Here is a 57,671-nt window from a genome sequence, read left to right as displayed (position 1 = left end):
TGGCCCCAAAAAACATAGGTGCTTCGCCCGCGGGCGGGGCTCAGCACGGCTCCTCAATTAACTATTTCCGGAACGGATGTGCAGCAATCATGGGCTAGCGAATCTTCAAGCGCGGGAGCGGGCTGCCTCTTTGGTTTTGGCTTCCAGGTTGCGAGCGAAGAGCCGGGATTCCTCCTCGGTGCGGAAGCTGTCGAGAAGGGCATCTTCGACCGTGTACTGAATCACCCGCGAATAGTCATCGCCCAGGAATTTCTGCAGGCGGGTGGTATCCATCGTGTAGGAGCCGATCATGTAGGGGAAGGCTTCAGGCGGAACCCCGGAGATACCACGGTTCCAGTAGTGCCTGAGAGCGGCTCGGCACAACCATTTGCCCGGCAGTTGCACGATTTTCTGCCCAGAGATGCGGGCGCAATCCTGGATCGTCAAGGGATAGCCGCGGCCGGCGACATTGAAGATCAGTAATTCGTTTCCCTTGCCGGGCTGGCGCAGGATATATGTCAGCAGCCGGGCGACGTCATCCACGTGAACAAACTGAAGTTTGTTGTGAAGGTATTCTTCGCCGCGGGGGAGAAGCATGGGCAGACGCTCTCCACGTTCTCGCATTTTCTCGGCTCGGGGAGCATTGCCAGTGGGAGTGCCGCGCAAGGCCCCGACCATATAGTTCTGCATGGAGGCGCCGGTGAAAATGTGGGGTCGAAGCAGGTAGGTGGTGCAGCGGGCAAGATTTCCTGCCCGGTGGCGAACCACATCATCCGCTTCCTTCTTGTGGATCGCGTAGGGCAGCGTGTGAGCGGCCAGGGGATGGGTCTCGCGCACTGGCCCAGGGGTCTGAGGGCCGTAGGCAGAAACACTGCCGATAAAGATGAATGTCTCGACTTGGCCTCCGCTGCGGTTGACTTCTGTTATCGCCTCCATCACACGTGCAGTGCCAGCGACGTTGATCTGCCACATGCGATTCAAATCGAGCACCCCGGTGCGCAGGGGATCAAGCACGAACGCCAGATGAACGACGGAGCGGGCGCCGGAATCGCGCAGCAGCCGCACCATCTGCTGACAGGACGATTCGAGCCCGAGATCCATGGCTTCAAAGCGGGCGAGAGAATCGCTACGGGGCGGGTACATATCCACACCAATCACGTCAAACCCGGACAACTGCCGGAGTAACCGGAGTCCAAGATTGCCTGAGACCCCGGTCACAATGACGGTGGGTTTGGTGGCGCTGGTCACTTGGATTGTGTTGCAGGCTCCTTGGGAGCAGCGGGTTTGGCTGCGGTTGGCCCAGTGGAGGCGGCTTTTGAAGCACTCGGCTGAGACACCGAGCCTTCCGCTGGTGGATGCTGTTGCGGAATGTGGAAATAGGCCTCGTTTAGCTCGGTCTTCACGCCGGAAGTAAGGGACTGCATTTCGGCAGTGAACTTCTCCTGTGACAGGTTGGCCTCGATCTCCGGCTTCACCTGGTCCAGGGGAAGGGTGCGCTTGGATTCGAGACGATAGATATAAGCTCCAATAGTCTCTGGAAGCACCTGGGAAACTTCGCCGGGCTTGAGGTCGAACACGGCAGCCTGGCTGGCGGGTACGGACTGACGTCGCCATGCGGGAATGGTGGTAGGCGGAGGAGTCTTGAAGCCGGCGGCCTCGAAGACCTCTTTCTGGAGCTTGTCAAAATCTTCGCCCGCGGCAGCGCGGGCGCGAATCTTCTCGGCGTTGGCGGAAAATGCAGCCTCATCCGGTTTGTCGTCGGGTTTGGCATCGGAGCGGTTCTTGGGAAGGAAGATGCGCTTCAGCGTGACTTCCTGGTATTGAGACTCGTGATCCTTGTAGTACTGAGCGACCTGTTCAGGGGTGGGTTTGGCCTGCTCCTGAAGCTCCTTCAGCAGCTCTTGAGCTACCACCTGCATGCGGATGAAGCGCATGACTTCCTCGAGGCGGGTACCCTGATCGAGCCCTCGCTTCTTAGCTTCAGCCGAAAAGACCAGCGCCCGGGTGTAATCTTCGCCGAGTTTTTGTTTGGCTGCGGGAGGAAGATTGGGCTTAAGGGCGTCAGCAAGGCGTTCGAACTCAGCGCGGGTAACGGTAGTCTTGCAGTCAGAAGATGCGGTGCCAGCCGATTTCAGATCGCAAATCCCAGTTACTGTGATGACTGCGGCATTGGGAGGAACCTCAAAAGCAGGGGCGGCCGAGTCTTTGTTGGAGCCCGCCGGGCCGAAGTTGGGCGAGGAGGACGCTGCCGGCGGCGTGGTCTGGCTCCCGCTTGCTTTGGGAGCGGGTTTGGCCCCCTGCTGGCAGACGGCAAGGGTCGAAGTGAGGAGGAGTAGTAGACCCAAAAATCGCATTCTCAATTGTCTCCGATCGTGAAACACAACTAGGGTGGAGAGGCCATCGTAGCACATCTGCGCCTCGATTTCGGAAGCGCCAGGCCGGGTTTCTGGCGGGTTTGGCTTGGCTGCTTCAGTGGCGAACAGGGATAATCAGAAGAGCTATGTCCGACACGACCACGCTCACGAGCAGCGCGATGCACACGGAGAAACGCTCCGTGGCGCAGAACTCAGTGTGGGCGGCGATTGCGGTCACAGTGCTGAAGATTGTGGTTGGTTTAAGCACGGGCAGCTTGGGCATACTCTCAGAAGCTCTACATTCTGGACTCGATTTGGTGGCCGCAGTGATCACGCTGATGTCGGTCCGAGTGTCGGACAAGCCGGCGGATGCGGAGCATCAGTACGGCCATGGCAAGATCGAGAGCTTCTCCGCCTTTCTGGAAACCGGGCTGCTGCTGCTCACCTGTGCCTGGATCATCTGGGAAGCCATCAAGCGCCTGTTCTTTCACATGGTGGAGATCGAACCTTCGCTGGCGGCGTTCGCGGTCATGGCACTCTCCATGGTGGTGGACTGGTGGCGATCACGGGCTCTACAACGAATTGCGGATAAGTATGACAGCCAGGCGCTGCAGGCGGATGCGCTACATTTCCGAACCGACATCTGGTCAAGCGCAGTGGTGATTCTGGGACTGGCACTGGTTTGGGTGGGTGAGCGTTTCCAACTCGCGTGGCTGGAAAGAGCCGATCCGATCGCAGCCTTGTTTGTGGCGGGAGTGGTGATCTCGGTGAGTTGGCGCCTGGCACGGCAGACCACTGATGCTCTGCTGGACGCTGCTCCCAAAGGTGCGCGAGGCAAGGTAATCGAGGCGGTTTCCGGCGTTCCGGGGGTGCTGGAGGTGGACCGGGCTCGAATTCGGCGGTCAGGCAACCGCTACTTTGCGGATTTGTCGGTGGCCTTGAGCCGCAATGTCACGTTTCAAAAATCGGAGGAGGTGGTGGGAGAGGTGACGGCAGCAGCGCGCCGCATTCTTCCGGATGCCGACGTAGTGGTGCACTCGTTGCCGCGGGCGGTACGCGGCGAAAACATCTTTGATCGCATCCGTGCCGTGGCTGCGCGGCATAACCTGGGAGTGCACGACATCAGCATTCAGGACTTGCATGGCAGACTGCACGTAGAGCAGCATCTGGAGATGCAGGAGACTCTTCCGCTGAAACAGGCGCATGACCGGGTAACGCAACTCGAGGAGGAGATACGCGAGCAGATTGGGGAGATCTCGACCATTTTGACGCACATTGAGAGTGAGCCTGCAACTATCGAGACCGGGGATGAACTGGTGCAGAATGCAGCCCTGGAACGCAAGCTCAAGGAGATCGCTCCTCAATTTCAGGAGGTCAAGGACGTTCACGAAATGCAGTTCAAGCGAGTAGGCGGGAAGCTCTACGTTTCGTGCCATTGCACCATGGAGGACGACCTTCCCTTGTCGCGCGTTCACGAAGTGATGACGGCCATGGAGACACGCTTCAAACAGGAAGCGCCTGGATTGTTTCGGGTGCTGATTCATCCGGAGCCACAAACGGACAATCGGCGTTGAAGTGAAGAATGGACAACCCCAAAACCGAGGACCAGCGCAAGGTCAGAAATGTGAATTGATGTACGAGAGGGGATTGAATGGTCAAGGCGTCTGCCAGTTGGACAGATAACGACCGATTTATCGCCGAGGCGAGCAGCGGTCATGCAATTGTGGTGGACGCGGGCAGCGAGAAGACTGCTAATAGTCCCGTGGACCTGGTGCTCATCGGGTTATGCGCCTGCACGGCCTACGACGTAGTAAACATTCTGCGGAAGAAGCGCGAAGCGTTCACGCGGGTGCAAGTAAGTGCCGAAGGGGAGAGGGCCAAAGATCCACCCATGGTGTACACGGACATACGCTTGCTGTATCGGGTAACTGGTCCAGTATCGCGAAAGGCAGTGGAGGATGCGGTGCGACTCTCGAAAGAGAAATACTGTTCTGTCTCAGCCATGCTGGAGAGGACTGCGAAGATCACGACGCAGGTGGAGCTGTTGGGAGATTGAATATTGTTGTTTAGTGTAGGATTGCTGGCATTGTGCATGCTATGAAGCCGAGGAAGGTCGTTGTATTCACTCAGCCGGGCTGACCGCCCTGCCACACGATCAAGGCCTACCTCTCGGAGAGAGGTATCGAATACGAAGACCGCGATGTTTCCGCCGATCCCGCAGCAGTCGAAGATTTGGTCTACAAATACAACAGCCGCTCTACGCCCACCCTGGTGGTTGGGGATGAGGTATTGATCGGATTTGACCGCGACGAAATCGATCAGGTCCTATCGAAATAATCCACATCCCGTGCGCGGCTATCTGTTCATTGCCGCAGCGACACTGTGCTGGGGAGTCTCCGCAAGCCTGGGGAGAGCTGCTTTCACGGGACGGCTTACCTCGGGCAAAGGGCTTCCAGCGATCGATCCTTTGATCCTGGCGCAAAGCCGGACCACCATTTCGCTCCTGGTATTGGCGCCTATTCTGCTGTGGCGTCGGGGGAGAGCGGGATTGCGATTCTCTGGCGTCGACCTTGCTCGCGCGTTGGCACTGGCGATTTTCGGGATGGTGGCATCGAACTACTTCTACTATCTGGCTATTCAGAAAACAAATGTAAGCACCGCAATTGTGCTGCAGTACACGGCTCCGGTATGGGTCTTGCTGTACATGGTGCTGCGAGGCCGGCAGCGGGCGACGTTGATGAAGGTGATTTCGGTGGCGCTGGCGATTGTGGGGATTAGCTTGGTAATCGGCTTGTTTCACGAGGGTGGTTTTCGAATGGATACCCTTGGACTGATTGCCGCAGAGGTGGCAGCGTTTTCGTTCGCTTTTTACAACGTGTACGCGCCTAGCCTGCTGGATCACCACGACCGCTGGAAAGTGCTCTTGTATGTATTTGTTTGGACAGCTCTCTTCTGGATGGTGATCAATCCGCCGTGGAAAATCATGGCTGCGCACTATTCGGGAGCGCAGTGGCTGTTTCTGGCGGTGTTTGCGGTCATGTCGATTCTACTGCCGTTTTCGTTTTATTTTGCCGGGCTGCAGAATCTGGATCCAACCAGGGCGATCGTGACTAGTTGCCTGGAGCCGGTGTTCTCGATCCTGATTGCGTTTTTTGCTCTCGGAGAGACGATGCGGGGCAGCCAGATTGTCGGGATCGTGCTGGTGCTGTCGGCTACGGTGCTGGTGCAGTTGCCAGAGAAGCAGGATGCGGCGGTGGTGGTAGAGCCGATCGAATAGACTGTTGTGCTCCGACGGAACCAACCGGATCAGTGTGGTCGGCTAGCGCGACACATACCTATCTTGCATTGAAGCAAAGCGGATCAAGTCCCGACAGCAACTGGGTGGAGCAGGGCTTAACGCCTGCATGGAAGAGCCGTAGAAGATCCGGGCTTCAGCCCCTGAGGGAACCCTGCGCCGTACAAAAGAGCGTCCCTCAGCGGCAAAAGCCGCTCTTTACCTCTTCATAAATGCAGGGCTGAAAGCCCTGCTCCACCCAAACCTTGTCCCGAAGACGAATAGTCAGGGGCCGCGACATAACATCTTGTGCAGTTCACGACAATTGCCGATTGCATATCAAGACAACGACGTTCCCTTAGTCTCGGGCAAGAACTGGGAGGCGATGGCGGCCAGCAGGAACGAGAGCGCACACAAGTAGAAGGCAGGGCCGAGGCCTTTCGCCTGTCCTACACGGCCAATGATGAACGGCGCCAGAGCGCTGAGGGTACGTGCGCCGTTGTAAGTGAAACCGAGAGCGCGGGCGCGAATCTCGGTAGGGAAGAGTTCACTGCCGACCAGGCCTGAGCCGGAAAAGAATCCGGTTCCGAAGAAGGCAACGATCGCGCCCAGGATCATGATCAACGGAGGATTGGTTGCGGCAGCATAGAGAGGAATCGTGAGGGCTGCGCCCAGGAAAAAGAGGAGGAAAGACTTCTTGCGCCCCAATTTCTCCGCCAGCCATCCATAGCAGAGATATCCAGGCAACATTCCTACCAGATTCAGAAAAATCAACAGTCCGGTGGTACCGAGCAAGCCAAATCCACGTCCGCCTTGAGAAACCGGAAGCGAGAGATAGGGAGGGATCCAGCTGAAGAGGCCCCACCATCCGAACAAGCCGAAGAGGTTCAGGGACAGAAGCGCCAGAGTGCGACTCCAGTACTGTGATGAAAAGAGGCTGGAGGGAAGCAGGCTTTGAATTGCACCTCCGAGGTTGGCGGTTGTCCGGTGCCGCGCCCACAGCTCCGATTCGGGGACGTCTTTACGAATCCACAGTGTTATCAAAGCCGGCAAAATGCCCACGAAAAAGACGACACGCCAGTTGTAGTAGTGAAGCACGATGCCGCTGACCAGCGCGGCAGCAGCGTAGCCGATGGCCCACGAACTCTGGACCACAGCGAGGGCTCTCGAACGTAGTTCTGTGGGCCAGGTTTCGGCGACGAGAGTGGCGCCTGTATTCCATTCTCCGCCCATACCGAGACCGAGGATGAAGCGAAACGAGGCGAGCATCAGAATGGAAGTCGCCAAGCCGCAGGCGAAGGAAAAGATGGAGTAGGTGAGAATGCTCAACATCAGGGCGGAGCGGCGGCCCACACGGTCGGCAATGAAACCAAACAGAAGGCCACCCAGGCCTGAGGCGAGAAGGGTCAGGGTGTTGAGCAGCCCCGCAGTTCCCTTGCTCATGCCCAGGTCGCGCATGATGTGCGCCAGCACCATGGCGTACAGCATCACGTCGAAGGCGTCCAACATCCAGCCCAAAGCGGCGGCCAGCAACGTCCTGCGCTGGGCGGCGGAGGAAACGCTGAGCAGGGCAGCCGCGGACATGGGCGGGGATTGTAGCAGGACAGAGATCAACCGGTGGGCAGGGGAATTGCGGGCTGCCCGTATAATCCGCAAATGCGCTCGTGCTGGGCATTTTCGTTTCTGCCGGCCATTTTGTTGATGTGGTGCATCTCGGGTCCGCGCGTTAGTGCTCAGGCGGTGGTTGCCCCACTTACGCTGACGCCCCTGCCACTGCCTGACGGGATGGTGGGCAGCGACTACCGCTTCCACTTCAAGGTGCAGGGCGGCCAGGCGCCGATCAGCTGGAATCTTCCTATTGGCAAACTGCCGCCGGGGCTCGCATTGGACCGATCACGGGGCATTATTTCCGGGGTGGCTCGGGTTCCGGGCGACTTTCGCTTTACCGTGGAAGTGTCCGATTACAGCTTACCAGTCCAGAAGGTGAGACAGGACTGCACGATTACGATCCGGGCTGCCTTGACGATCAATTGGAAGCACGGACCCAAAGTGCAGGATGATCGGATCGATGGTTCCGTGGTGGTTTCCAACTACACGGGGGACGATTTTGATTTGACCGTGATCATCGTGGCAGTTGACCAATACGGAAAAGCATTTGCGCTGGGGTATCAGAAGTTCACGCTGGTGCACCTGGAGATTGATCAGCTAATTCCGTTTGGCTCGAGCCTACCGCGCGGGCACTACACAATTCATGCGGACGCCATCGCCGAAGTAGAGGAGAAGAACGCCATCTTCCGCGCACGGGTACAGACGCCGATGACCGTGCCGGTGACGTATCCGTAGGACGCCTCAAGATGACACTTCGGCTCATGGATGAGCAGTTGCCCTGGCGGTGGACAGTTCTGCAAATTTCTCCCGCAGGTGGAAGAAGCGGCGGGCGCGGTGCACGTCGCGGGCGATCTGCTCGCGTAGAGCCTCAACCGAGGGGAACTTGATCTCGTCGCGTACCCGCCGTAGAAAGGAGAGTTCGACGGGAGTGTCGGCAGCGAGGTCGATGGGATGAAAGTTCAGCAGATGGCTTTCAATGGCGAAGGAATCAGCGCCAAAAGTGGGCCGAGTGCCGACATTAGTAACGGAGTCGAAGCACTCGTCGCCAATGCGGGACTGGGTGATATAGACGCCATCTGCGGGAACCAACTCATCGTAGCGACTCAAATTGATTGTCGGCACGGTGTATTTATGCCCGTAGCCGCGCCCTCGTCCCGGGGTGGACCAGATGCTGAACACTCTGCCGAGCAGGTGGCGTGCTTTGCTGGCATTGCCTTCGCGAAGCAACCTTCGAATTTGGCTGCTGGAGACGGTCTCGCCGCGGATTTGCATCTCGGGGTAGATCTCAAGCGAAAAGCCGAGCTGGCGGCCAAGACTTTCGAGCAGGGTTACGTCGCCCTGTGCTTTGTGCCCGAAACGGAAGTTGAAGCCTTCATGAACCTCACGCGCGTGCAGACGGCGGACCAGAATCTGAGAAGCAAATTCAGCAGGGTTCATCAATGAAAGGTCGCGCGTGAAGGGAAGCACGAGGACGGCGTGAATGCCGTATTGCTGCAGCAGGTCCAGTTTGACAGGAGTGGGAGTCAGCAGCTTGAGATCTGAATCGGGGCGCAGGATGCGGTAGGGGTGCGGATCGAAAGTGACCACCATGGCGATGGCATCAGCGCGGCGTGCACGGTCGATCAGTTCATTCAGGACCGCCTGGTGGGCGCGGTGAACGCCATCGAAATTCCCGACGCTAAGGAAGGTAGGCCCCAGATCTGCGGGAACATCTTCGAGGTGGCGAAAGATGCGCATGCAATTCCGATTCAGATTTCGAATTCGAGCTTCATACCGTCGTGTGCTAAACGAACGTTGGGAGGCAGGATAGCATTAGTCGCGGCATGAGGCAGGTCGTGGGAGATATGGGTGAAGAACGCTCTGCGGGGCTGGCAACGCTCGACGATGGCCAGGGAATGCTCAACCGTGGAGTGGGTGGGATGAGGTTTATGCCTCAAGGCATCCAGGAAAAGGATGTCGAGATTCTGCAATTGGCAGAAGGACTCGTCAGGAATGGTGCTGAAGTCGGTCAGGTACGCAGCTCCGCCAAAGCGAAAACCAAGAATCTCATTGTCGCCATGAAAAATGCGAACCGGGCTGAAGTGGGCGCCCCATAAGTCCACGGGGCCATCGATTTCGCGCAACTCCACCTCCGCCAGCCCACCGTACTTGTAATCGCCGGCAAAGATATAGCTGAACATACTGCGCAAGCGTTCGAGGGTTTTGGCTTCGGCATAGAGCGGCAGCTTGCCTGGCCGGTTGAAGGTTAGAGGGCGTAGGTCATCAAGACCGAGAATGTGGTCGGCGTGGGCGTGGGTATAGAGGACCGCATCGACCGAGCGGATGCGCTCGCGGATCGCCTGCTCGCGGAAATCGGGCGTGGTGTCGATTACCACCCGCTTGCCGTCGTAGTCCAGCATGATGGAGGGGCGAGTGCGGCGGTCCAGCGGATCCGGGGAGTTGCAAACCGCACAGCCGCAACCGATGGTGGGTACTCCCATCGACGTGCCGCTACCCAAGACGGTCAGGATGGCTTTCATTTTTTGAACGCGGACGAGCCTGCCGGCGGAGCTTGCGCAGCACGGCTAAGGGCGTTAGTGACTTCCACGTATGCCATCTGCGCCTCATATAGCGAGTTCTTGAGCATGTTCTCTTCCGCGGGAGTGAGATTGCCTTTGGTTTTGTCACGCAGCAGGACCAGCGTGTCGACGGTCTGCCGAGCTCCGAGCAGGTCGACAGGAGGGGGCTGCATACCCGGCTCCTTCAGCAGGCCCATCTGCATGAGAGCGGTCATGTAAAGCGAAGCGACAAAGCGCTCGAAGGTCATCTCGAAATCCTGAGCCGGGCGACCGGTGGCGGATTTCAGTTCCTCGTCGAGGCTGGCAGTGGACTGTTTAAATGCGTGGTGCTGAGCCTGTTGCTCGGCTTCGGAAGGCGGAGGCGGAGCTTGGGCGTCTGGTGAGGGTCCAGCTTCGGTCTCGGGCGCGAGGAAGGGACTCTGCGATCCGGGAGAGGCAGGCTCGTTCTCGACGTTAGGAGTACTTGTTTGAGCCTCACCGTCCTCAACAAAACGGCGTCGATCAGTAACTGTGAACTCTTGTTCTTTTTTGGGTGGCATACTCAAAGGTCCGATAGTTTTGATTTGTAGAAACGGCAGATCTTGATTAACCGGTCAATAGTGCTTCCCGGAATGGCGGATTGAAAAGCTTCGCCTGCGATCCATTCACTTGCACGATGATATCCGGGCGGACGGCTTCCTTCCGAATGTACCCCAAGGCCAATGTTTTCTCAGCGCCGGCTGCAGGCACCTTCAGAGCGGTTGTGATTTCTCCCACGTCTTTGCCGTTTACTACCAGCTTGGTTCCTGGAGCAGGGGGCTCACCTTCGATCAGTAATCCGGTCAGTTGGCGATGAACATTGCCTCGAGAGCGGATGCGTTCGACGATCTCCTGTCCGAGGTAACAACCTTTCGAGAAATTGAGGGCTTGCATCTGTCCCGTTTCCTGGGGCAGGTCGCGATCACGAATGTCCTGGCCGAAGCGCGGAATTCCAGCGGTGACGCGGAAGATTTCCAGCGCATCGGTGCCAACCGGAGTCGCTCCGGCGGCAGACAGGGCATCCCATAGACGGCTTGCGTCAGAGGGCGACAGCCAGATTTCGTAACCGTCTGCAAGATGGCCGGCCATGCGGATCAGGGAGACGCCAACATTTTGCCAGGTCAGCTTCAGGACATGCTGTGGCCGAAGATCGTCGGGGACATTGAGTCCCAGGCGGTGAAGCACCTCGCGCGATTGGGGTCCCTGCAATCCCAAGGCGGTGAGCTTTTCGCTGATGTCCGTAACCTCGACGGCATCCATGATGATGTAGTGCTTGAACAGCTTCAGAATGGTCGGGGTCTGCCAGGCTTCGGTGTCCACAAGCAGGTGATCGCCGAAGTTATAGACATAAAGGTCGCCTTGGATACGGCCTTGAGCATTGAGCAAGAAGTTGTAATTGCCCTGATCCACCGGCAGGTCACGGATGTTATTGGTGGCCATGCCGTTCATCCAGCGGATGCGATCTTTACCGGTGATCGAGATTTTTGAGCGCCAGCCGAGATCGAAAAGGCCGCAGCCGCGAAGCAAAATTCCGAACTCGTGTGTCGGGTTGCCAAAGGAGCGTGCGGTTTCGACGCCGCGGTATTCGCCCCTTCGGGCGCCAGCGGCGAGAAGATGTTCGTTCAGCGGCGTAGTCAGCGTCGTCATCGCAACCCTTAATTATAGCCCGCGTGGGAGAGCAGGCGTGTTGGCGAATAGCGTTGGCTTGTGGATTGATCTGATATCTTTTCCCGCGTGAATGAGAAGAAGCGCATTGCGGTTGTTCCGGGGGATGGCATTGGGCAGGAAGTGATTCCGCTGGCAGTGAGCGTGATGGATGTTACCGAGGTGCCGCTGGAATTTACCTATTTTGATTGGGGCGCCGACCGCTACCTGAAGGATGGCACGACCATTCCAGCTGACGGCTTCACCATGCTGGCACGAGAATTTGATGCCATTTTTGTGGGCGCCCTGGGTGATCCGCGCGTGCCCAGCAATGTTCATGCCAAGGAGATCCTTCTCGGCATGCGGTTCAAGATGGACCTCTATGCGAATGTGCGGCCGGTAAAGTTGCTGGATGAATCGCTGTGTCCGCTGAAGAATGCCACTCCAAGCGACGTCGATTTTGTTGTGATCCGCGAGAATACTGAAGGTGTGTACATGGATATGGGAGGAACCTTCAAGCGCGATACGCTGGATGAAGTTGCGACGCAGGAGGACATGAATACCCGCAAGGGAGTGGAGCGGGTGATTCGTTTTGCCTTTGAATATGCGCGCGTGAACGGCCGGAAGAAAGTACTAATGGCGGACAAATCGAATGTCATGACCTACGCCGGAGGTTTGTGGCAGCGAGTGTTCAAGCAGGTGGCGCAGGAATTTCCGGAGATTCAGCGCCAGCATATGTACGTGGATGCGTTGTGCCTGCAGATGGTGCGGGAACCGAGGTCACTGGACGTGATCGTGACCAACAATATGTTCGGCGACATTATTACCGACCTGGCGGCGGCGTTGCAGGGAGGATTGGGCATGGCAGCGAGCGGGAATATCCATCCGGGCCGGACTTCGATGTTCGAGCCGGTGCATGGGTCGGCGCCGCCGATCGCGGGCAAAGATATCGCTAATCCGATGGGCGCGATCCTGACTGGAGCAATGATGCTGTCGCACCTGGGGCTGGCGGCAGAGGCGAAGAAAATTGAAGCGGCAGTGCTCGAGGCGGTGCAGCAGAAGAAAACGACGCAGGACGTGGGGGGCAGTCTGGGCACAAAGGGGTGTGCGGAGTGGATCAGGAAGAAGGTGGGGGAGTGAATCAATTGGGTAAGTGCAAGGTTGATGGTGCCGAGCTGCGCTCGGCCTGAGCGGACGAGATGTCCATTCCCACGTGGTATTGGGCAAGCAATCAGATATCGTCAATTCCAGATGACGCGCAAGCGCTTGAGGGCGACTTTGGCGGGCATGTATTTCGGATTTTCTTCTACGGCGCGCCGATAGCACTTCTTGGCTTGCGCCCAGTTGTACTTCTTCTCGTAAACGCGGCCCATGTTGTACCAGGGAAAACAATAGGCATCGTAGCGGCGGGCGCGAGTGGCTTTCTCCAGCCAAGGCAGAGCTTCATCGAGGCGTTTCTGTTCGATCATGTAAGCCCCAATGTCGTTGTAGGGGTTACCGAATTCCGGGTCTAACTTTATCGCTTCCATGCACTCGGCGATGGCGGTGGAATAGTCTCCCAGCAGAGAGTAGGTCCAGCCGCGAAAGGTGTAAGCCTCGGCAGTGGGAAATGCTTCGATGGAACGGGTATAAAGTTCGATCGCTTCCTTGTATTCGCCCTGCATCTGATGGGCGTAGGCCTGGCGAAAGAACTCAATAGCCTGGTCCCTCTGGTCTGCGTCTTTCATGGCAAGTACGATCCCACCCCCCGCTGAGCGGTAGATTATGCGGTAATGTTATCCATAGAGGAAGAGGGCAACAACCGCGAGCATCCGGTATATGCCTAAGACAACCTCGGGAGTTCGATTGAAGCCTCGTAGATCAGACTTAGGGCCGGTACCCCCTAATCTCTTGGTTCTTGTACTGTTGATACTACTGGCGTTTGGCGGCGCCAGCCCGGGGCAGACAGCAGGTCCTTCAGGGCCGCAAGGCAGGTCAGACGTTGGACTTACGAATCAGCAGGCCCCTGACAGCCAGGCCCCCTTGCCGGGAGAGACGTCGGCGGCTGGGCCTGAACACCACATCACCCATGCGGAAGCTGACGAACTGCTTCGCTCGATTGAAGCCATCGTGCAATTCGACAGCCGCGATACCGGGCTACGCCTGCACCACAAAATCAAGCGGAAGTTCACCAGCCGGGAGGAAGTGGCCAAGTTCGTCTCCGACCGGTTCACAGAAGACGAGCAGGCGCAAAGGCTGAAACGTTCGGAGGTAGTGCTGAAAAAATTTGGATTGATACCCCGCAACTTCCAGCTGGAGCCATTCATGCTGGAGCTGCTGAAAGAGCAGGTGGCGGGCTATTACAACTCCAAAGACAAGACGGTTTACCTGCTGGACTGGGTCGAGCCGGAATCTCAGAAGCCGGTCATGGCCCATGAACTTACGCATGCCCTGCAGGACCAGAACTTTGGAATCGAGAAGTGGATGGGGAAAAATTCCAAGGCTGGCAGCAAGATGCAAACCGAGATCCAGTCTGATGAGCAGATCGCGGCGCGGGAAGCTGCAGTAGAAGGGCAGGCGATGGTTGCCATGCTCAATTACATGCTGGCGCCCGCCGGGCAGTCGGTTCTGAGTGCGCCTCTGCTGGTGCAGGCGATGGAAGCGGGCATGATGGACGGCACCGGATCTCCTATTTTTGCCAAGGCCCCGCTTTATTTGAAGGAGGTGCTGGTCTTTCCCTACACCTATGGGCTGGATTTTGAGCGCGAGCTGTTGGCAAAAGGAGGAAAAGAGCAGGCCTTTGCGGGCGTATTCAAGAATCCTCCGCTCGATACTCGCCAGATCATGGAGCCCAAGACGTACCTGGCAGGTGAGCGGACACCAGCACTGGAGTTGCCTAACTTCGACCAGGTTTTGGGAGTGGAGTGGGAGAAATACGATGTGGGCTCGATCGGGGAGTTCGACGTCAAGGTGATGGCGGAACAGTATGGAGTTCCAGAGGAGGATTCCAAAGTAGTCGCGAGTAACTGGCGGGGTGGCTATTACTATGCGGCAAAGAAGAAAGGCGCTCCGGATACGAAGCCGGAGAACATTGCGCTGATCTATGTCTCCCGCTGGGCGTCTCCAGAGGCGGCGGAAAATTTCGGGAAAATCTATGCGGCTTCGATTCCGAAGAGATACAAGGTCGAGGGTAAGATTGAAGAGGGAGCGGTGATCAAAGGCAGGCATGATGCGGATGGCAACATGGAAGCGGCGAGAGTTGTCACAACGAAAGATACATGGCGAACTGCCGATGGCCTGATCAAGCTGGAGGCGCGCGGCCCGATTCTGCTAATTACGGAAGGCTTCGACGATTCGCTGGCGTTGAAGAACGCGGCATATGGGGCGGCCGTGGGACAACACTAAGGGAATATAGCCTGCGTGCCGTTTTGTATAATCGCAAGTTCCGCAACACCGGTTGTTCCGCGTGGGTTCCAGCGCGACGTTTCTCAGTGAATTCGCACATTCAGGAGTAAGTTTTGTCGGAAGCGGAGATTGGGATTATCGGCGGCAGTGGTCTGTACAGCATGCCTGGGCTCAGCGATGTGCGCGAGGTTAGGCTGGATACAGCATTTGGTGAGCCGTCGGATGGCTACATTCTGGGCAAGCTGGAAGGAAGGAGGGTCGCATTTCTGGCGCGGCATGGGCGCGGACACCGCATTCTGCCCAGTGAGTTGAATTTCCGGGCAAACATCATGGGATTCAAAATGCTGGGGGTGGAGCGAATCCTGTCTCCGTCAGCAGTGGGATCTCTGAAAGAAAAACTCTGCCCGATGGATTTTGTGATCCCCGATCAATTTGTGGACCGCACGTATGCGCGGAAGTCGACTTTCTTTGGTGATGGAGTGGTGGTGCACATCGCGTTCGCGGATCCGGTTTGCCCGGAAGTTTCGAGAGTGCTGAATGCAGCCTGCAGTGAAGCAGAGGTAAACGCAAAGCTGGGTGGCACCTACCTGTGCATCGAGGGCCCGCAGTTTTCGACTAAGGCAGAATCGAATCTGTATCGCAGTTGGGGCGTGGACGTCATCGGCATGACTAACTTGCAGGAAGCCAAGCTGGCGCGTGAAGCAGAGATTTGCTATGCCACGCTGGCCATGGTCACAGACTACGATTGCTGGCATCCGGCTCATGAATCGGTTACCGCCGAGCAGATCATCGCCGTGTTGATGAAGAATGCGGAGAATGCAATTCGCGTGCTGCGTCATTCGGTAGCCCGCATGCCTAGCAAACGCAATTGCAATTGTGCCTCGGCCCTGGCGACAGCAATTGTTACTGATCGAGCGAAAATCCCACCCGAAACACTCAAGCGGCTGGAGCCCATCATCGGGAAATACATTGCCGAGGGAGCGGTTAAGTAAGTGTCTATCCTGGCCGTGGGTTCAGTTGCATTTGACACGATCCAGTCGCCATCCGGGAAGGTGGAGCGGGAGTTGGGAGGATCAGCCACATACTTCGGGCTGGCTGCCAGTTATTTTGCGGAAGTTCGCATTGTCGCAGTTGTTGGGGATGATTTTGGGCCGGCGCAGGAAGCGGTGTTCCAGAAGCACGGTATTGATATTCGAGGGCTGGAGCGAGCGCCGGGAAAGACGTTTTTCTGGGAAGGCGAATATGGTTCCAATCCGAATGAAGCTGAGACGAAGGTGACGGAACTGAACGTGTTTCAGAATTTTCAGCCCAAGATCCCGACCGAGTACCGTGATACTGAGTTTCTATTCCTGGGCAATATCGATCCGACGTTGCAAGCGGATGTACGCCGGCAGATGAACGGCGCCCGGCTAGTGGGCGGCGACACCATGAATTACTGGATCAATGGCTTCCGTGAGCCGCTCCTGCAGACGCTGAAGCTGATCGACGTGCTGCTGATCAACGATGCGGAAGCGAAGATGCTGGCGCGAGAGTCCAGCCTGCCACGCGCCGCACAAAAAGTTCTGGCGATAGGACCGAAGGCGCTGGTCACCAAGCATGGCGAATACGGATCCACGGTTTTCTTCCGCGAAGGCGCGTTCGGGATAGGGCGACATCCGTTCCGTGCTCCCACCCTTCCGCTGGACGAAGTCCGGGACCCAACTGGAGCGGGAGATTCGTTTGCCGGCGGGTTCATGGGATATCTGGCCTCGCAGGGGGAGATCAACCGTGAGGTGCTGAAGCGCGCCATGTTCTACGGCGGAGTGATGGGGTCGTTCGCGGTTGAGGCATTCGGCACCAGACGCCTGCTGTCGCTTACCCGTGAGCAGATCGATGAACGGTTCGAGATTTTTCGCGAACTGACCCACCTGGAATGAGCAGTACCCCCGATCACGAAATTCCCGCCCCCAGGAATGAAATTCCTGCTGAAGCAGCAATTGAGAGCGGCGGGTGCGCTGTCCTGGAATATTACCTGCTTGCGCTGATTGTAATCTCCGTCTCGTGGCTTGCTTTTCTGTTTTATTACCTGCGGGGCGAGATATTGCTGTATGGCGATGCGGTTGCGCACATCAACATTGCGCGGCGGGTGTTTGACTCGCGGACGCCAGGTCCGCTGGAGCTGGGGACGGTCTGGCTGCCACTACTTCACTTCCTGATTCTGCCGTTCGTGGTGGCGAAGTGGATGTGGCGCACGGGCGTTGGGGGATCGATTCCCTCGATGATTGCGCATGTGGCCTCGACGCTGGGAATCTTTCGGCTGGTGAGGGCAGGCTTGGGCGCGATCCCCGGCCGAAAGGGTGAGGCCAGAGTGGCGAGCTGGCTGGCTGCGTTGGCGTTCGCGGCAAATCCCAATCTGCTATATCTGCAGTCAACTGCCATGACCGAGCCGGTGTACCTGGCTGTATTCATCTGGGCAACTTTGTTCTTTTCGCAGTTTTTCTTTCAACTTTACCGCGGGGATGACGAGCGGGCGCAGCGCAGCCTGCTGGGTTGCGGCGTGCTACTGCTCCTGGGCGTCTTCACGCGATACGACGGCTGGTTTGCGGCGTTGGTGTTTGGGGTGGCAGCACTTGGGGCGTTGGCATGGCAGGCAAGGCGGCGAGGGTTGCCATGGATGCATGCTTTCAGTGAGCAGGCGTGGAAGTCCGCGCTCCTGAAGTTCGCGTGTCTGCTTGCCGTTGGGCCGGCAGTGTGGCTGGTCTGGAATGCAGCAGGGTTTGAAGGGCCATTAGCATTCGCCATCGGTCCCTACTCGGCGCGAACGATTGAGCGGCGCACGCACAAACCGGGCGATTCCTATCATCCCGGATGGAAAAGCCCGAAGGTGGCGGCGATTTTCTTTGTCGAATCAGCTGAGCTCAACCTGGCGGGTAACTGGGAAACTACTTCGTGGCAAAGAAAGGCGTGGCTGTGGACGGCGGTGCTGGGATCCTTGCTGATTGCGTTCTATCTGCGGCCGCTTTGGCCGTGGCTGCTGCTTAGCGTGCCGCTGCCGTTCTACGTGTTGTCGATAGCCTGGGGGAGCGTACCGATCTTTCTGCCGCAATGGTGGCCGTATTCGTACTACAACGTTCGGTACGGGACGCAGCTGGTGCCGGCCTTTGTAGTTCTGCTTGCGCTCGTACTATTTGCGTTGCTAACGCGAATCCGCGGTGGGTGGTTACGACCAGGAGTGGTTTCGATAGCAGCGACATTTGTCGTTCTGAGTTATGTGAGTTGCTTGCGCGAGGTGCCGATCTGCCTGCGGGAAGCGATGGTGAATTCGCGCACCCGCATTTCTCTGGAGCGGAAGCTGGCGGCGGAACTGGAAAAACTGCCACCGGATGCGACAGTGCTGATGTACACCGGCGCGTATAGCGGGGCTTTGCAACGGATCGGGATGCCGCTGCGCCGCACCATCAACGAGACGAATCGCCACGTCTGGGAACCAGCGCTCGGGCATCCAGCCGGAGCCGCAGATTTTGTGGTCGCAAGTGAGGGCGATGCCGTCTACCAGGCGGTGCGGGCACATCCGCAGGGGTTGGAGGCCGTGAGCTTTGTCCGGTCCGAAGGTCAACCACCGGTAACGATTTATCACAGCCTGGAGAGAGGAGGGAGTGAGAAGAGCAGGTGATCAGCGGCAACTGGCGCACGCGTTACAATTCTGTCTCCATGCCATCACTGCCGTTCGTGAAGGCCACGGCCTGTGGCAATGACTTCATCCTGATTGAAGGCAAGCACGCCAAGCCCGCAGACATGCCGGAGTTGACGCGCAGGATTTGCGAGCGCCACCTTGGTGTCGGCGCCGATGGCGTGGAGTGGCTCATCCCCGAGCAGAATGATGTCGCTGATATTCGAGTGAAGCTCTACAACGCGGATGGCTCGGGGGCCGAGGTGTCTGGAAATGGGACACGCTGTGTCGCTGCCTGGCTGACGCATCAAACGGGCAAGAAGGAGTTGAAAATCCAGACTGACGCTGGAGTGAAGCGCTGCATACTGACTCGGCAGGAGGGGATGAATTTCGAATTTCAAATGAGCATGGGTGAGGCGGTGGTGAAAGATCCGATCAGGTTGGAACTTTACACAGGACAAGTCGAGGGCATTCCGGTCTCGATGGGAAATCCACATTTCGTGATGCTGGTGGACGATTTCGAGCCAGACTGGCAGGGCGAAGCCAGCGTGATCAGTACACATCGAAACTTCAAGCAGGGCATGAATGTTGAGCTCGTAAGAGCAAGGAGCAGCTCAGAAATTGAAATTCGCATTTTCGAGAGGGGAGCAGGAGAGACCCAGTCCTCGGGAACGGGCTCATGTGCGGCGGCGGTGGCTTCGATTTTTGCCGGGAAGGCACGGTCCCCGGTGAAGGTGGTGAGTCCGGGAGGGGCGCAGATCGTGGAATGGAATAGTGAGGTCATCCTGACCGGGCCGGCGCAGATTCTGTGCGAGGGGGAGTTCTATTTGTGATCGGGTAAATCGGAACGGCGAACTCCGCTGAAGCGAGACAGAGTGCACGAACTGGAAAAACCCCGCCCAAGCTTCGCTTGAACGGGGCACTTTCAGGAGCTGCGGGATCAAGACCTGAATGGCCGCTCCCGAAGTTCAGCAGCTTTTGGAATCAAGGGCACTCATATCCAATTCTTGAAGTCCTCGATTAAGATTGATGCGTTAATGTCCCGATCTCCCGACATTTTGCGAAAACCGCCACCACTTCAACCTGGTGACACGGTGGGTATAGTGGCGCCGGCCAGCTCAATCAAGCGCGAGTTGCTGGAAGCGGGGTGTGACCAGCTGCGGCGGATGGGGTACAAGCCGTTCTACTTCGACAATATTTTCGACCATGACATCTACTTTGCCGGCCCGCCGGATCAGCGAGCGCGCGATATCGAAGAGATGTTCGAGCGCGACGACGTACATGCGGTGATCTGCGCTCGCGGAGGATACGGCAGCAATTATCTTCTTCCTCACATGAATCTGGAGCGCCTGCGGAGGTATCCGAAAATTTTTGTGGGTTACAGCGATATGACGTGCCTGCTCACCCGAATGGTGGACGCCGGGATCGTGTGCTTTCACGGTCCGATGGTCACCAAGGATTTTGCCAGGCCAGATGGAGTGCACGTGGCGGCGTGGCAGGCGGCGGTGTCGGGAAGGGAGCGTTGGACGCTGGACGGAAAAGCGGTGCTTGGATTCCGGCCGCTTATCCGTGGTTCTGCCGAGGGAATTCTGTACGGTGGGTGCTTGTCGATCCTGGCGGCTTCCGTGGGGACACCGTATGAGATCGACACTGAAGGCACGATACTCTTCATCGAAGACGTGGGGACGAAGCCCTATCAAGTGGACCGCATGCTGATGCAGATGAAGTATGCCGGCAAGCTGGATAAGGTTGCGGGGTTCATTTTCGGCGAGATGATGGACTGTGAGCAGCCCGGCGAGCAGGAATACAGGCTGGAGGATGTCGTGCGCCGGATTTTGCGGGAGCTGCGCGTGCCGGTGGCGTTTGGCTTGCCTTCGGGACACGTGCCGTACGGAAACATGACTCTGCCGTTTGGGGTACAGGTTCGGCTGGATGTCGATTATGAAGAGGGAGCAAGCCTGACCTTCCTGGAGTCAGCAACTGCACCAGTGGTACCTGCACAGGTGCAGTCGAACTTGAGTCTCAACGGATAACATTTGTCAAAACATATTCATTTGATCGGGATCTGTGGAACGGCGATGGCGTCGTTGGCAGGCATGTTGAAGGAGCGCGGCTTTCGGGTAACGGGGTCGGATGCCGCGGCGTACCCACCGATGTCGGATTTTCTGGAGTCGCTGGGAATTCCGCTGGCACAGCCGTTTGCTGCAGGCAACCTGGAGCCGCGCCCGGATCTGGTAATAGTGGGCAATGCGATTTCACGCGGCAACGTCGAGCTAGAGGAAGTTGTGGACCAGCGGATTCCGTTTCAGTCGCTTCCGCAGATCCTGCACGATGAATTTCTCAGCGGACGCGAAGTGATCGCGGTCGCCGGCACCCATGGCAAAACAACAACCACCTCGATGCTGGCCTGGATATTCGAGAGCGCAGGCCAGGAGCCGTCATTTCTGGTGGGCGGTATCGCCGAGAATTTCCAAAGCAGCTTTGGACTGGGACGAGGGCGGAACTTCGTTATCGAAGGGGACGAATACGACACGGCATTCTTCGACAAAGGGCCGAAATTTCTCCATTACTTCCCGGACGCCGTGATTCTGACCTCAGTGGAATTTGATCATGCTGACATTTACGCCGATCTGGAGGCGGTCAAGACGGCGTTCAAGCGCCTGGTCAACCTGGTTCCTCGTCGCGGCCGGATTGTCGCCTGGGATGGCAGCGCGAACGTGGATGAGTGCGTGGCTCACGCCTTCTGCCCGGTGGAGCGATATGGGTTCAGGCCTAGTTCGCAGTGGCGTATTGTGGATGTGCGCTATGAGGCGGAGCGAACCGCCTGGAGGATTCTGCTCAACGGCGTGGGCTGGGGCAGCTTCGAATTTCCGCTGGCCGGCGAATACAACCTGTTGAACGCGACGGCGGCTGCTGCGATGGCTGCGGGATACGGCATCGGGATGGAGGCGATCCAGCGAGCGCTTAAGACTTTCAAGAGCGTGAAGCGGCGGCTCGAGGTGTGCGCGGAGGTAAATGGGATCACCATCATCGACGATTTTGCGCACCATCCGACAGCAATTGAGCAAACGCTGAAAGCACTGCAGACCCGCTATCCCGGGCGCCGGTTATGGGCGGTGCTGGAACCGCGATCGAACACACTGCGCCGGAATGTTTTTCAGAAAGAACTGGTGAGTGCGCTGTCGAAGGCCGACCAGGTCGTAGTGGCAGCGATATTCAAGCCCGAAGCGGTGCCTGCGCGCGAACGGCTGGATGCAGCCGCAGTGATTGCCGATCTGAATCGCAATGGCAGGCAGGCACGCCTGATAGCGAATGCCGACGAGATTGTCGTTGCGATCGCGCCGGAGTTGCGCTCGGGCGATGTGGTGGCAATACTTTCCAATGGCGGATTTGGCGGAATCTATGAGAAGCTTCCGGCCCGGCTACAAGCCCTGCGCGAGGTAAGTGCACCCGCTTGATCTGCGGCGAAATTCGAAGTCTTCGTATTGTCCTCGCCATCTTCGCTATCACGGCTCCGCTTGCGGCAAGCGAGGCAGTCGCGGCGCTTGCCAGCCAGGCGACGACCGCTCCTTCGCCGGCTCAGATCCCGCCGCCCCGAGCTTCGCAATCTCAGCCTCGCCAGGCGGACTCGCGAGCTCCCCACAGTTTAGCGTCAGTTGTTTACACGGTTTCGCTTGCTAAACGCGATCAACACCTGGTGCAGGTGGAGATGCAGCTTCCAGGGGGATCCGCGGATCGCGAGGTGCAGATGCCGGCGTGGAACGGGCTGTATCAGATTCGCGATTTTGCGCAATACATACCGGCAGTGAGCGCCCACGATCCCTGGGGCGCTGCGCTCGCGGTGCGCCAGATCGACAAGACGGCGTGGCACATCGGGGGGACGGAGCGCGGGGCGATCGTGGCGTACAACGTCTTCGCCGATATGCCAGGTCCTTTTGGAGCGCAGCTGAATCCCGAACATGGCTTTCTCAATCTGGCGCTGATCCTGATGTATGACCCAGGGATGAGGAGCAAGCGGCATCGAGTCTACTTTAAAGACATGCCGCGAGACTGGAAGGTGGTAAGCGGAGCGTCAGAAGAGGGGGAGGCCGAGTCCGGCGGCGCTCGGATAGTTTCGGTGGGAGACACCAGCTACGACCAGCTCGTGGATTCGCCAGTCGAGTTCTGTCGCTGCCAGCAGACATGGTTCGACGAAGCCGGCTCCCGCTATATGATCGCTGTCGATGCCGACCCCGGGGACTATGACTTGAATTCGCTGCGGGAGATGCTGCGCAAGATCGTTACGGCTGAGACCGACTGGATGCAGGACCGTCCAGTCGAGCGCTACGTATTCATCTACCATTTTCCGCGCGGGCCTGCGGGTGGAGGAATGGAGCATGCCCATTCGACGGCCATCGATACCAATGCCGGCAGGGCGAGCGAAGATCCTGATTCTGTTGCCAGTGTGAGCGCGCACGAATTTTTTCACGTCTGGAATGTGAAGCGGATCCGCCCGCAATCGCTGGAGCCGATTGATTACACCCGCGAAAACTACACGCGCGCACTATGGTTTGCCGAAGGCGTGACCAGCACGGTAGCGGAGCACATGCTGGTGCGCGCCGGGCTGATAGGCGAGCAGGAGTACTTACGCCGCCTGGCATACCAAATCAAGCTGCTGGAAACCCGTCCAGCACGTCTGACACAGTCGGTGGAGCAGTCCAGTCTGGATGCATGGTTGGAGAAATACGCTTACTACCGTCTGCCGGCGCGAAGCATTTCCTATTACAACAAGGGCGAGATCGTGGGCGTGCTGTTGGACTTGGCTATGCGGGACGCGACAAACGGCAAGAAGTCGCTGCGCGATCTGTTCCAGTGGATGAATGAAACCTATGCGCGTAATCATCGGTACTACGCGGATTCCGATGGTGTGCGGGAAGCGGCAGAAAAGCTGACGGGAGCGAATTTTGCCGATTTCTTTCATAAGTACATTGCCGGCGTGGAAGAAATTCCCTACGACCAATTTTTTCAATCCATAGGCTTGAGGCTCGAGCGTCGCATGGTGTTAAGCGCGGATCCAGGATTTCTCGCCAGCGCCAATTTTGGCGGCAAGCCCGTGGTGATCTCGGTCGAGCCGGGAAGTGATGCGGCGAAAGCGGCGCTGGCCATGGGCGATACCATTGAGCAGGTGGATGGCCGGGCAGTTACGCCAGACATGGCCGCGAAGCTTGCGCAAAGGCCGGTAGGAAGTACGGTTCGGTTCCGAATTCGGGGCGCGCATGGCACACGCGAGGTCAAGATCAAGCTGGCGGGGAAGGAGGAACCGGAGTTCAGCTTGATGGATGCGACGGATGTCACGGTGGCGCAGCGAGAAAGGCGGGCGGCATGGGTGAGGGGGGATTAGCAGAATCAGCAATCAGCAGCCAGCAATCAGCATTTGCACCCAGTCAAAGCGGCATCCCTCGGAGTCTTCTGCTTTCATCCGAATGTCATGCGCTCACTTTTAACCCTCATCTTCTGGGCTGCCATGGTGCCGCTTACGGCGCTGTGGGGCTTTCCGCTGACATTTCTGACGGGAGATGTTAGTGCTCTTTACCGGGCAGCGATGTGGATAGCCCTGGCAGGGGTACGCATTTCCGGCGTTCGCTGGCAGGTGGTTGGCAGGGATCGGCTTGAAAATCGCAATTACATTTTCATGTCGAACCATGTATCAAACCTGGACCCGCCGCTGCTGATCCCTCTGATTCCAGGAAGGACGTCGGTGCTGGTGAAGAAGGAGCTGTTCAGGATCCCGATCTTGGGTAGAGCGATGGTGATGGGTCAGCTTGTGCCCATAGATCGCAGCAACCGTGATGCGGCTATCGCCAGCGTTCGAGAAGCCGAACAGGTGGTGCGGTCAGGGCTGAACATGACGGTGTTTCCGGAGGGAACGCGCTCGCCGGACGGCAAGCTGCAGCCGTTCAAGAAAGGCGCGTTTTACCTGGCGATGGATACGGGAGTGCCGATCGTGCCAATCACCATCGTGGGCACAGAGGAATTGCTGCCGAAGGGGCATTATGTGGCGAAGCCCGGCCGGGCGCGAATCGTGTTTCATGCGCCCATTGCCCCCCGCCACTTCGCCGAGCGCGAGGAACTGATCAGTGCGGTGCGGAGCGCCATCGGGAGTGCGTTGCCAGCAGAGCGAAGGGGTACGCAAAACAAGGATTAGCGATCGTCGAGGCTTGGCCTCGGCAGTCCCCCAGCCAAAAGAAGGCTAGGATGGGGCACTCTAAGGTTTTGGCTGCGATTAAAAGCCTTTCTTTTCGATCATGCGGGCGGTGAGCATGACGCCGTCGCTGCCGTCGTGCAGCTTGATCGGAAAAACCAGCACGTTCCATGTCCAGCGGGAATTCTTGGTGGGGAGTTGAGGCAAGCCGCGGAAGCCGCGGTCGATGTAGGTTTCACGAGTTTCGGCGACGGTGCGGATCAGCTCGCGCCAACTGTCGCCCAGCTCCGGGAATTGCTCAAACAGGTTTCGGCCGGTGAACCAGGAGCGCCTACGGCCGAAGAAGGAAGCAAAGAGGTCGTTGACGTATTCGAAATTGCCGTCGTGGTCCAGGATTTCCAGAACGACATCACTGCCGACAGCCAGGGCGATGCGGTTGTAGTAGAAGTCGCGCGCGTGGACAACCACCGGCTTACCACGGCGTTTGGCTTCAAAAGAGCGCAGGGCAGTCAGCAGATCGTTCACCGAGCTGTAGCCCTTCAGCAGGTGCATATCGGCGATACCGCCAAAGCGACGCTCCAGCACTGCTGACATGATGATGATGGGGACCTCGGGACGCTTCTCGCGCAATGACTCGGCTACTTCTGTGCCGAATGTGCCCGCGCCCAATTGATAGTCCAGAACGGCGATATCGATATCATGAAGCTGAGCGAGCGCCTCCTCCACGGAAGAAGTAGGCACTACCTGATAGCCATGCTGCCGAAGAATCGCGCTGCGCAGGAAGAGGTTGTCCTGCAAGTCGTCGAGCAGGAGTACGCGAATGGGGCGGGGCTCGTCAGTTTTCTTGCCGTCACCTATCTGGCGGAGATCCGTCATGCTGAAGGAATGGGATGTGTTGTTGACGTGCGGCGTTACCGCAACAATTTACGCGGAAGGCGGCAGATGCACCAGAAGTTTGCGGTGGGCTTGCGGAGAAAACATCTATGATTTCGGGTCGATCTCACGCGAGCGGGTGACTCGCTCGGGGCGTGTGGCTTCGCCGCCTAGCTCACGTATTGCCTTCGCAAGTTCTGGTAACTTATTGAAAATGGCCACACTACGTAGCCATTGTCGATTTTCGATCGCAGGATAACCACTGACGGTTGTGCGGGCGGCGACATCGTTTGGGATGCCGCTCTGTGCGGTAGCGACAGCGCCATCACCGATCTTGCAGTGGCCTGCCACGCCGACCTGCCCAGCCAGAATTACATGATTTCCGACCTCGGTAGACCCTGCAAGCCCGACTTGAGCGCATAGAAGAGTGTCCTCGCCGACGCGGCAGCCGTGGCCGACCTGGACGAGGTTATCGATCTTCGTGCCACGGGCGATGCGGGTCGCACCGATGCTGGCGCGGTCAACGCAGGCGTTCGCCTGGACCTCCACGTCATCGCCAATGATTGCGGGACCGGATTGCACGATTTTGTGCCAACGGCCAGCGTCGTCCTTGGCGAAGCCAAAGCCGTCGGCCCCAACCACCGCGCCGTTTTGCAGGATGACGTTATTGCCGAGATGGCAGTACTCGCGGATTGCGGCGTGGGCGTGAGCGAAAAAGTTGTCGCCGATGCGAGCGCCACGGTAAATCACCACGTGCGGGAGAAGGACGCAATTGTCTCCGATAACCACATCTTCATCGACAAAAACGAAGGGCCCGATGGAGGCGTGCCTGCCAATTCTGGCGGAGTCATGAATGACAGCGGTGGAGTGAATGCCGGTCGCATAACGGGGTGAATGGTAGAAGAACTCGATGGTGCGAGCGAAGGCAAGATAAGGATTATTGGTGCGAAGAGTGGCGACGGAGGTCGCTGGAAAATCTTCGGCCACTATGATTGCGGAAGCCCGGGTGGACTTGGCGGCGGCGGCATAGCGCGGGTTGGCAATGAAAGTGATCTGCCCAGGGCCGGCTTCTTCAATGCCAGCGACGCCGGTGATATCGACGTCAGCACCGTCGAGATGAGCTGCCAATGAGGAGGCAATTTCTGAGAGTTTCATAGATTTCTTGGTGAAGCAGAGGAATTGTAATTGAGACAGGGAGGCGGGTTGGCCCAGAGGACAGCAGGTCTCTCGACTCGGACGGGGATCGGCTTACCCCGTCCTCGCTCAAGACGACAGTTGAAGTGTGTGGCACTACTCGCTGAACATCGGTACCTGGCGGGTATCGACGGGGCGCTGCGGAGGTTTGCGCCTGCGAGCACCGGGGCCACCAATTACCGCGAGTACGTCCAGGGACGAAAGGGCGGGGCGGGGAATGAAGACGCGCTGGGTGTTAGAGCGGGTATCGGGCGGAGCTATCAGGAATCCGTCGGCAGAGATCTGCGTGAGATCGTTGGGCATGGTTCCTTCGAGGATGTCATTGTCCTTGAAGTGCAGCCGCAGCCAAAGTCCCTCAGTACGTGGCCGGGAGGCAAAGGTTTTGCGGTTCAGATCTTCCGAGTCGGAGAAATCGCGGACGAAGTAAACGCCCTTGATGGTTTCCAGGCCAATGGAAACGAGCTTACCGGCAGTGTTGAGAAGTTCAAGCTTACCGTCAACGATGAAGCGTGGGGCCACGAAACCGTTGACGGTGTCGCGGTCGAACTTGCGGACGATCACTTTCTTGTGCGTCGAAGGCATTTGGTCTCGGAGATCCGCCGCGAAGGGCGACGGCGCGGCGGGAGAGTCGAACTGGATTTTCCTCGCCGGTGCTTTGATTGTGCCACTTTCCGCGAAAAGCAACATGGAGAATGGCAGGCTAGGTAGCCAAAACGTGAACATTGTGTTATTTTGACGGGTTTGCGGCCGCCTGGTTTCCGTCTCTAAATGGCTTATCCATAGCAACTTAGCTGATATTGGCAATGCCGGTGCGATGTTTCGTCCGACTGCAGCGAAAAGGGCTGTGGAAAACCCTGTTGTGGCCGGCCGCGAAAATCGCCCCGGAGGACGGCTGCAGACTGACAGTGCGGATTGCAAGCAGGAGGGCATGGCAGACTACATCTACACCATGGAAACCCGGCTCACGCCTGACCAGATGAAGGCTGTCAATCTGGTTCAAGATGTGGCACGCGCTGTGGGCGTGAATCTGTATGTCACCGGGGGAACCATCCGCGACACGCTCACCGGATTTCCCATTCGCGATCTGGATTTCACGATTCAGGGAAACCCGCTGCGGCTGCAGAAGGAACTGGAACGGCACGGCGTCACCGTGATTGGCGCAGACGACGATGTGAAATCGCTAACTGTGCTGTTTCCGGGTAACCTGCGTGGCGAAATTGGAATGGCGCACACGGCGACCTACGAGAAACCGGGAAAGCCACCGCTGATCACGCCCGCATCGATCGGGGAAGACCTGCGACGGCGCGACTTCACGGTGAATGCCATGGCGTTGTCTCTGAATCCGGGATCGCACGGGCTTTTTCTGGATCCAGCGAATGGCTCGGCGGACATCGAGACCAAGGTGATCCGTATCCTGCACAATTACGCTTTTCTGGAAGATCCCGTACGGCTGATCCGCGCTACCCGTTTGGCGGCACGCTTCCACTGGAACCTAGAAGAACGCACTCAGGCGCGCTACGATTCCGCCAAGGAAAACAATTACATCGAGAATATCCGCAGTGCGGACATTGGAAGCGAGATTGAGAGGCTGGCGTACGAGGACGATCCGTTGCACGTCTTGCGAGCCTTGGAGAAGGAAGGCTGGCTGCATATCCTGCATCCGCACTGGGCAGTAGCCAAAGTGGACGCCACTGGCCTGGCTCAACTGCTTAAGACCAAGCAGCAGCTTGCCGACATCGGGGTGCAAGGTGATCCGGCGGCCGCGGTCTTGTATTTCATCACCCGACGGCTGGGAGAAAAAGATGTCGCGGATATCCGCAAGCTGATTCCCAACAAACACCTGGTTCAGACCTGGCGCGAGTTGGAGGACGATGCCAAAGAGTTGACTAAGAAGCTCTCCGGTAAGGATGCGGCTACACCATCGCGAGCATGGAAAGTGCTAAGTGAAGCGCATCCGGAGACGCTGATGTTTCTGGCGGCCACCGTCAAACAGCAGGCAGTGGACCAGAAGATCAAGAATTTCTTTGGCAAGTGGCGACAGTTGAAAGACAAGCTGCCATTTCCGGAGATGGCGGAGCTACACATCACGCCCTCGTTGACCGAGTACCCCAAGATCGCTGAGGAAGCTTTCCGTCTGATGCTCGATGGAAGGTTGCGCTCGCACAGCGAGATTATGAAGTTTCTGAAGCCGTTTGCGCCGCCCCCGCCAGCACCTCCGCCAGCACCGCCGAAGCGGGGAAGGGCGGCTAAGGCGGCGGAGGCTGCGGCCGCTGCCAAGCCAGCCGCACCTGTTGGGGCCAAGGCGGCGGCTACGGTTCCTAAAGTGGCGGCATCGGCGGAGAAGGCAGCGGTCAAGGCGCCGGCCAAAGCCGTAGAAGCCAAGGGCGAGAAGCCGCCCGCGAAAGCAGAGACGAAGGTCCAGGGAAAGAAGAGCGTAGCCAAGAAGAAGCCGGGGGCGCATCCTGCCAAGAAAGCGGCGAAAAAAGCGGGGAAGAGGAAGTAGGCAAATGGGTACCTGCATGCAGGTAATTCCGTCTTCTCCACAGCCGACGCATTTTCCACAGTCCCGGCTCCCCTTCCAGCCCTTCTGATTGAGAACTACAATCGAAGTATCCGATGTCACAATTCGTCCATCTGCATGTCCACACCGATTACTCCATGCTGGACGGCGCGTGTGAAGTAGAGCAGCTTGTCCAGCGAGTAAAAGAGCTGGGGATGCCGGCGGTCGCCATGACCGATCACGGCAACATCTTCGGCGCCGTCAATTTCTTCAACGCAGCTAAAGCGGAAGGCATCAAGCCCATCCTTGGCTGCGAGCTTTACATCTGCAAAAAGGAAGATCACTGCACCCGGCGCACCCCGCCGGAGGGCGATACCTACAATCATCTGGTGGTGCTGGCTGCGGATGAGGATGGCTACCGGAATCTGGTCAAGATCACCTCCGAAGCATCGCTGAACGGGTTCTACTACAAGCCCCGGGTCAGCAAACGATTTCTTGCGGAGCACACCAAGGGGCTGATCGGGCTTTCGGCCTGTCTGAAAGGCGAAGTTGCAGAGGGGTTGCTGGAAGGCAAGTATGACGCAGCCAAGGGCGCTGCGGGCGAGTTCGCGGAGATCTTCGGTGCGGGAAACTTCTACATCGAAGTGCAGAACCAAGGGTTGGAGCAGGAACGCAAGATTCTTCCGTCGCAATTCAAGTTGGCCACAGAGCTGAACCTGCCTGTCATTGCGACCAACGACAGCCACTATCTCTGTCAGGACGATGCGCACGCGCAGGACGTGATGGTGTGCATCCAGACCGGAAAATCGGTACGCGAAGAGAGCCGCATCAAGTTCCAGACCGATCAGTTTTATATCAAGAGCTATGAGGAGATGGCGCGGGCATTTTCAGAGTCGCCGGAAGTGCTGGCGCGGACGCTGGAAATCGCTGAGCGCTGCCACGTCAAACTGAGCAAGGTCACCAACCCATTTCCGCGCTTCGACGTGGCGGAGGGTTTCGATACCGACAGCTACTTCGAACACGTAACCCGCCTTGGCTTTGTTCGCCGGCTCGAGATGCTCCGCAGCCTAGAAGCCCAAGGCAAGTTGCGAAAACCGCTGAGTGACTATGAGCAGCGGCTCAATCGGGAAATCGAGATCATCAAGCAGATGAAGTTTTCGGGATATTTCCTGATTGTCTGGGACTTCATCCGATATGCCAAAGAGCAGGGAATACCTGTAGGGCCGGGCCGCGGTTCGGCAGCAGGTTCACTGGTGGCCTATTCGCTCGCGATTACCGATATCGATCCGTTGCAAAACGAGCTGCTGTTCGAGCGCTTTTTGAACCCTGAGCGGGTTTCCATGCCCGACATCGACATTGATTTCTGCATGCATCGTCGTGGCGAGGTGATCAAGTACGTTACCGAAAAGTACGGGCGCGAGAATGTCGCACAGATCATTACCTTTGGAACGATGGCGGCGAAAGCGGCAATCAAAGATGTCGGGCGCGTGCTGGACATGCCGTACGCCGAGGTTGACCGCATTGCCAAGATGGTGCCGACAACGCTGAACATCACGCTCGAGCAGGCGCTGAAGGACTCGCACCAACTGGCCCAGGCATATGCCAATGAAGCTCAGGTCCGGCAGATCATCGACACGGCAAAGCGCCTGGAGGGACTGGTCAGAAACGCTGGAGTGCACGCGGCGGGAGTGGTAATCGCTCCACAGCCCTTAACCGAACTGGTGCCACTCTATCTGACTAAGAATGAAGAAATCGTCACCGCCTATGACATGAAGGCCATCGAGAAGCTGGGCCTTCTTAAGATGGACTTCCTGGGGCTGACGACGCTCACCATTCTGGACGAGACGCTCAAGTTAATTCGGCAGACACGAGGCGAAGAGTTGGATTTAAACCAGCTGGGCTGGGATGACCAGCAAACTTATGAGCGTGTCTTCCACACCGGGCTCACGTCAGGGGTGTTCCAGTTTGAGTCGCACGGCATGCGCGATGTTCTGCGGCGTTATCAGCCGAACAGTCTGGAAGATCTGACGGCTCTCAACGCGCTGTACCGGCCGGGACCGATTCAGGGCGGAATGATCGACGATTTCATCGACCGCAAGCACGGGCGGAAAAAGATCGAGTACGAGCTCTCGGAGCTCGAGGGAATCCTGCGCGAGACGCTGGGCGTGATCGTGTATCAGGAGCAGGTGATGCAGATCGCGAATCGGTTGGCCGGATATTCTCTGGGCGAGGCGGACTTGCTGCGCCGCGCCATGGGCAAGAAGAAGCCGGAGGAGATGGCGGCGCAGCGCAAACGCTTCGTCGATGGGGCCACCGAGCGTGGCTACCCGGCGCGCAAGGTTGAAAGGATTTTCGATCTCATGGAACAGTTCGCTGGATATGGCTTCAACAAGTCTCATTCCGCAGCGTACGCCGTACTGGCGTATCACACGGCATATCTGAAGACGCACTACCCGGTGGAGTTCATGGCGGCGCTGCTGACATCGGTTACGGGAAGTACTGATGATGTGGTGAAGTACATCAATGAATGCCGCGAGATGGGAATAGCTGTGGAGCCGCCGGATATCAATGTCAGTGATGCCAATTTCACGCCGCACGGGAATGCCATTCGATTTGGCTTGGCGGCGGTAAAGAATGTAGGCCACAACGCGATTGAATCGATCCTGGCGGCGCGCCAGCAGATGGGGAAGCTCACGTCACTTTTTGCGTTTTGCGAGAAGGTGGACTTGCGGCTCCTGAACAAGCGCGTGCTGGAGTCAGTGATCAAGAGCGGCGCAATGGATGGCCTGGGGAAACGTGCAGCCCTCATGGCGGCGTTAGATAGAGCCATTGAGCGCGGGCAGAAGGCGCAGCGCGATGTGGAGTCGGGTCAGCACGGGCTGTTTGGCGTGTTTGATGACGCTTGCGAAGCGGTCGCCAACGGCAATGACAAGTTGCCTGACGTCCCCGACTGGGACGAGCACACGCGTCTGGCCAACGAGAAAGAGATTCTCGGATTTTTTATTACCGGCCATCCGCTCGAGAAGTACCAGGGGAAGCTGAAGGATTTCCGCGCTTTGACTACGGAAGATATCTTTGCCATGAAATCCTCGATGAACAAAGACGAGACGGCTTTCGTGGGAGGCGTTATCACCGGGCATCGCATTCTGAAATCCAAACGCGGCGAACTTTACGCCCAGGGGACCTTGGAGGACATGGGAGGGTCGGTGGAGTTCCTGCTCTTTTCCGACAATTTCAAGCGGCTTGCCGATCGCCTGAAGCTGGAAGTGCCGGTTCTCCTTAAGGCGTCGGTGAAAGTGGAGGAGGGCGCCAATCCCAAGCTGATGGTCAGCGACCTGATTCCCCTGGAGGAAGCGCAGCCCACCCTGCCGCGGAAACTCCGGCTGAAGATTGCTTTGGAGAGGGCGACGGAAGGCACTGTCGATCAGTTGCACACGATCGTGAGCGAGCATCAGGGAGAGGCAAAAGTGCTTTTCGATTTGGAGCGGGAGAACGACTTCATGGTGGTGATGGATGCGGAAGGCTATAATGTTTCGCCGGACCACGCGTTCCTGAGCCGCGTGGAGCAGGTTCTGGGGAAGGGCTGCATCCGGGTTGTGGATTAGCCGCCATGTTCCACTAGCAAAGGGGAGCGGAAGCGACGAATTCTGCCGTAAACAGGCGTTGTGAGGGTACTGCCTTGACTCCTCCGGGATTGGATTTGATGCAGGACATCCTGGGAACGGAACTGGAGCAACTGCGAGGGGAAGCTAGAAGCGGAAAATTCAATTTCATGGAATCGGCGACCAAAGCGCAGCAGGAACTGGAGAAGATCGAACGTCAGATCGGTCAACTGGAGACGCTGGCGCGCGACAATGAGGATGCCCAGCGGCAACTGAAGTCCCTGCAGGAGCAAGTAGAGGCGCTGCGCAAGCAGATATCCGCGAAATCGGATGCCTGGATTCGCACCGAATTGGCGCGCCATCCACAGCGCCCATATTTCCTGGATTACGTGGAGCGCATTTTTGCGGATTGGAGCGAAATTCATGGCGACCGGTCATTTGCCGACGATCCTGCCATTTTGTGCGGCATGGCCGATTTTCATGGGCGGCCAGTGTGTGTGATCGGCATGCAAAAGGGCCGCGACACCAAACAGAAGGTGTACCGGAATTTCGGGATGCCCAGCCCCGAGGGCTATCGCAAGGCGTTGCGGGTGATGAAACTGGCGGAGAAGTTCGGACGTCCCGTCATCACGCTCGTGGATGTACCCGGCGCGAACCCTGGGCTGGGGGCGGAAGAGCGCGGCCAGGCAGAAGCCATTGCCCGCAATCTGCGCGAGATGGCAAGACTGGAAGTACCCATTATCACCGCGATTACCGGAGAAGGCGGCAGCGGAGGAGCGCTCGCCATCGCGGTAGCCGATCGCGTGCTGATGATGGAGAATGCGATTTACTCGGTGATTTCACCCGAAGGCTGCGCCTCGATCATGTGGCGCGACGCCAGCAAGCGAGAGCTGGCGGCGGAAGCGCTGAGAATCACAGCTACCGACCTCATCGAGCTGGGATGCATCGACGAGATCATTTCGGAGCCGGAGGGTGGAGCCCAGGTGGATTACGACGCTGCCGCCGCCTTGCTCGATGTCTCACTGCAGAAGCACCTCTCCGAGCTGGAGAAAAAAAGTCCCGCCGACCTGGTTATATCGCGGTACGATAAGTTTCGGGGTATGGCCAGGTTTTTCGAGCAGGTCTGACTAGGTTCTAACCTTCGGAATTCTCTGATTCCATGCCAAGCATGCGGGGTGCAGTCCGCGATTTTCCTGACTTATAATGAAGTTTTTCGCCGCATTCCATGGGGGAATAGAAAGGTGGTCCGGTTGCATGGCTACCAGTGATGTAGCGGTCCAGGAGGTAGGCAGCCAAATTGGACGCAGGCGGGTAATCAATGACTTCAGCCTGCAGGTTGCCACGGTTAATGGATCGGGATCGCAAAGCGCTAATACCGTTCTTCTCCGCACGATTTTTCAGATGGGGGTACCAGTCTCGGGCAAGAATCTGTTTCCTTCCAACATTGCCGGTCTGCCCACCTGGTACACCATCCGCGCCAACAAAGATGGCTATATTGCGCGCAAGAAGGAAATCGATTTCCTGCTGGCGATGAACCCGGACACGGCGCGTGAGGATACGCTCTCGCTGGCGGCGGGAGCTGCGGTGCTGTATGACGAGCCGCTGAATCTGAAGACTCTGCGCAACGATGTCACCTTCTATTCTGTTCCCTTTGACAAGCTGGTGGCGCCGGTGTGCCCCGAGCCCAAGCTGCGCAAACTGGTCAAGAACATGATTTACACCGGCGTGGTTGCGCATCTGCTAGGACTGGACATGGCCGAAATGGAGACCGCGATACGACGGCAGTTCGGCAGGAAACAAAAGGCCGCCGATCTGAACGTAAACGCCTCCAAGGCAGGGTATGACTACGCGGTCGCAAGTTTGGAAAAGATCGATCCTTTCTGGATCGAACGCATGGATGAGAATAAAGGCAAGATCATCATCGATGGCAACTCGGCGGCGGCGTTAGGAGCCATGTTTGGCGGCGTGACGGTGGTGGCGTGGTACCCGATTACCCCTTCCTCGTCGTTGGCCGAAGCGCTGATCGACTATATGAGGAAATACCGCATGGGTCCCGACGGCAAGCCAACATTTGCGATTGTGCAGGCGGAAGACGAACTGGCTGCCATTGGAATGGTGCTGGGCGCCGGTTGGGCAGGGGCGCGAGCGATGACCAGTACTGCCGGTCCTGGAATCTCGCTGATGGCGGAGTTTACCGGTCTTGGGTACTACGTCGAGGTCCCGACGGTGATATGGGATATCCAGCGGGTGGGGCCGTCGACGGGGTTACCGACGCGCACATCGCAGGGCGACCTGTTGTCGACAGCATTTCTTTCACATGGCGATACCCGGCACATCCTGTTGTTTCCCGCTTCTCCGGAAGAGTGCTTCAGCATGGCTGGAGATGCCTTCGAACTGGCCGAACAGTTCCAGACGCCGGTATTCGTGATGTCCGATTTGGACCTGGGAATGAACAACTGGATGTCGCAACCATTTGAGTATCCGACAAAGCCAATTCATCGTGGCAAGGTGCTCAGTAAGGATGACCTGAATCGCCTCGGCGGTTTTGCACGGTACAAGGACGTGGACGGGGATGGAATCCCATACCGCACGTTACCCGGAACCGACCACCCGGCGGGGGCCTGGTTTGCTCGCGGCAGCGGCCACAACGAGAGCAGCCAGTACAGCGAGCGCCCGGATGACTATACGCACAACATGGACCGCCTGCGCCACAAGTTCGAAATGGCGAGAAAGTTCGTTCCTGCGCCGGAGGTCACGGGCAGTGGCGCGCCGGTGGGTGTTTTGGCTTACGGCACGTCACACTGGGCAGTGACAGAGAGCCGTGACCAGTTGCGTAAGGAATACAAGATGGAGACCGACTACCTTCGCGTGAAAGCGTTTCCGTTCAGGCAGGAGGTGCACAAGTTCGTCGCTGGGCACGAGAGGGTCTACGTGGTGGATCAGAATCGCGACGGACAAATGCGTGATCTGCTGAAGCTCGATGTCGACCCCGCACAGGTAGTAAAACTGCGCAGCGTGTTGCACTACAACGGGCTGCCCATCGACGCGCGCAGCATTACGGATGACATTGTCTCGCAGGAGGGAAAGTAGTCATGGCTAGCACGCCAACGTCGCAACCCGTGGCTGGAGCAGGGCCGAAGACCAATCGCATCGGCTTGACTACGATTGAGTATAAGGGCGGCAAAACGACGCTATGCGCCGGCTGCGGCCACAATGCGATCTCCGAGCGCATTATCGATGCCATGTTCGAGATGGGTGTGAAGCCGGAGCGTGTGGCTAAGCTGTCGGGAATCGGTTGCTCCTCGAAGAGTCCCGCATATTTTATGAGCCGATCACACAGCTTTAATGCGGTGCATGGTCGAATGCCATCAGTAGCCACAGGTGCGATTCTGGCGAATCACAACCTGCTGGCGATTGGAGTTAGCGGTGATGGTGACACGGCTTCGATCGGGATTGGGCAGTTTATTCACCTGATGAGGCGGAATCTGCCGATCATCTACATCATCGAGGACAACGGGGTCTATGGTCTGACGAAGGGTCAGTTTTCAGCAACGGCCGATCTGGGATCGAAGCTGAAAACCGGTGTCATCAATGATCTTCCACCGATCGACACTTGTGCGCTTGCGATTCAGCTGGGTGCGACCTTTGTGGGCCGTTCGTTTTCGGGCGACAAGAAGCAGCTGCTCAACATGCTGAAGGCGGCTATCGCACACAATGGCACGGTGATGCTGGACGTGATCTCACCCTGCGTGACTTTCAACGATCACGAAGGTTCCACTAAATCGTACAAATTCACCAAGGATCACGACGAGCCGCTGCATGACATCACCTTTGTTCCTGCGTTTGAGGAGATCGATGTCGATTACCAGGCAGGTGAGGCGATTGATGTCACCATGCACGACGGATCGCGGCTGAAGTTGCACAAGTTGGAAGAGGAGTACGACCCGACAGACAAGGTGAGGGCGCTTACTCGCCTGGCAGAGGCGCATGAGAAGGGTGAGATCCTGACGGGAGTTTTCTACGTAAATCCTAAAGCACCGAGCTTTGTCGAATTGCTGAACATGATCGACGAACCGCTCGCGACCTTGCCGGAATCGCTGACGCGGCCTCCAAAACGCGTTCTGGACGAGTGCATGGAGGCGCTAAGGTAAGCCAAGTACGAACGCAGAAGTGGGAAGTGGAGAGTAAACCCGATCTTTTCTGAAGGAACAAAACCTTGTCGAACAGTGGAATTGAGGCGTATTACGATGCCTTCCTGAAGACGTGTAACTCCTGAGCGATAGGCTCTGGAGCGGACTTGGGCCCAAGCGGGCCTCCCCGGCCGTATCCGCCCGTTTATTCCTACCTGGCAAAAGTCAGAATACAATCCACACATGAGTTCCCCTGGGCCACTCTTCCGACCTTACAGCAAGCTGATCAGAATCGAGATTCAAGGCAAAGCCTACAAGGTGCCCGAGGGGAACATGCTGCTGCGTTGCCTGCAATTCCTTGCTCCGGAGGATGTGGCGCTGGGGCGGTTCTGCTGGAATGAGGATTGCCAGTATTGCCGCGTCGTTTACGACCTGGGCGAGGGAACGCAGCAGCGATCGGCAATTTCGTGCAAATTGATGGTGCAAGAAGGAATGCGGGTGCTGGAGGTAGCGGATGAGATCAAGTATTGCCTGAGGAAGGTGAATGAAGCAGGCAGCCATTAGCAATTAGCACTTAGCTCCCACCCTGTCGCTCCAAAAGCGGGAGCGAGAAGGGGGGGTACCCCCAACCAAAGAACGGCTAGAGTGTGGCACCCTCAGGAGTGTTGCCGGACGGAACAGCCGCGCCATGGTTACTGTGCCGTTTGGCGGCGAGCGCTGGTGCTGGGAGTGACACCGAGCTTGCGAAGGCGATCACGGGCTTGTTGGGCCTCGATGCTGCGGGGGTAACGCGTGATCAGAGCGTTCAGCTCGCGAACGCCATCGTCTTTGCGGCCGAGTTCCAGTAACGCGTACCCTTTCTTGAGCTGCGCGGCAGCGGACTTGTTTCCGCCAGGATACTGCTGCAGAACCCTATCGTAGCTCTGAACCGCTTGTTCGAAGTTGCCCTGACGATATTGAATGTCTGCCAGATAGAAAGCAGCGTTGCCCGCCAGATCGGTGGCGGGATAGTACTTCAAATAATCTGAGAATTCCTGCCCGGCGAGCTGGTTATTTCCGGAGTTGTAATCGCGCAGGGCGTTGTTGTAGAGCGTCTCGGGCGGCGGCGCTTGACCTTGGGCCGGAGATCCGGCTGTAGTTCCAGGCTGTCCAGGGGCTCCCGGATTCAGGTTTTGCTGAGCGGATTGCATGTCGTCGAGTTGCTTGGAAATGCGAGTCAGACGCGCTTTCAATTCGTCGACGGTGTCGTTCAGCGCCTGGACTTGACCGGAGAGCTGGTCGGAGCGCGTGCTGTAATCGCTGTGCGTCTGCTGCAGTGATTTCTGCATCTCGGCGATCGTGCCGTTGAGCTTGTTGACGTTGTCGGTGCTCTGCTCGACGAGGTTGCGCATCACGCCCATGCGCTCATCGAGGGACTGCTGCAGCCGCGAGAGCTGGTCCTGGATGGCCTGCACCTGCGTCTGGAGCTGGATGATTTCCTTGCTGGCGGAGAATGCAGGGGTAGCTAAGGCGACGGCCAGGAACGAGGCCGCGATAGTGGCGAAAATTCGATTCTTCATGAGTAATCCTGCCAATTCCTAACTGATCATAATATCTTGCCGCGCAGGTTGCTGCGTAGGTTGAGTTCATGCTCTCCCAGGCTGTCGCCGGCGCGACAAACGGGACGCCTCTAACCTATTTTGTTTTCCGGACGTTTTGATTCAACCCTCCACCAAAAGCAAGCGGAAAGATGGGGCACCCCGCTTTCTTCCCCTAACCCCACCCTAGCCAAGGAACGGCCAGAGTGGGGCACCCTCAGGAGTGTCGCGGATGCAGAAATCCACTCCAAATTACGCCGTTCTTATCTGCTGCCGTACACGAAATGGCCACGGCGATTCTGCTGCCAGCACTGCTCGTTGGACTCGGTGCAGAAAGGCTTCTCTTTGCCGTAGCTGATGGTGTGAATCCGGTCAGCAGGCACGCCGGCCTGCACCAGCGCGCTGCGCACAGCTCCGGCGCGGTTATCGCCTAGTGCCAGGTTGTATTCGGTGGAGCCGCGTTCATCGCAATGACCTTCCACGGTAAAGGTGATATTGGGATGCTGCTTCAGGAAAGCTGCATCGGCCTGTACCGCAGATTGCTGGTCGGGGCGAATGTCGTAGCTGTCGTAGTCGAAGAAAATATCTTTGATGTTCTGATTGAACATTTCTTCGTCGGTTGCCGAGCGGGAAGGAGCCGGAGGAGGTGGCGGTGCGGTTACGGTAACCCTTGCCGTGGCATCCTGGCTGCCACCCGGTCCCGTCGCGATCAAGTGGTAGGTAGTGGAGGTAGTGGGTGTTACCTGGCTATTGCCGCTGGGCTCAACCGTACCTATTCCATCGATGCTGACATTCGTGGCGTTCTGTGTCTGCCAAATCAGGTTCGTGGACTGTCCCGGCTGGATAGTGTTGGGATTCGCCGTCAGAGAAGCGGTAGGTGCGGGTGGCGGCGGAGGTGGCGGCGGAGGCGGAGGAGCAACCTTCTTCTTGCAAGCGCCTAGCACCACAATGCTGGCCATGACCAGCAGCAATATCGACCACTTCATCTTGCTGTGCTTCAACGTATCCTCCCTGCGAGCGAACTCGCCAAGCGAAATTATCAAGGGTGCTTTCCCGGTCTGAAGGCCCGAGTTGTGGCTCTTCAATGAAGAATTGCGCCCGAACATAGGATTCCTATTTAAAGCTCCAATTAGGCTGAGTATTTTGGCCGGCGGTGGTTAATTGTCTCTGTTGAGTACCGTCCGCGAGCATAGTCCAGATCTGCTCGCCCCCGGTGCGATTCGACTGAAACACAATGTGACGCCCATCGGGGGACCATGACGGAGAATCGTTGCGTCCCGCGTCATGGGTTAGCTGCACGAACTGCTTGGTAGTGATGTCCATGACGTAGACATCCGACGCGCCGGGAGCGCCAGGCCCATAGTGGCGGATCCAAGCGAAGGCCAGATATTGGCCATTCGGTGACCAGGAAGGGGAAACCGCATAGCCCTGGTCGGTCATGCGCTGCACGTTGGTGCCGTCGGCTTCCATGGTGTATATCTGGGGCAGACCCGTGCGGCCACTTACCCATGCGATCTGGGAGTTGGTTTTGGGATTCCACACCGGGGAAACATCCGGACCGCGATAGCTGGTTACGCGGCGTAAGTTGCGGCCGTCAGCGTCGGCGACATAAATTTCGGGGTCACCGGTGCGGGAGGAGGAGAAGGCGATCCTGGTGCCATCGGAAGACCAGGCCGGGGACAAATTCGTGCCGTTGTACGCAGGAAACGCGACCAAACGGCTCAGATCGAGCGACCACATACGGATTTCCCAGCCTCCACGCGACTCGCTCGAAAAGGCGAGGCGAGAGTTGTCGGGAGAGACCCGTGGGGAGAGCGAAATGGAACCGAGGTGGGTTACCTGGTGCTGGTTGACGCCATCGTAGTCCATCGCCCAGATTTCCTTGCGGCCGCTGCGCGTGCTCACGTAGAAGATTCTGGTTTCCGTGATGCCCTGAATGCCGCCGCCGAGTCGGAAGATGATTTCATTGGCAAAACGGTGAGCGATCACCCGCGCATTATCCGGGGTCGCCTTTTCACGATACTGTTTGCCTAGCACTTGAGGGGAACTAGTATTTTTGGCGTCGTAGAGCCATCCCTGCACCAGAACATCCTGACCTGAACCATCGAGATTTCCAAAGGCAACCATACCTGCATTCGGAGGCGGGCTTGACCAGGCGGTGAGCTTCATCTCCTCCGGCCGACCGGGAACTTCCAGCGGGTAGAAGCTCTTGGATACCATGTCGAAGATGCCAGCGTTATCAAGATCGCTCCACAAGGTATCGTTGAAAATCTTCAACAGTTGAGCCGTCTGGGGATCGGGAGAGATGGCTTTGAAATCGGGGACCGCAAGCCGCACCTTCTCCACTCCCAGCCCGGTTCCAGTACGAATCCAATCGGTTTGTGCTGCCGAGGAGACAGTGATAATGAAGAAGGCAAGGATCAAGATGAGAGCGCGTATTGCAATGAAGAGGCGCACCGTAGTGGGGAAACCAGAAGCGACTTTTATCATATCGTAATCCGACATGGACTCCTAAAAGCAAAATCGGTCATCGGCGCCTGTCACAATGTCAGCGGCGATAATCGAACCAGAATTCTACTGAGACCCGGCTGCCCGCGTAATCGCCAGGGAGGGGACCGAAGGTGTCGATGCGCTGCAGGGCGCGAAGCGCCGACTGGTCAAGCGAGGGCACGCCACTCGATTGCGAAAGCTGAACGTTGCTGGGCCGCCCGCTGCGATCGATATCGAATGTGACGTACACGCGACGTGCGCTGGTAATGCGGGGATCGATCTCGTACTTCAGCCAGTTCTCGGACACCTTCTGCTGGACAACGCGCACGTACCAGGCATAACGGCTGCCGAAATCGCCACCCGTGCCGGTGAATCCGAATCCGCCCTTGGCTCCGCCTGCGTTAAACGCGCCATAAGGACCGCTGACAGGTCCTCCCTGTCCGAAGGGAATCACGTTGGCTTCCTCGACGGGCGCTGGACGCGGCTTGGCCTGCGGCTTAGGGCGGGGAGGCAGCGCCTTCGGCTGGGGCAGGGTGGACTTGGTATCACGCGCGGGGATGGGGATAGCCTCGGGAGCTTCCGGTTCCTTTACCTCGGGCAGAGACTGGGTAACACCCTTGGACTCATTGGCCAGAATGTTTTCTGTCTGCGTTTGCGGAGATGGAAGCGGGATGCTGCTGACGATCGTGGCGCTAATGGCATCGCCTTGGCCGTTTGTTCCCCAGCTCTCACCACTGGGCCGGGTGACGTAAGTCGCATAGAACAACGCCCCCGAGAACAGCAGGATGTGGAGGAACGTGGACAGCAGCAGGGTAGGGCCCCAGCGGTCGTGCTCCGTAAAGATGTCAGCGCGAGCTGCCATGTTCTTCGAGAGGCTGAGTCACAATGCTGACATTGGCAATGCCCGCCTGCTTCACCGCATCCATGACAGTGGCGAATGCGCCGAAGGGGACGTTCTCGTCAGCACGAACGAAGATGTACTGGCCTTGCGGATCGTGAATTTTCTGGCGAATCTTGGCTCCCACCTCGTTGATGTTTACCGGTTCATTGCCCAGGAAGACGCGTTGTTGTTTGTCTATGGAGATGACGAGCCGTTCCTCAGTGATCTGTTTGACGGTCTTGGTTTTGGGGACAGCCACTTCAATTCCAGACTGAAGCACCGGGGCGGTGACCATGAAGATGATCAGCAGCACAAGCACCACGTCTACCAGGGGCGTGACGTTGGGATCGGCGAGCGAGGTCTGAGTTCTGCCTTGTGAATTGGTGAAGGCCATTTATGCGCGATACTCCGGTTCCTGAACCGCTGCGGCCCCGCGCTGCACGGGTTGGGTCATGCCGCGCTCCATGGAATTGAGCATCTCGAGAGCGAAGTCGTCCATGCGTGCGCCAAACTGGCGAACCTCCGCCAGCAAATAGTTGTAGGCAATCACCGCCGGAATGGCGGCAAACAGACCGGCAGCGGTGGTGATGAGGGCTTCAGAGATGCCGGGGGCAACGGCTCTGAGAGTGGCGGCACCGGCGGTACCGAGTCCTTGAAAGGCATCGATGATGCCCCAAACGGTGCCGAACAGGCCAATGAAGGGGGTGACGGCGCCGGTGGAGGCAAGCCAGGGAAGACGGCGCTCGAGGCGAGTCAACTCCTCAGAAGAGGCCACCTGCATGGCACGTTGCACGCCCACGAGATTCCGAACCACGCCCCCCTGGCGCCTTACCTCCTCAATGCCGGATTCGAATACGGGCACCAGCGGGCTGGGCTTGAACTGTTCGGCGACAGCGGCGATGTCCTGGAAACGGTTGGCGCGGCGGAAGGCACGAACAAACCGCGAACTCTGGACCTTGGCGCGACTGAACCGACTCCATTTGGCAAGGATGATGGCCCAGGAAACCACGCTGAACACAAGCAGAATGATCAGAACGGCTTTAGCGACGAGGCCGGTCTGCGAGATCAGTTCCGTGATCTCGCCCCCGACAATGCTGGCAGAAAGCAGGGGAATGAACATCAGCTTCCTTTACTGAAAGAATGCGCGCCCAATCGTGCGATTACGTCGCCTCACGCAGGGCGCGAGGCGACGGCACGGGCGCGCCCAGATCCCTCGCTCGCCAAAAGAAGGCGGCTCGGGATGACAACGCAACTCCGAGCTTGATTATAGAACAGGCAAGCGGGACGGCTGGGCCGAGAAGCAGATGTACTTCGGCAGTCAACAGTGGCGGTATCGACACAATCCTCGACCGAGTATTCAGTGGAAATTGCATTTGCTAAACTGACAGCCACTCTCCCGGCAGGACGTATCGGTGCTACTGGAACTGCGCGTCGAGAACTATGCGGTTATCGATAGTGTAGTCGTGGAGTTTGCCTCGGGTCTGAACCTGCTTACCGGCGAAACCGGCGCCGGAAAATCCATCCTCATTGATGCACTGGCGCTGTTGCTGGGCGAAAAGGCGTCCAGCGATGTGATCCGTCATGGCGCGGAAAAGGCGGTAGTGTCTGGGGTGTTCGAACTCGAGGATGGCAAATGCGCGAGCATGGTTATGGAGAACAATGGGATTGAACCGGAGGGGGACCAGATCATCATTCGTCGAGAAATCCTGCCCAATGGGCGAGGGCGGGTACTGGTTTCAAACCAGCCTGCGACGGTTGCCGTGCTGAGGCAGTTGGCATCTTGCCTGGCGTCGATACATTCGCAGCGTGAATCAATTGTCTCATTCGACACAGGCACGCGGCTGGCGCTGCTGGACACTTATGCGGGCTCGAACCCTGCTCCGGTCGGAGAAGCGTTTGCTGCTTGGCGCGCATTGCGGGAAAGAATCGCCGAGTTGGAGAGCGACGAGCAGGATCGCCTGCGCATGGTCGACGTGTGGAGCTTCCAAAAGAAAGAGATTGAGGACGCGAGGCTTCAAGCGGGAGAAGATGAACGGCTGGAAGCGGAAAAACGGGTGCTGGCGAACGCGGAGAAGATTCACGGAGCTGCCCAGGCCGCCTTCCAGATTTTGTATGAAAACCGGGAATCTGCCGCCGCGCTGGTCAGGGCATCCTACCGCCACCTGCAGGAGGTGGCGCGCTACGATTCGAAGTTTCAGGAATCGCTATCGGGGTTAGAGTCGGCGCGGATCACTATTGAAGACATCGGAGATGCCTTGCGGGATTATGCGGATTCGGTTGAGGCTTCGCCGGAAAGACTGGCGGCGGTTGAGGATCGATTAGCGCTGATCGACCGCGTGAAACGCAAATACGGTCAGACCCTGGAAGCCGTGATCGCCTACGGGGCCGAGGTCTCGCGGAAGCTCAACGAAATAGAGAACAAGGACGAAATCCTGGGGAAGCTGAAGCAAGATCTGGCAATGGCTGCCGAATCCTACTTGGCGGCCGCACGCTCGGTCTCCCATGCGCGCTATCAGGCAGCCCATAAGCTGGAGAGGGTGGTTGAGGCACAAATCAATGAGTTGGCAATGAATGCCCGATTCAAGATCGAGGTCGTAGGGACTGACGATGAGGGGAACTGGACTGATGGGGGATTCGACCAGGTGAATTATCTGATCGCAACCAATACTGGCGAACCTCTCAGGCCGGTGGAGGAGATCGCTTCCGGCGGAGAGCTTTCACGGGTGATGTTGGCTCTGAAGGCAGCTGTGGAGGCGGGTAAATCGGGGCGAAGACGGACTTCGGGGGCACAGCGAACCCTGGTATTCGACGAGATCGATATCGGGATCGGTGGAAGCGCGGCGGAGGCGGTTGGGAGGAAGCTCAAAGAGCTTGCGCAGAATCAGCAGGTGCTATGCATTACCCATCTGCCGCAGATTGCCTCGTTTGCCGACCAGCACTATCTGATTGAGAAGCGCGAAATGGATGGACGGATGCGCACTGCGGTGCGGCGGCTGACAGAGCCGGGGAGGCGGGAGGAAATCGCCCGCATGCTCAGTGGGTCCCGGCTAACAGAGGCCTCCCGAAAGCATGCCGAACAACTGCTGAAGGCGAACGCGTGAGGAACGACTCCGAGGCAGGGGTACAAAGGCGGTCACTTTCCGCCGCCTCCGTTTACCGCTAAGATATCTCCAATCATTGCTAATCCCTACAGCCTGTGGTGCTTACGTTTGACGCGGGGCATCGCTGTCCGATACCCTAGCATCAGTAGGATTGGGGATAGCTGAGTTATAGCTACCGTTCAAAGGCAAGGAATGAAGACTTCGAATGGTTCCGGGAAGACCCTATTGCTGCTGAAGCCGAGGGGTTTTTGTGCCGGGGTGGTACGCGCTATCGATATCGTTCGCATTGCCCTGGAGACGTTTGGGCCTCCTATCTACGTGCGGAAGGAGATCGTCCATAACCGCTACGTGGTAGAGGAGTTGCAGGGGAAGGGCGCGATCTTCGTCGATACCGTGGAAGAGGTTCCGGCTGGCGAGCGGGTAATTTACAGCGCCCATGGGGTTTCACCGGAGGTCCGGGAGGCCAGCAAGAATCGCAGGCTGAGGGTAATCGATGCCACCTGTCCACTGGTCACTAAGGTGCACGTGGAGGCGGTGCGTTTTGCCAAGGAAGGCTATTCGCTGGTTCTCATTGGGCATCACGATCACGATGAAGTAATCGGGACCCTGGGAGAGGCCCCGCTGGTGACCCAAGTGGTGGGTTCGCCAGAAGATGTCCAGGAGTTGCACGTTCCCGATCCCGACAAAGTCGCCTATCTGACGCAGACAACCCTGAGCCTGGACGAGACGCGCGACATTATCGAGGCGCTCAAGCAGAAATATCCCAATATCCAGGGACCGGCAGCGCAAGACATCTGCTATGCGACTGAGAATCGGCAGACCGCGGTAAAACACGTATCTGGCGACGCAGATTTGCTGCTGGTGGTCGGCTCAGAAAACAGTTCCAATTCCAACCGTCTGGTTGAAGTAGCCCGCAACCTGGGCACAAGCTCTCACCTCATTGAAAACTACCGCGCGATCAAGCCGGAATGGCTGGAAGGCGTGAAAACAGTCGCTCTCACTGCAGGAGCGTCGGCGCCCGAATGCCTGGTGGAGGAGGTTGTGGAATACCTCTCTCAGCAGGGATTCACCGATTTGCGCGAGGTCGAAGTCATGCCGGAGAACGTCCGATTCGGCCTGCCGCCCGAGATTGTGGAAGCCATGGGCAGTGGATCGAAGTTGGTCTCGGTGGGCGATATCAAAACGGCAGCGACGGTGGAGTAATCCCGATTATGGAGAATGCTCCGGGAGCTATCCCTCCCACCCCGATGCGTTTTGGAAAACTGGATGACGTAACCAGCAGGGTGGCAGCGGCTATGGATGCCGCGCGCAAGTACCTTTTCTCCATTCAGCATGAAGATGGCTACTGGTGTGGCGAATTAGAGGCAGACACGACTCTAGAAGCCGATTACATCTTCATGCATACCCTGCTGGGGACAGGTGATCCCAAGACATTCCCGAAGGCGTGCCGCTGGATGCTCGAGCATCAGAACGAAGACGGGGGCTGGCCGATTTTTGCCGATGGGCCCTCGGAGGTCAGCGCCTCGGTTAAGACATATTTCGCTTTGAAATTATGCGGTTACCCCTCACATCATCCTGCGCTGACACGGGCGCGCAAGAGGATTCTTGAACTGGGGGGCGTTACAGCAACCAATACCTACACCAAGATCTATCTGTGCTTTTTCGGGCAGTACGACTGGGACGCGGTGCCGGCGGTTCCACCGGAGATCTGTCTCTTTCCCAAATGGTTCTGGTTCAACATCTACGAGATTTCTTCCTGGTCACGCGGCATTTTCATTCCCCTGGCGATCGTATACGCGAAGAAGCCGTTCAAGAAGATTCCCGCTGAAATGGGTATTGACGAGCTGTTCGTGGGTGGGAAAGAGCATGCCAACCTGCACCTGCGTTGGGCGAATCGTATTTTCAGCTGGCGAAACTTCTTCCTTTTCTGCGACCGTCTGACGCACTGGTTTGAACGCGTGCACATCCGGCCGCTGCGGTCGGTGGCACTTCGGGCGGCGGAAAAGTGGATGCTGGAACGGTTCGAGATGAGCGACGGTTTGGGCGCGATATTCCCGGCGATGATGAACGCGATCATCGCGCTTCGCTGCTTGGGATATTCGGTAGATGATCCGCAGTTCATTCGCGCCATGGACGAGCTGGAGAAGCTGGGCATCGAGGAAGAGACGACCTTCCGGCTTCAGCCGTGCAAATCGCCAGTGTGGGATTCGGCCTACGCTATGTTTGCGCTGGGAGAAAGCGGCGTGAGCCGCAATGATCCGCGCCTGGTCGCTGCTGCAGACTGGGTACTGAAGAAGCAGATCACCCATAAGGGGGATTGGTCGGTCAAGAACAAGAAGGCGCAGCCTGGGGGCTGGTACTTCGAGTTCAACAATGAGTTTTATCCCGACGTGGATGACACGGCGCAAGTCTGCCTGGCATTGAATTATGTGGATCACAGCAATGAGCGTTATCAATACGAATCCGTGCAGCGAGCGATCGCGTGGGTATTTTCAATGCAGTGCAAGGATGGGGGCTGGGCATCGTTCGACAAAGACAATGACAAGATGGTCTTTCAGTACATCCCGTTTGCCGATCACAATGCCATGCTGGACCCAGCGACTGTAGATATCACCAGCCGCGTACTGGAGATGCTGGCAGCTTACGGTTACACGCGCAAAGACAAACGGGTCGAGCGCGCGGTTCAGTTCATCCTCAACCAGCAGGAGCCAGACGGCTCATGGTTTGGCCGCTGGGGATGCAACTACATTTACGGAACCATGCTGTGCTTGCGTGCCCTGGACGGGATTGGCGTGGACCACAACGAGCCCTATATCCAGCAGGCGGCGGAATGGCTGCGCATGGTGCAAAATGGCGATGGCGGCTGGGGCGAAAGCCTGTGGTCGTATCACGATCCGAACACGCGGGGCGTTGGACCAAGCACGGCGTCGCAAACCGCCTGGGCGGTTCTGGGGCTGCTGGCAGCGGGAGATACCCGCAGCGACGCGGTGCATCGCGGAATCGCGTACCTACTCAAAACGCAGCGCAAGAATGGTTGCTGGTGGGAGAAGCCGTACACGGGAACCGGATTCCCGAAGGTCTTCTATTTGAAGTACTGCATGTACGCAGAATACTTCCCGCTGTTGGCGCTTGCGACCTACGCCAAGGTGATGACTGAGTGTCAGAATCAGCAGTCAGTTACGGCCACGCAGGCGAGCCCGAAGGCCGCGAACTATTGAGTGCTCGTGAATTTCCGATGAGTGAACCCGGTCTGCCGATCGAGGAAGGTTTGCCTCAATTCTGCTCTCCTAAGGCGACGACTACGACCGGGGCGGCTTCATATTCTGCCGAAGCGTCCAGTGAGAGACGTACGAGTGGGAGCGATACACCGTCGATCCTGGTTACGGGTGCTACCGGATTCGTCGGCAGTCATGTAGCGCGATTGCTGGCTTCGCAGGGAGCAGTGCTGCGACTGCTGGTTCGTCCAGCAAGTCGCAAAGAGAATATTGCAGAGCTGAATGCCGATCAGGCGATCGGTGACTTGCGTGATCCGTTATCGCTGAAGAGAGCGATGTCGGGCTGCGAGTTCGTATTCCATGTCGCCGCCGACTACCGCCTCTGGACACGGAACGCCGCCGACGTCCAGGACATGTACCGGTCTAACGTCGAGGGCACACGTGCGATTCTGCAAGCCGCGCGAGAGGCGGGAGTGCGGCGAGTTGTTTACACCAGTAGCGTAGCCACTATGGGTTTCCGTCCCGCGCTAGAGTTCGCTGACGAAAATTCGCCGGTGTCTCTGAGCGAGATGATAGGCCATTACAAGCGCTCGAAATTCCTGGCAGAGCAGGTAGCTCTTGAAGCGGGGAGAATGGGTGCTGATGTTGTTGTCGTATGTCCGAGCACGCCGGTGGGCGAGCAGGACATCAAGCCGACTCCTACTGGACGAATTATTGTGGACTTCCTCAACCGGAAGTTTCCAGCCTATGTCGACACTGGGTTGAACCTGGTCGATGTGGTCGAGTGCGCTCGCGGCCATGTGGCTGCGATGGACAAAGGCAGGACGGGCGAGCGCTACATACTCGGCGGAGAAAACCTCAGCCTGAAGCAAATTCTGGAGAAGCTGGCTGCGATCACGGGAATTCCAGCACCCACGCTCAAGCTGCCGTATGCGGTGGCGCTGGGGTTTGGTGTTCTGGATACCTGCTTCACGGGCTTTCTGCTCGGGCGCGAACCGCGCGCGACGATCGATGCCGTTCGTATGGGACGCAAGAAGATGTATGTGTCCTCAGCAAAGGCAGAACGTGAATTGGGATGGTCCATAGTCGCGGTCGATGGTGCGTTAAGGCGGGCGGTAGGATGGTTCCGTAGTCATGATTATGTCGCCGCTTGAGAAGATCGGGATAATCTCGGCGATGGAGCAGGAAGTTGCTCCTATGTTGAAGATGTGGCGTCGCGAAACGCTGGCGCATGAAGGCCGTGGCTACCGCCTCTTTCGTTCGCCTTCCGGTTCGGAGGTTTACGTGGCGTGCGGCATCGGCCGGGGTTGGGGCATGAAGGCAACTGAGGCGCTGATCGCGGCGGAGGATGTGCAGGCGATCATCTCAGCTGGATTTGCGGGAGCGCTTACACCCGAGAGAAAGATTGGCGACCTGATCGAACCAGGAACGGTGATCGATGCGGAGACGGGTGATCGTTTTGCGAGTGTTAATGGCGGCAATCTCGCCCTCGTGAGCGCATCACAGGTAGTTGGCCGGGAAACAAAAAAACAACTGACTGCGCGGTATGGAGCTGAAGCGGTCGACATGGAGGCTGCAGCGGTGGCCCGGATTGCTCAGCAGCATGAAATCGCGTTTTACGCCATCAAATCGATTTCTGACGAATTGGAGTTCCTGATGCCGCCCTTCAATCATTTCATCAACCGGGACGGTGGATTGGAGATGGCGCGTTTTGCGGTATGTGTAGCTTTGCGGCCTCAATACTGGCCCTCCGTAGTCCGCCTGGGAATAAATTCCCGGCGTGCGGCTGCGGAACTCTGTAAAGGGCTGGTGCGTGTAATGGCTGATATCAGTTCCGGCCGTAAGAGCATCGTGAATGCATAGCTACATCGAATGATTAAAGGCATGTCGACTGCGACACAAATCCAACGCCAGACTGCCGCGGCCAGGATACCGGCGACGATGAAGGCGGCCGTCTATCATGGAGTGAACGATGTTCGCATCGAGCAGGTGCCGGTTCCAAAAATTGGCCGGGGAGAACTTCTCGTACGTGTACACACCTGTGGCATTTGCGGCACCGATTTGAAGAAGATTGCTACCGGTTCCCACAGTGCGCCGCGGATTTTCGGCCACGAAACGACTGGAGTAGTGGCGGCGGTCGGTGAAGGGGTTACTCGGTTCCAGCCTGGCGATCGAGTCGCAGTGTTTCATCACATTCCTTGCGGCGAATGCTACTACTGCCGTCACAAGGTGTTTGCTCAGTGTCCGGTGTACAAGAAGGTTGGCGCGACGGCTGGATTCGAACCCAGCGGCGGTGGATTCGCCGAATACGTGCGGGTGCTGGACTGGATTGTGGAGAAAGGCGTGGTCCTAATTCCCGAGGGAGTTTCTTTTGAGCAGGCATCCTTTATAGAGCCGGTGAACACCTGCATGAAGGGAATTGAGACGCTGCGACTGGAACCGGGCGAGCGTGTTGTGGTGATGGGACAGGGTCCGATCGGAATCATTCTCGGGATTCTGGCGCAACGAGCAGGCGCCCGTGTAATAACTTCCGATTTAATCCCCCGGAGGCTTACAATAGCGAAAGGGTTCGGACTCCAAGAAGTTATAGAGGCTTCGCGTGCGGATACTGTGGTCTCGGTGCGGAAATGGACAGAAGGACGCGGAGCCGATGCAGCAATCCTAGCCGTGCCGGGATCCTCTTTGATTCGTACTGCTATGGAGGCTACGCGTCCTGGTGGACGAATTCTGTTATTTGCCCAGACCGTTCGTGGAGAGGCGGTGATTGATCCCGCCTCGATTTGCGTGGACGAGAAGAGTCTTCTGGGTTCGTATAGCGCTTCTATCGATCTTCAGGATGAATCGGTGGATTGGGTTTTCAGGAGGAGGGTAGACCTGGAATCGCTCATCAGCCACCGCTTCCCCTTGGTGGAGGCGGTAGAAGCGTTGAACCTGGCTGCCCACCCCCAGCCGGATACGCTGAAGCTGGTGATCCAACCGGGCAGCGGTTCGGAAGGATAAGCAAGAGTGAATGGACACATGACAGCAGCCGTCCTCTATGGCAAAGAGGACGTGAAAATTGAAAAAGTTCCTATTCCCCGGCTCGGTGAAGGGGAAATCCTCATAAAAGTACAAGTCGCGCTGACCTGCGGCACCGATCTTAAGGTGTACCAGCGGGGTTATCACGCACGCATGATAGTGCCGCCCGCTTTGTTTGGGCATGAACTGGCGGGCACGGTGGAAGAAGTCGGAGGCAATGTTCGAGGACTCAAGAAAGGGATGCGGGTTGTCGCCTTGAACTCCGCTCCCTGCGGGATGTGTTTTTATTGCTCCAAGCATCAGGAGAACCTCTGCGAAGACCTGCTCTTCAACAATGGCGCCTACGCCGAATACATCAAGATTCCGCGCCGGATTGTTGAGACCAACATGCTGGCGATCCCCGGGTATGTGACTTATGAAGAGGCGGCAATGGTTGAGCCGCTGGCTTGCGTGTTACGCGGTCTGCACGAGACTCAAGTCGAAATTGGTGACACGGTGGCAGTAATCGGGGGTGGCCCGGTTGGCCTGATGTTCGTGCAAGCGGCCAAGCTGACGGGCTGCAACGTGATTTCGGTGGTCAAGCGCGATTCCCAGGTTTCGTTTTCCAAGCGGCTAGGTGCCGATGAAACCGTGCAAATAACGCAGACGGCAGATCCAGTGGCCGCGGTGCGCGCACTCACACCGGACCGCCGTGGCGCCGATGTGGTAATTGAGGCTGTGGGCCGTCCGCAGGCCTGGGAGTGGGCCATCGACATGGTTCGTAAGGGTGGAACGGTGAACTTCTTTGGCGGCTGCGCCAGTGGCACCAAAGTTAACCTGGATACAAATCGGTTGCATTACTCGGAAGTGACACTGAAAGCCACTTTCCATCACACGCCCGAGAGCGTGCGCAAGGCCTTTGCGCTGATTGCGGAAAAAAAGATTCGGGGTACGGACTACATTACTGGAGAAGCACCATTGTCCCGCCTGCAGCATGTACTGCGGCACATGCTGAATCGCAATGGTGACATCAAGACCGCTATTATCCCGGGCCACTGACCTTCAGGACACCAGCCGGGACGAACACAAAGGATCATCACGTCAGATTCTCGGGGTGAGCCTCGGTGTGTTTTGCAGGTAGAATCAGAAAGACGCCCGCGGAATGGAGTACATGCCGATCAGCGAAGGCACCTCGGCGAAACCTTTGGCCGGATGGGAAGCATTGCCGCCGGAATATGCCATTCCAGAGCGGATTCCAACACTGGAGCAAGCGCGAGCGTATTGCCGACGCCTGGCTACCAGCCACTACGAGAACTTCTCGGTTGTTACCTGGTTTCTACCCAAGCGGCTGCACCAGAATTTCTATAACGTGTATGCCTATTGCCGGATTTCTGACGATTTGGGCGACGAAGTGGGGAATCCGGAGGTGTCTCTAGGCCTCTTGAATCAGTGGGGGCGGGAGCTTGAGGCATGCTATCGCGGAGAAGCTCGACATCCTGTCTTCGTGGCATTAACGGAGACGATACGCGAATGTGACATCCCTAAGCAGCCGTTCGCAGATTTGCTGACAGCCTTTCGGCAGGATCAGATCGTTACACGATATGACACTTTCGAAGAGCTGCTCGGTTACTGCAAAAATTCGGCGAATCCTGTGGGACGGCTGGTGCTCTATGTCTGCGGATATTCCGACGCAATGCGCCAGCAGCTCTCTGATTACACATGTACGGCGCTGCAGTTGGCGAATTTCTGGCAGGATGTGGCTGTGGATTACGGGAAGGGCCGCATTTATCTTCCGCTAGCGGATATGCGGCGTTTCGGGGTAGCCGAGAGTCAGATTGCGGAACGACGGCCTACGCCGGAATTTCTGGCGATGATGAGGTTTGAGGTTGAACGCGCGCGGGAATGGTTTGGGCGAGGACTGCCGCTGGCTTCTACGCTAGAGAGAGAGATTGCAATTGATATCGAACTTTTCACTCGCGGCGGACAGGAGATCCTCAACGCGATTGAGCGCCAGGGCTTTGATGTGCTCAAAAGCCGTCCGGCGCTGAGCAAGGTTCAAAAAGCATTGTTGATTGCCAGGGCGGCTGCGCGGAGGCTGTTCTGACCACAGTCGCAGAGAGCAAGCAAGTTCCGGTGGTGAAGATTTCTCCTTCCCAACTCGCGGCAGCTTTTGGAGTGTGCCGCAGTATCACGCGCTCGCAAGCCAAGAACTTCTACTATGCCTTTCTGGTGCTACCGCGCCGAAAGCGGGATGCTCTGTGTGCTGTGTACGCGTTTATGCGCCATGCCGACGATCTTTCCGATGACCTGAGTCTTCCGGCCGAGCAGAAGCGAGCACGACTAGATGCGTGGCTTAGAGCTTTCCAGGAGGTCGCGTCCGGTGAAGCGACGGACGAACCTATTCTGATGGCCTTGGCCGACACCAAGCAGCGATACAAGATTCCTGCGGAATTGCTGGAAAAGCTGATTCACGGTACGCGCATGGATGTTGCCGAGGTCGCGGCAGGAAGGAAAGTTGGGCCAATCGTACTGTACCGAACCTTCGACCAACTTTATCAATACTGCTATCACGTCGCTTCCGTGGTGGGGCTGGTCTGCATCCGAATTTTCGGATATCGCGATGCGCGGGCCGAATTGCTGGCGGAGCGCACGGGCATCGCCTTTCAGCTGACGAACATCATCCGCGACGTGAAGGAGGATGCGGCGATGGGGCGCGTTTATCTGCCCGGGGACGATCTGATGCAGTACGGACTCAAGCCCGAGCATCTGCGGCAGGAGACGGATCCTTCATATCTGCGGCCGCTGCTCAAGTTCGAGGCCGATCGAGCGCGCGAGTATTACAAGTCTGGTGACGAACTCATCACCATGCTGGACGCTGAGAGCCGTCCCGCGATGTGGGTACTGCTGGAAATTTATCGGCAGTTGCTAGAGAAGATTGCAAAAAACGATTACCAGGTGTTCGGGAAGAAGATCCGCCTGACTACGCGTGAGAAGCTCAAGATCCTCGGCCAAGGCTGTATCCGCCGCCTCAAAGAATGACCCCATCCCCAACCAAGAAGACAGTGGCCATTGTCGGCGGAGGTCTGGCAGGGCTGGCAGCGGGTTGTGCGCTGGTCGAAGTGGGATTCGCCGTGCGTCTGTTCGAGCGCAAGCCTTATCTCGGAGGCAGGGCATCGTCGTATCAGCATCCGGCGACGGGCGAAGTCGTGGATAACTGCCAACACGTGTTGCTTGGCTGCTGCACGAATCTCATCGATTTTTACCGGCGCACCGCGACTGAAAATAAGATTCGTTGGTTCGAGCAGTTGATTTTTGTTGAGCCCGGCGGACGGCAATCGGTGATCAAGCCATCGCTTTTGCCCGAGCCGCTGCATACGGCGCCGTCTTTTTTGTCTGCGTCAGCGCTTTCGCTGCGCGACAAACTGGGCATCGCCCGGGCCATGCTCGCTTTGAGGCACGAGGTGCAGGATGACGGCCGCCAATCATTTCTCGATTGGTTGCACCAGCAGAGGCAGACTGAGCGGGCAATTGAACGTTTTTGGAAAGTGGTGCTGGTCAGCGCACTCAACGAAGACCTCGACCGCTGTTCCCCGAAGTACGCGGCCCATGTGTTCCGAGAGTCATTCTTGAAGTCGCGGGCGGGCGGGCGCATGGGAATTCCTGCGATTCCGCTGAGCGATCTCTATGGCGCCGCTGGTGAGTTCATCCGGGACCGAGGCGGCGATGTGAACCTGCGCTGCGGGGTGGAGCGTTTTCGGGCACAAGCGGATCAGGTTGGAGTCAGCTGCGGTGGGCAGGAGGTCGCGACAGACTATGTTGTCTTAGCAGCGCCGTTCAACGTCCTGCCGCAGTTGCTTCCAGAGGAGCGGCAATCCGAGGCGCTGCGGGCGATGTTAAGTCATTTTGAGAGTTCGCCGATCACGGGAATCCACTTATGGTTCGACCGGCAGATCACAAATCTGGAACATGCCGTGCTTTTGGATCGGAATATCCAGTGGATGTTCCATAAATCGAAGCTGCTGGGGCGAGGTGATTCCGGAAGCTATGTGGAGCTGGTGATCAGCTCTTCGAAGAAGCAGGTGGAGATGGGGCGGCAGGAGATCATCGATATGGCGATGCGGGAGCTGGCGGAATTCTTTCCCAAGGCAGCTGACGCCAGGCTGGAGAAAGCGACTGTGATCAAGGAGGTGCACGCGACGTATTCGCCGCGGCCAGGGCTGGATGAATATCGCCCGGGGCCGCAGTCGGAATGGCCTCGCGTGTTTCTCGCTGGAGATTGGACGGCCACAGGTTGGCCTGCCACAATGGAGGGAGCGGTGCGCAGCGGATACAGGGCGGCAGAGGCGATATGTAAAGCGGCAGGACAGTACTGCAAGTTTCTCGTGGCCGATCTGCCGGCAGCGGGATTGAGCAGGCTAATGATGTAGCTGTTCTCTAAGGGTACTGCCGAGAAGCAGCGCGCGAAGTTGGAGCATGCAGCTTCGGATCACTACAGAAACATAAGGTCCTTCGACTCGGTCCTCGTCTTCATACTCGGCCGTCGCCCAGCATGACCGGTTCGGGGAACCTGGGATAAGCGTCGAGCTGGGCTCGGCCTGGACGAACGGGAACGTCCGTTTCCTACGCGAATTTAGGTGACCAAATGGCAGCGCCCCCTAATGCTAGGCAGTCGCCAGTTGTGCCGGTGCTCGCGTCAGGCGATCGCGAATCAGAAAGAGCAAATAGATGATGACGCCGATCTGCAAGCCGGCGCCGATCAGTGCAGTTTCAATCTGTCCGTGAACCAGTGCTCCGGCCGGAGTTAGCAGGCAGAAACCTGACGAAGCCATTGACCGAGATGCCTGTGCCAGAGGGGTGGTGATGACTCCCGCAGCAAAATAGTAGAGCCAGACCAGCAGGATCCCTTTGACGATCGGATTCTTCATCTTCGTCAGAGTGCACCATTGGAGGAAGAGCACGTCGCGAGTGGCGTAAACCAAAAAGACCATCAGCGAGAGTCCCGAATGTCCAAGTGACCAGTTGTCAAAGGGTACGGCAGACCGCGCCGAGGCCGCTTCCAGCCAGAGCGCCACGAACGCCAGGGCCGCCGCCAGTGCCATCCATGGCCAAGGCGGGCCGTTTTCTGACAAGTAAGATTGCCGTCCGGCGTGGTAATCGCGAAACCATATCTTGAGGCGTTCCGGTGGCGTCAGGGTCGCAAGGCCAACCGCATAGAAAATCAGATTATTGAAAGCCAAATGGACAATCGTCGCCGGCTCCACGCCGAACGAATATGGGGAGCGAGTACCGAGCAGAGCTGCGGGATCCAAAAAGCCGAGCATCAGCAGGTTCAGATAAGCAGCCAGTCCGATGGCTTGCCAGCGCGAGAGCAACTGAATTTCTTCCCGCTCGCGCTTCAAATTGCGCAGCAGCGCCACTACGATCCAGGCTCCAAGAGAAACATAGAGCAGCAGGGAAAGAGAGAGCAGTGGCACGTGCACGCCAAAGAAAGGCGCGGTAGAGGGAACAGAAGTGTACGCATGATACAAGGGAAGAAGTCCGGGAACGATGGTAAGAGCAGCAACTCCCGGGTAAGGGAAACCGAAGCGGCCGGTCATGCCGATCAGAGTGAAGGGCATAAGCCAGAACCAGACTATGAGCAGGGCTCCTCCGGCGCGTGGTTTTTGAACCAGCATGGAGACCAGCAATCCCACCAGCGACAAGAACACTACGAACACAAAAAGCAGGAAGTAGGTCACCAGCATGGCGGAAAGGGGCACTTGCGATCCCAAGCCGGCGGCAATGGCGAACGGAACCGTGCATCCGACGGCGAAGTACGCCATGATGGGCACGCCGAATACCATCCCAACAAGCAATTCGCCAGCCGTTAAGCGAGTGGTGCGCAGGAAATCGTAGGTCTTCAGAAGACGCTCGCCGGCGATCGACTGCGTGGTGGAGGAGAGGCACCAGAGGCTCAGCACCAAGGCTTGCGGGATCAAGATCCAAAAGAAGACGGAGTTGCTTTCAGGCGTCCGCCCGGAGTAGGGTCCGGCCGTGGTCATCTGCGAGTGCAAGATGGAAATCAGGAAGCACAGTACGTAAGACAAGCCGGCCGCCAGCGCCATGCGCGGGGCACGCAACTCGGAGCGGACATGGCGCAGCAGTTCCGGATTTCGCCGCAGCAGGTTCACTACATCACCTCGTTGGTGGAGAGCTTGAGATAGAGCTCTTCGACTGTCTGCTTCACTTCGCTGAAAGAGAGAACGCGAACCCCTCGGGCGGTGAGTTCGCCCGGAATCTGAGCTAGTTGCTCATCGCTCCCGGTGAAGCGGAACACAGCCTCGGAATCCTGCACGGTAACGTTCGACACGTTGGGAAGCGCGGCCAGAATGCTTCTCGCATCGGCAGTTCCTACCCAGCTCACCCGTACTACTTTGTACCGGCTTTCAGCGGCGGTGATCTCGTCGAGCTTGCCGCTGCGCAC

General features: G+C 57.6%; 49 protein-coding genes. 30 read left to right on the top strand and 19 right to left on the bottom strand.

Translation table 11 applies throughout. The features are described from left to right. Nucleotides 1-105: 105 nt before the first annotated feature. Together VEG30_18415 and VEG30_18410 are read right to left on the bottom strand one after the other, a co-directional pair. Nucleotides 106-1,227, bottom strand: a complete 1,122-nt coding sequence (locus VEG30_18415) for an NAD-dependent epimerase/dehydratase family protein (GenBank protein HXZ81909.1) — start codon at nt 1,225-1,227, stop codon at nt 106-108. Continuing rightward, nucleotides 1,224-2,333, bottom strand: a complete 1,110-nt coding sequence (locus VEG30_18410) for a peptidyl-prolyl cis-trans isomerase (protein ID HXZ81908.1) — start codon at nt 2,331-2,333, stop codon at nt 1,224-1,226. Before VEG30_18410 ends, VEG30_18415 begins: the two co-directional genes overlap by 4 nt. Nucleotides 2,334-2,479: 146 nt before the next feature. Here VEG30_18410 and VEG30_18405 point away from each other — a divergent pair, with 146 nt between their 5' ends. From VEG30_18405 to VEG30_18395, 3 genes are all read left to right on the top strand, one after another. Continuing rightward, the gene (locus tag VEG30_18405; protein ID HXZ81907.1) at nt 2,480-3,907 is read left to right on the top strand and encodes a cation-efflux pump; all 1,428 of its coding nucleotides are present in this window, start codon (nt 2,480-2,482) and stop codon (nt 3,905-3,907) included. A 77-nt stretch (nt 3,908-3,984) separates the two neighbouring features. Further along, nucleotides 3,985-4,389, top strand: a complete 405-nt coding sequence (locus tag VEG30_18400; GenBank protein ID HXZ81906.1) for an OsmC family protein — start codon at nt 3,985-3,987, stop codon at nt 4,387-4,389. Nucleotides 4,390-4,632: 243 nt separating this feature from the next. Next, nucleotides 4,633-5,610: an EamA family transporter gene (locus tag VEG30_18395; protein ID HXZ81905.1), complete on the top strand. Its 978-nt coding sequence runs from the start codon at nt 4,633-4,635 to the stop codon at nt 5,608-5,610. A gap of 336 nt (nt 5,611-5,946) precedes the next feature. On the opposite strand, the gene VEG30_18390 is transcribed toward VEG30_18395, so the two are convergent. Then, nucleotides 5,947-7,191, bottom strand: a complete 1,245-nt coding sequence (locus tag VEG30_18390) for an MFS transporter (protein HXZ81904.1) — start codon at nt 7,189-7,191, stop codon at nt 5,947-5,949. Nucleotides 7,192-7,263: 72 nt separating this feature from the next. Between VEG30_18390 and VEG30_18385 the strand changes: the two genes are divergently transcribed. Continuing rightward, entirely contained in the window at nt 7,264-7,950 is a 687-nt protein-coding gene (locus VEG30_18385; GenBank protein ID HXZ81903.1) for an Ig domain-containing protein, read from the top strand. A gap of 24 nt (nt 7,951-7,974) precedes the next feature. Here VEG30_18385 and VEG30_18380 read toward each other — a convergent pair whose 3' ends face one another. The 4 genes from VEG30_18380 to VEG30_18365 are packed head-to-tail and all read right to left on the bottom strand — an operon-like array spanning nt 7,975 to nt 11,438. Then, a complete protein-coding gene (locus VEG30_18380; protein ID HXZ81902.1) occupies nt 7,975-8,952 on the bottom strand; it encodes a bifunctional riboflavin kinase/FAD synthetase in 978 nt (325 codons plus the stop codon). Nucleotides 8,953-8,963: 11 nt separating this feature from the next. After that, entirely contained in the window at nt 8,964-9,734 is a 771-nt protein-coding gene (locus VEG30_18375) for an MBL fold metallo-hydrolase (GenBank protein HXZ81901.1), read from the bottom strand. After that, nucleotides 9,731-10,312: a DUF1844 domain-containing protein gene (locus tag VEG30_18370; protein HXZ81900.1), complete on the bottom strand. Its 582-nt coding sequence runs from the start codon at nt 10,310-10,312 to the stop codon at nt 9,731-9,733. The genes VEG30_18375 and VEG30_18370 overlap by 4 nt, the downstream gene beginning before the upstream one ends. A 46-nt stretch (nt 10,313-10,358) precedes the next feature. Further along, nucleotides 10,359-11,438, bottom strand: a complete 1,080-nt coding sequence (locus VEG30_18365) for a folate-binding protein (protein ID HXZ81899.1) — start codon at nt 11,436-11,438, stop codon at nt 10,359-10,361. Between the two features lie 87 nt (nt 11,439-11,525). On the opposite strand from VEG30_18365, the gene VEG30_18360 reads away from it, so the two are divergent. Beyond that, on the top strand, nt 11,526-12,575 hold the full coding sequence (locus VEG30_18360) for a 3-isopropylmalate dehydrogenase (GenBank protein ID HXZ81898.1): 1,050 nt from the start codon (nt 11,526-11,528) through the stop codon (nt 12,573-12,575). A gap of 101 nt (nt 12,576-12,676) precedes the next feature. Here VEG30_18360 and VEG30_18355 read toward each other — a convergent pair whose 3' ends face one another. Beyond that, entirely contained in the window at nt 12,677-13,162 is a 486-nt protein-coding gene (locus VEG30_18355) for a tetratricopeptide repeat protein (GenBank protein ID HXZ81897.1), read from the bottom strand. A 295-nt stretch (nt 13,163-13,457) separates the two neighbouring features. On the opposite strand from VEG30_18355, the gene VEG30_18350 reads away from it, so the two are divergent. The 9 genes from VEG30_18350 (at nt 13,458) to VEG30_18310 (ending at nt 24,652) form a co-directional block, all read left to right on the top strand. Next, nucleotides 13,458-14,819, top strand: coding sequence for a hypothetical protein (locus VEG30_18350; protein ID HXZ81896.1), 1,362 nt, complete (start codon nt 13,458-13,460; stop codon nt 14,817-14,819). A 113-nt stretch (nt 14,820-14,932) separates the two neighbouring features. Continuing rightward, on the top strand, nt 14,933-15,811 hold the full coding sequence (gene mtnP / locus VEG30_18345; GenBank protein HXZ81895.1) for an S-methyl-5'-thioadenosine phosphorylase: 879 nt from the start codon (nt 14,933-14,935) through the stop codon (nt 15,809-15,811). After that, nucleotides 15,812-16,735 (top strand): PfkB family carbohydrate kinase, encoded by a 924-nt coding sequence (locus VEG30_18340; protein HXZ81894.1) that lies wholly within the window; start codon nt 15,812-15,814, stop codon nt 16,733-16,735. Then, nucleotides 16,732-18,471 carry a hypothetical protein gene (locus VEG30_18335; protein HXZ81893.1) on the top strand — a complete coding sequence of 580 codons (1,740 nt, stop codon included), beginning with the start codon at nt 16,732-16,734 and terminating at the stop codon, nt 18,469-18,471. Before VEG30_18340 ends, VEG30_18335 begins: the two co-directional genes overlap by 4 nt. After that, nucleotides 18,468-19,301, top strand: a complete 834-nt coding sequence (dapF, locus tag VEG30_18330) for a diaminopimelate epimerase (protein HXZ81892.1) — start codon at nt 18,468-18,470, stop codon at nt 19,299-19,301. Before VEG30_18335 ends, dapF begins: the two co-directional genes overlap by 4 nt. 204 nt (nt 19,302-19,505) lie before the next feature. Then, nucleotides 19,506-20,501, top strand: a complete 996-nt coding sequence (locus tag VEG30_18325) for an LD-carboxypeptidase (GenBank protein HXZ81891.1) — start codon at nt 19,506-19,508, stop codon at nt 20,499-20,501. Between the two features lie 3 nt (nt 20,502-20,504). After that, nucleotides 20,505-21,926, top strand: coding sequence for a UDP-N-acetylmuramate:L-alanyl-gamma-D-glutamyl-meso-diaminopimelate ligase (mpl, locus tag VEG30_18320; GenBank protein HXZ81890.1), 1,422 nt, complete (start codon nt 20,505-20,507; stop codon nt 21,924-21,926). Further along, nucleotides 21,923-23,848 (top strand): PDZ domain-containing protein, encoded by a 1,926-nt coding sequence (locus VEG30_18315; protein ID HXZ81889.1) that lies wholly within the window; start codon nt 21,923-21,925, stop codon nt 23,846-23,848. The genes mpl and VEG30_18315 overlap by 4 nt, the downstream gene beginning before the upstream one ends. A gap of 87 nt (nt 23,849-23,935) precedes the next feature. Beyond that, nucleotides 23,936-24,652: a lysophospholipid acyltransferase family protein gene (locus VEG30_18310; protein HXZ81888.1), complete on the top strand. Its 717-nt coding sequence runs from the start codon at nt 23,936-23,938 to the stop codon at nt 24,650-24,652. Between the two features lie 78 nt (nt 24,653-24,730). Here the strand turns inward: VEG30_18310 and VEG30_18305 are convergent, their stop codons facing one another. The 3 genes from VEG30_18305 to VEG30_18295 all read right to left on the bottom strand — a co-directional run bounded on the left by VEG30_18305 (nt 24,731) and on the right by VEG30_18295 (nt 27,298). Beyond that, nucleotides 24,731-25,525, bottom strand: coding sequence for a response regulator (locus VEG30_18305; protein HXZ81887.1), 795 nt, complete (start codon nt 25,523-25,525; stop codon nt 24,731-24,733). Between the two features lie 105 nt (nt 25,526-25,630). Continuing rightward, a complete protein-coding gene (lpxD, locus tag VEG30_18300) occupies nt 25,631-26,677 on the bottom strand; it encodes a UDP-3-O-(3-hydroxymyristoyl)glucosamine N-acyltransferase (protein HXZ81886.1) in 1,047 nt (348 codons plus the stop codon). 135 nt (nt 26,678-26,812) lie between these two features. After that, nucleotides 26,813-27,298, bottom strand: a complete 486-nt coding sequence (locus tag VEG30_18295; GenBank protein ID HXZ81885.1) for a hypothetical protein — start codon at nt 27,296-27,298, stop codon at nt 26,813-26,815. A 262-nt stretch (nt 27,299-27,560) separates the two neighbouring features. On the opposite strand from VEG30_18295, the gene VEG30_18290 reads away from it, so the two are divergent. From VEG30_18290 to VEG30_18265, 6 genes are all read left to right on the top strand, one after another. Next, nucleotides 27,561-29,219 (top strand): CCA tRNA nucleotidyltransferase, encoded by a 1,659-nt coding sequence (locus tag VEG30_18290; GenBank protein HXZ81884.1) that lies wholly within the window; start codon nt 27,561-27,563, stop codon nt 29,217-29,219. A 113-nt stretch (nt 29,220-29,332) separates the two neighbouring features. Beyond that, a complete protein-coding gene (dnaE, locus tag VEG30_18285; protein ID HXZ81883.1) occupies nt 29,333-32,821 on the top strand; it encodes a DNA polymerase III subunit alpha in 3,489 nt (1,162 codons plus the stop codon). 98 nt (nt 32,822-32,919) lie between these two features. Beyond that, nucleotides 32,920-33,945 carry an acetyl-CoA carboxylase carboxyltransferase subunit alpha gene (locus VEG30_18280; protein HXZ81882.1) on the top strand — a complete coding sequence of 342 codons (1,026 nt, stop codon included), beginning with the start codon at nt 32,920-32,922 and terminating at the stop codon, nt 33,943-33,945. A gap of 127 nt (nt 33,946-34,072) precedes the next feature. Then, entirely contained in the window at nt 34,073-35,908 is a 1,836-nt protein-coding gene (locus tag VEG30_18275; GenBank protein ID HXZ81881.1) for a 2-oxoacid:acceptor oxidoreductase subunit alpha, read from the top strand. A gap of 2 nt (nt 35,909-35,910) precedes the next feature. Continuing rightward, nucleotides 35,911-36,969, top strand: coding sequence for a 2-oxoacid:ferredoxin oxidoreductase subunit beta (locus VEG30_18270; protein ID HXZ81880.1), 1,059 nt, complete (start codon nt 35,911-35,913; stop codon nt 36,967-36,969). 222 nt (nt 36,970-37,191) lie between these two features. After that, the gene (locus VEG30_18265) at nt 37,192-37,512 is read left to right on the top strand and encodes a 2Fe-2S iron-sulfur cluster-binding protein (GenBank protein ID HXZ81879.1); all 321 of its coding nucleotides are present in this window, start codon (nt 37,192-37,194) and stop codon (nt 37,510-37,512) included. 128 nt (nt 37,513-37,640) lie between these two features. Here the strand turns inward: VEG30_18265 and VEG30_18260 are convergent, their stop codons facing one another. The 6 genes from VEG30_18260 to VEG30_18235 all read right to left on the bottom strand — a co-directional run bounded on the left by VEG30_18260 (nt 37,641) and on the right by VEG30_18235 (nt 43,015). Next, a complete protein-coding gene (locus VEG30_18260) occupies nt 37,641-38,507 on the bottom strand; it encodes a tetratricopeptide repeat protein (GenBank protein HXZ81878.1) in 867 nt (288 codons plus the stop codon). 281 nt (nt 38,508-38,788) lie between these two features. After that, nucleotides 38,789-39,526: a peptidoglycan-associated lipoprotein Pal gene (gene pal, locus VEG30_18255; GenBank protein HXZ81877.1), complete on the bottom strand. Its 738-nt coding sequence runs from the start codon at nt 39,524-39,526 to the stop codon at nt 38,789-38,791. 112 nt (nt 39,527-39,638) lie between these two features. After that, on the bottom strand, nt 39,639-41,015 hold the full coding sequence (gene tolB, locus VEG30_18250) for a Tol-Pal system beta propeller repeat protein TolB (protein HXZ81876.1): 1,377 nt from the start codon (nt 41,013-41,015) through the stop codon (nt 39,639-39,641). 58 nt (nt 41,016-41,073) lie between these two features. Continuing rightward, nucleotides 41,074-41,877: a TonB family protein gene (locus tag VEG30_18245; GenBank protein HXZ81875.1), complete on the bottom strand. Its 804-nt coding sequence runs from the start codon at nt 41,875-41,877 to the stop codon at nt 41,074-41,076. Continuing rightward, complete coding sequence (locus VEG30_18240) at nt 41,861-42,289, bottom strand: biopolymer transporter ExbD (protein HXZ81874.1); 429 nt, start codon at nt 42,287-42,289, stop codon at nt 41,861-41,863. The genes VEG30_18245 and VEG30_18240 overlap by 17 nt, the downstream gene beginning before the upstream one ends. Next, a complete protein-coding gene (locus tag VEG30_18235) occupies nt 42,290-43,015 on the bottom strand; it encodes a MotA/TolQ/ExbB proton channel family protein (protein HXZ81873.1) in 726 nt (241 codons plus the stop codon). 292 nt (nt 43,016-43,307) lie between these two features. Between VEG30_18235 and recN the strand changes: the two genes are divergently transcribed. The 10 genes from recN to hpnE all read left to right on the top strand — a co-directional run bounded on the left by recN (nt 43,308) and on the right by hpnE (nt 55,635). Beyond that, nucleotides 43,308-44,996, top strand: a complete 1,689-nt coding sequence (gene recN, locus VEG30_18230) for a DNA repair protein RecN (GenBank protein HXZ81872.1) — start codon at nt 43,308-43,310, stop codon at nt 44,994-44,996. Nucleotides 44,997-45,188: 192 nt separating this feature from the next. Further along, nucleotides 45,189-46,199: a 4-hydroxy-3-methylbut-2-enyl diphosphate reductase gene (locus VEG30_18225; GenBank protein ID HXZ81871.1), complete on the top strand. Its 1,011-nt coding sequence runs from the start codon at nt 45,189-45,191 to the stop codon at nt 46,197-46,199. Nucleotides 46,200-46,207: 8 nt separating this feature from the next. After that, entirely contained in the window at nt 46,208-48,214 is a 2,007-nt protein-coding gene (gene shc, locus VEG30_18220; protein HXZ81870.1) for a squalene--hopene cyclase, read from the top strand. Nucleotides 48,215-48,231: 17 nt separating this feature from the next. After that, complete coding sequence (gene hpnA / locus VEG30_18215) at nt 48,232-49,365, top strand: hopanoid-associated sugar epimerase (protein ID HXZ81869.1); 1,134 nt, start codon at nt 48,232-48,234, stop codon at nt 49,363-49,365. Further along, nucleotides 49,346-50,074, top strand: a complete 729-nt coding sequence (locus tag VEG30_18210) for a hypothetical protein (protein ID HXZ81868.1) — start codon at nt 49,346-49,348, stop codon at nt 50,072-50,074. The genes hpnA and VEG30_18210 overlap by 20 nt, the downstream gene beginning before the upstream one ends. Nucleotides 50,075-50,095: 21 nt before the next feature. Next, nucleotides 50,096-51,211: a zinc-dependent dehydrogenase gene (locus tag VEG30_18205; GenBank protein ID HXZ81867.1), complete on the top strand. Its 1,116-nt coding sequence runs from the start codon at nt 50,096-50,098 to the stop codon at nt 51,209-51,211. An 18-nt stretch (nt 51,212-51,229) separates the two neighbouring features. Further along, nucleotides 51,230-52,267 carry a zinc-binding dehydrogenase gene (locus tag VEG30_18200; GenBank protein HXZ81866.1) on the top strand — a complete coding sequence of 346 codons (1,038 nt, stop codon included), beginning with the start codon at nt 51,230-51,232 and terminating at the stop codon, nt 52,265-52,267. Nucleotides 52,268-52,379: 112 nt separating this feature from the next. Further along, the gene (gene hpnC / locus VEG30_18195) at nt 52,380-53,312 is read left to right on the top strand and encodes a squalene synthase HpnC (GenBank protein ID HXZ81865.1); all 933 of its coding nucleotides are present in this window, start codon (nt 52,380-52,382) and stop codon (nt 53,310-53,312) included. A 29-nt stretch (nt 53,313-53,341) separates the two neighbouring features. Further along, entirely contained in the window at nt 53,342-54,247 is a 906-nt protein-coding gene (locus tag VEG30_18190; protein HXZ81864.1) for a phytoene/squalene synthase family protein, read from the top strand. Then, nucleotides 54,244-55,635: a hydroxysqualene dehydroxylase HpnE gene (gene hpnE, locus VEG30_18185; protein ID HXZ81863.1), complete on the top strand. Its 1,392-nt coding sequence runs from the start codon at nt 54,244-54,246 to the stop codon at nt 55,633-55,635. Before VEG30_18190 ends, hpnE begins: the two co-directional genes overlap by 4 nt. A gap of 234 nt (nt 55,636-55,869) precedes the next feature. Here hpnE and VEG30_18180 read toward each other — a convergent pair whose 3' ends face one another. Beyond that, nucleotides 55,870-57,378, bottom strand: a complete 1,509-nt coding sequence (locus VEG30_18180; GenBank protein ID HXZ81862.1) for a hypothetical protein — start codon at nt 57,376-57,378, stop codon at nt 55,870-55,872. Further along, nucleotides 57,378-57,671: DUF4162 domain-containing protein (locus VEG30_18175; protein ID HXZ81861.1), on the bottom strand; the 294-nt coding region annotated here is incomplete at its 5' end. The genes VEG30_18175 and VEG30_18180, both read right to left, overlap by 1 nt.

Source organism: Terriglobales bacterium, from assembly GCA_035624455.1.
Lineage (GTDB): Bacteria > Acidobacteriota > Terriglobia > Terriglobales > Acidobacteriaceae > DASPRM01.
Note: the sequence above shows the minus strand (reverse complement) of the source record. Positions and strands in the feature narration are given on the sequence as shown.

Bases quoted from the DNA above. Each gene is read 5' to 3' on its own strand.
- VEG30_18410 (HXZ81908.1), bottom strand. From the start codon at position 2,333: ATGCGATTTTTGGGTCTACTACTCCTCCTCACTTCGACCCTTGCCGTC.
- VEG30_18405 (HXZ81907.1), top strand. From the start codon at position 2,480: ATGTCCGACACGACCACGCTCACGAGCAGCGCGATGCACACGGAGAAA.
- VEG30_18400 (HXZ81906.1), top strand. From the start codon at position 3,985: ATGGTCAAGGCGTCTGCCAGTTGGACAGATAACGACCGATTTATCGCC.
- VEG30_18390 (HXZ81904.1), bottom strand. From the start codon at position 7,191: ATGTCCGCGGCTGCCCTGCTCAGCGTTTCCTCCGCCGCCCAGCGCAGG.
- VEG30_18385 (HXZ81903.1), top strand. From the start codon at position 7,264: ATGCGCTCGTGCTGGGCATTTTCGTTTCTGCCGGCCATTTTGTTGATG.
- VEG30_18380 (HXZ81902.1), bottom strand. From the start codon at position 8,952: ATGCGCATCTTTCGCCACCTCGAAGATGTTCCCGCAGATCTGGGGCCT.
- VEG30_18375 (HXZ81901.1), bottom strand. From the start codon at position 9,734: ATGAAAGCCATCCTGACCGTCTTGGGTAGCGGCACGTCGATGGGAGTA.
- VEG30_18370 (HXZ81900.1), bottom strand. From the start codon at position 10,312: ATGCCACCCAAAAAAGAACAAGAGTTCACAGTTACTGATCGACGCCGT.
- VEG30_18365 (HXZ81899.1), bottom strand. From the start codon at position 11,438: ATGACGACGCTGACTACGCCGCTGAACGAACATCTTCTCGCCGCTGGC.
- VEG30_18355 (HXZ81897.1), bottom strand. From the start codon at position 13,162: ATGAAAGACGCAGACCAGAGGGACCAGGCTATTGAGTTCTTTCGCCAG.
- VEG30_18335 (HXZ81893.1), top strand. From the start codon at position 16,732: ATGAGCAGTACCCCCGATCACGAAATTCCCGCCCCCAGGAATGAAATT.
- VEG30_18325 (HXZ81891.1), top strand. From the start codon at position 19,506: ATGTCCCGATCTCCCGACATTTTGCGAAAACCGCCACCACTTCAACCT.
- VEG30_18310 (HXZ81888.1), top strand. From the start codon at position 23,936: ATGCGCTCACTTTTAACCCTCATCTTCTGGGCTGCCATGGTGCCGCTT.
- VEG30_18305 (HXZ81887.1), bottom strand. From the start codon at position 25,525: ATGACGGATCTCCGCCAGATAGGTGACGGCAAGAAAACTGACGAGCCC.
- lpxD (HXZ81886.1), bottom strand. From the start codon at position 26,677: ATGAAACTCTCAGAAATTGCCTCCTCATTGGCAGCTCATCTCGACGGT.
- VEG30_18295 (HXZ81885.1), bottom strand. From the start codon at position 27,298: ATGCCTTCGACGCACAAGAAAGTGATCGTCCGCAAGTTCGACCGCGAC.
- dnaE (HXZ81883.1), top strand. From the start codon at position 29,333: ATGTCACAATTCGTCCATCTGCATGTCCACACCGATTACTCCATGCTG.
- VEG30_18280 (HXZ81882.1), top strand. From the start codon at position 32,920: ATGCAGGACATCCTGGGAACGGAACTGGAGCAACTGCGAGGGGAAGCT.
- VEG30_18275 (HXZ81881.1), top strand. From the start codon at position 34,073: ATGGCTACCAGTGATGTAGCGGTCCAGGAGGTAGGCAGCCAAATTGGA.
- VEG30_18270 (HXZ81880.1), top strand. From the start codon at position 35,911: ATGGCTAGCACGCCAACGTCGCAACCCGTGGCTGGAGCAGGGCCGAAG.
- VEG30_18265 (HXZ81879.1), top strand. From the start codon at position 37,192: ATGAGTTCCCCTGGGCCACTCTTCCGACCTTACAGCAAGCTGATCAGA.
- VEG30_18260 (HXZ81878.1), bottom strand. From the start codon at position 38,507: ATGAAGAATCGAATTTTCGCCACTATCGCGGCCTCGTTCCTGGCCGTC.
- tolB (HXZ81876.1), bottom strand. From the start codon at position 41,015: ATGATAAAAGTCGCTTCTGGTTTCCCCACTACGGTGCGCCTCTTCATT.
- VEG30_18245 (HXZ81875.1), bottom strand. From the start codon at position 41,877: ATGGCAGCTCGCGCTGACATCTTTACGGAGCACGACCGCTGGGGCCCT.
- VEG30_18240 (HXZ81874.1), bottom strand. From the start codon at position 42,289: ATGGCCTTCACCAATTCACAAGGCAGAACTCAGACCTCGCTCGCCGAT.
- VEG30_18235 (HXZ81873.1), bottom strand. From the start codon at position 43,015: ATGTTCATTCCCCTGCTTTCTGCCAGCATTGTCGGGGGCGAGATCACG.
- VEG30_18225 (HXZ81871.1), top strand. From the start codon at position 45,189: ATGAAGACTTCGAATGGTTCCGGGAAGACCCTATTGCTGCTGAAGCCG.
- shc (HXZ81870.1), top strand. From the start codon at position 46,208: ATGGAGAATGCTCCGGGAGCTATCCCTCCCACCCCGATGCGTTTTGGA.
- hpnA (HXZ81869.1), top strand. From the start codon at position 48,232: ATGAGTGAACCCGGTCTGCCGATCGAGGAAGGTTTGCCTCAATTCTGC.
- VEG30_18210 (HXZ81868.1), top strand. From the start codon at position 49,346: ATGATTATGTCGCCGCTTGAGAAGATCGGGATAATCTCGGCGATGGAG.
- VEG30_18205 (HXZ81867.1), top strand. From the start codon at position 50,096: ATGTCGACTGCGACACAAATCCAACGCCAGACTGCCGCGGCCAGGATA.
- VEG30_18200 (HXZ81866.1), top strand. From the start codon at position 51,230: ATGACAGCAGCCGTCCTCTATGGCAAAGAGGACGTGAAAATTGAAAAA.
- hpnC (HXZ81865.1), top strand. From the start codon at position 52,380: ATGCCGATCAGCGAAGGCACCTCGGCGAAACCTTTGGCCGGATGGGAA.
- hpnE (HXZ81863.1), top strand. From the start codon at position 54,244: ATGACCCCATCCCCAACCAAGAAGACAGTGGCCATTGTCGGCGGAGGT.